This window comes from Archaeoglobus sp. (assembly GCF_017656475.1).
GTDB lineage: Archaea > Halobacteriota > Archaeoglobi > Archaeoglobales > Archaeoglobaceae > Archaeoglobus.
The window spans coordinates 1-52985 of record NZ_JACDNT010000013.1; the positions used below are offsets into that span (position 1 = coordinate 1).

General features: G+C 45.5%; 65 protein-coding genes. 25 read left to right on the forward strand and 40 right to left on the reverse strand.

The features are described from left to right. The first annotated feature begins 1129 nt into the window (after positions 1 to 1129). Both H0Z19_RS05355 and H0Z19_RS05360 read left to right on the forward strand, forming a co-directional pair. Positions 1130 to 1513: a hypothetical protein gene (locus H0Z19_RS05355; RefSeq protein WP_290724550.1), complete on the forward strand. Its 384-nt coding sequence runs from the start codon at positions 1130 to 1132 to the stop codon at positions 1511 to 1513. Positions 1514 to 1603: 90 nt separating this feature from the next. After that, entirely contained in the window at positions 1604 to 3199 is a 1596-nt protein-coding gene (locus tag H0Z19_RS05360) for an amino acid permease (protein ID WP_290724552.1), read from the forward strand. Between the two features lie 109 nt (positions 3200 to 3308). Here the strand turns inward: H0Z19_RS05360 and H0Z19_RS05365 are convergent, their stop codons facing one another. The 13 genes from H0Z19_RS05365 to H0Z19_RS05425 all read right to left on the reverse strand — a co-directional run bounded on the left by H0Z19_RS05365 (position 3309) and on the right by H0Z19_RS05425 (position 10723). Next, positions 3309 to 4025: an ABC transporter permease gene (locus H0Z19_RS05365; protein WP_290724554.1), complete on the reverse strand. Its 717-nt coding sequence runs from the start codon at positions 4023 to 4025 to the stop codon at positions 3309 to 3311. Continuing rightward, positions 4022 to 4924 (reverse strand): ATP-binding cassette domain-containing protein, encoded by a 903-nt coding sequence (locus tag H0Z19_RS05370; protein ID WP_290724556.1) that lies wholly within the window; start codon positions 4922 to 4924, stop codon positions 4022 to 4024. The genes H0Z19_RS05365 and H0Z19_RS05370 overlap by 4 nt, the downstream gene beginning before the upstream one ends. 163 nt (positions 4925 to 5087) lie before the next feature. After that, on the reverse strand, positions 5088 to 5840 hold the full coding sequence (locus H0Z19_RS05375; protein WP_290724558.1) for a 4Fe-4S binding protein: 753 nt from the start codon (positions 5838 to 5840) through the stop codon (positions 5088 to 5090). Continuing rightward, on the reverse strand, positions 5830 to 6387 hold the full coding sequence (locus H0Z19_RS05380; protein WP_290724560.1) for a permease: 558 nt from the start codon (positions 6385 to 6387) through the stop codon (positions 5830 to 5832). Before H0Z19_RS05380 ends, H0Z19_RS05375 begins: the two co-directional genes overlap by 11 nt. After that, complete coding sequence (locus tag H0Z19_RS05385; RefSeq protein WP_290724561.1) at positions 6384 to 6866, reverse strand: permease; 483 nt, start codon at positions 6864 to 6866, stop codon at positions 6384 to 6386. Before H0Z19_RS05385 ends, H0Z19_RS05380 begins: the two co-directional genes overlap by 4 nt. Continuing rightward, positions 6867 to 7229 carry a winged helix-turn-helix domain-containing protein gene (locus tag H0Z19_RS05390; RefSeq protein ID WP_290724563.1) on the reverse strand — a complete coding sequence of 121 codons (363 nt, stop codon included), beginning with the start codon at positions 7227 to 7229 and terminating at the stop codon, positions 6867 to 6869. A 140-nt stretch (positions 7230 to 7369) separates the two neighbouring features. Then, entirely contained in the window at positions 7370 to 8017 is a 648-nt protein-coding gene (locus H0Z19_RS05395; protein WP_290724564.1) for an SdpI family protein, read from the reverse strand. Positions 8018 to 8173: 156 nt separating this feature from the next. Next, positions 8174 to 8488 (reverse strand): flavodoxin family protein, encoded by a 315-nt coding sequence (locus H0Z19_RS05400; RefSeq protein WP_290724566.1) that lies wholly within the window; start codon positions 8486 to 8488, stop codon positions 8174 to 8176. 126 nt (positions 8489 to 8614) lie between these two features. Continuing rightward, a complete protein-coding gene (locus H0Z19_RS05405; protein ID WP_290724567.1) occupies positions 8615 to 8800 on the reverse strand; it encodes a hypothetical protein in 186 nt (61 codons plus the stop codon). 15 nt (positions 8801 to 8815) lie between these two features. Next, positions 8816 to 9130, reverse strand: a complete 315-nt coding sequence (locus H0Z19_RS05410; RefSeq protein WP_290724569.1) for a hypothetical protein — start codon at positions 9128 to 9130, stop codon at positions 8816 to 8818. Between the two features lie 20 nt (positions 9131 to 9150). Next, complete coding sequence (locus H0Z19_RS05415; RefSeq protein WP_290724570.1) at positions 9151 to 9933, reverse strand: sulfite exporter TauE/SafE family protein; 783 nt, start codon at positions 9931 to 9933, stop codon at positions 9151 to 9153. Between the two features lie 5 nt (positions 9934 to 9938). Then, positions 9939 to 10346, reverse strand: coding sequence for a universal stress protein (locus tag H0Z19_RS05420; protein ID WP_290724572.1), 408 nt, complete (start codon positions 10344 to 10346; stop codon positions 9939 to 9941). Further along, a complete protein-coding gene (locus tag H0Z19_RS05425) occupies positions 10343 to 10723 on the reverse strand; it encodes a carboxymuconolactone decarboxylase family protein (protein ID WP_290724574.1) in 381 nt (126 codons plus the stop codon). The genes H0Z19_RS05420 and H0Z19_RS05425 overlap by 4 nt, the downstream gene beginning before the upstream one ends. Positions 10724 to 11051: 328 nt before the next feature. Between H0Z19_RS05425 and H0Z19_RS05430 the strand changes: the two genes are divergently transcribed. Together H0Z19_RS05430 and H0Z19_RS05435 are read left to right on the forward strand one after the other, a co-directional pair. Beyond that, a complete protein-coding gene (locus tag H0Z19_RS05430) occupies positions 11052 to 11396 on the forward strand; it encodes a hypothetical protein (protein ID WP_290724576.1) in 345 nt (114 codons plus the stop codon). Continuing rightward, a complete protein-coding gene (locus tag H0Z19_RS05435; RefSeq protein WP_290724578.1) occupies positions 11365 to 12330 on the forward strand; it encodes a radical SAM protein in 966 nt (321 codons plus the stop codon). Before H0Z19_RS05430 ends, H0Z19_RS05435 begins: the two co-directional genes overlap by 32 nt. Here H0Z19_RS05435 and H0Z19_RS05440 read toward each other — a convergent pair. Genes H0Z19_RS05440 through H0Z19_RS05450 form a run of 3 tightly spaced genes read right to left on the reverse strand, consistent with a single transcriptional unit; the run spans position 12310 to position 14016 of the window. Beyond that, the gene (locus H0Z19_RS05440) at positions 12310 to 12990 is read right to left on the reverse strand and encodes a uroporphyrinogen-III synthase (RefSeq protein ID WP_290724580.1); all 681 of its coding nucleotides are present in this window, start codon (positions 12988 to 12990) and stop codon (positions 12310 to 12312) included. The genes H0Z19_RS05435 and H0Z19_RS05440 overlap by 21 nt on opposite strands. Further along, positions 12987 to 13760 (reverse strand): carbon-nitrogen family hydrolase, encoded by a 774-nt coding sequence (locus H0Z19_RS05445; RefSeq protein ID WP_290724582.1) that lies wholly within the window; start codon positions 13758 to 13760, stop codon positions 12987 to 12989. Before H0Z19_RS05445 ends, H0Z19_RS05440 begins: the two co-directional genes overlap by 4 nt. Continuing rightward, complete coding sequence (locus tag H0Z19_RS05450; RefSeq protein WP_290724584.1) at positions 13747 to 14016, reverse strand: winged helix-turn-helix domain-containing protein; 270 nt, start codon at positions 14014 to 14016, stop codon at positions 13747 to 13749. Before H0Z19_RS05450 ends, H0Z19_RS05445 begins: the two co-directional genes overlap by 14 nt. Positions 14017 to 14088: 72 nt before the next feature. Between H0Z19_RS05450 and H0Z19_RS05455 the strand changes: the two genes are divergently transcribed. From H0Z19_RS05455 to H0Z19_RS05465, 3 genes are all read left to right on the forward strand, one after another. Continuing rightward, on the forward strand, positions 14089 to 15159 hold the full coding sequence (locus H0Z19_RS05455; RefSeq protein ID WP_290724586.1) for a formate--phosphoribosylaminoimidazolecarboxamide ligase: 1071 nt from the start codon (positions 14089 to 14091) through the stop codon (positions 15157 to 15159). A gap of 44 nt (positions 15160 to 15203) precedes the next feature. Then, on the forward strand, positions 15204 to 15959 hold the full coding sequence (cobB2, locus tag H0Z19_RS05460) for an NAD-dependent protein deacylase Cob2 (RefSeq protein WP_290724587.1): 756 nt from the start codon (positions 15204 to 15206) through the stop codon (positions 15957 to 15959). 122 nt (positions 15960 to 16081) lie between these two features. After that, on the forward strand, positions 16082 to 16981 hold the full coding sequence (locus H0Z19_RS05465; protein WP_290724588.1) for a CBS domain-containing protein: 900 nt from the start codon (positions 16082 to 16084) through the stop codon (positions 16979 to 16981). Between the two features lie 62 nt (positions 16982 to 17043). On the opposite strand, the gene H0Z19_RS05470 is transcribed toward H0Z19_RS05465, so the two are convergent. Together H0Z19_RS05470 and sepS are read right to left on the reverse strand one after the other, a co-directional pair. Then, positions 17044 to 18195, reverse strand: coding sequence for a hypothetical protein (locus H0Z19_RS05470; RefSeq protein ID WP_290724591.1), 1152 nt, complete (start codon positions 18193 to 18195; stop codon positions 17044 to 17046). A 156-nt stretch (positions 18196 to 18351) separates the two neighbouring features. Further along, entirely contained in the window at positions 18352 to 19956 is a 1605-nt protein-coding gene (gene sepS / locus H0Z19_RS05475; RefSeq protein WP_290724593.1) for an O-phosphoserine--tRNA ligase, read from the reverse strand. A gap of 47 nt (positions 19957 to 20003) precedes the next feature. Here sepS and H0Z19_RS05480 point away from each other — a divergent pair, with 47 nt between their 5' ends. Next, complete coding sequence (locus H0Z19_RS05480) at positions 20004 to 20333, forward strand: ribonuclease P protein component 4 (protein ID WP_290724595.1); 330 nt, start codon at positions 20004 to 20006, stop codon at positions 20331 to 20333. Positions 20334 to 20364: 31 nt separating this feature from the next. Beyond that, positions 20365 to 21162 carry a 2-amino-3,7-dideoxy-D-threo-hept-6-ulosonate synthase gene (locus tag H0Z19_RS05485; protein WP_290724597.1) on the forward strand — a complete coding sequence of 266 codons (798 nt, stop codon included), beginning with the start codon at positions 20365 to 20367 and terminating at the stop codon, positions 21160 to 21162. Here H0Z19_RS05485 and pyrI read toward each other — a convergent pair. Continuing rightward, positions 21159 to 21620 carry an aspartate carbamoyltransferase regulatory subunit gene (gene pyrI / locus H0Z19_RS05490; RefSeq protein WP_290724600.1) on the reverse strand — a complete coding sequence of 154 codons (462 nt, stop codon included), beginning with the start codon at positions 21618 to 21620 and terminating at the stop codon, positions 21159 to 21161. The genes H0Z19_RS05485 and pyrI overlap by 4 nt on opposite strands. Then, positions 21617 to 22513, reverse strand: a complete 897-nt coding sequence (gene pyrB, locus H0Z19_RS05495; RefSeq protein WP_290724602.1) for an aspartate carbamoyltransferase — start codon at positions 22511 to 22513, stop codon at positions 21617 to 21619. The genes pyrI and pyrB overlap by 4 nt, the downstream gene beginning before the upstream one ends. 89 nt (positions 22514 to 22602) lie before the next feature. Here pyrB and H0Z19_RS05500 point away from each other — a divergent pair, with 89 nt between their 5' ends. Next, positions 22603 to 22932, forward strand: coding sequence for a DUF4870 domain-containing protein (locus H0Z19_RS05500; protein ID WP_290724604.1), 330 nt, complete (start codon positions 22603 to 22605; stop codon positions 22930 to 22932). Next, positions 22929 to 23345, forward strand: a complete 417-nt coding sequence (locus tag H0Z19_RS05505; RefSeq protein WP_290724606.1) for a PPC domain-containing DNA-binding protein — start codon at positions 22929 to 22931, stop codon at positions 23343 to 23345. Before H0Z19_RS05500 ends, H0Z19_RS05505 begins: the two co-directional genes overlap by 4 nt. On the opposite strand, the gene H0Z19_RS05510 is transcribed toward H0Z19_RS05505, so the two are convergent. Both H0Z19_RS05510 and mobB read right to left on the reverse strand, forming a co-directional pair. Beyond that, positions 23346 to 23915 carry a pyruvate kinase alpha/beta domain-containing protein gene (locus H0Z19_RS05510; RefSeq protein WP_290724608.1) on the reverse strand — a complete coding sequence of 190 codons (570 nt, stop codon included), beginning with the start codon at positions 23913 to 23915 and terminating at the stop codon, positions 23346 to 23348. Between the two features lie 46 nt (positions 23916 to 23961). Then, complete coding sequence (mobB, locus tag H0Z19_RS05515) at positions 23962 to 24450, reverse strand: molybdopterin-guanine dinucleotide biosynthesis protein B (RefSeq protein ID WP_290724610.1); 489 nt, start codon at positions 24448 to 24450, stop codon at positions 23962 to 23964. 77 nt (positions 24451 to 24527) lie between these two features. On the opposite strand from mobB, the gene H0Z19_RS05520 reads away from it, so the two are divergent. From H0Z19_RS05520 to H0Z19_RS05560, 9 genes are all read left to right on the forward strand, one after another. Continuing rightward, a complete protein-coding gene (locus H0Z19_RS05520) occupies positions 24528 to 25700 on the forward strand; it encodes an argininosuccinate synthase (RefSeq protein WP_290724612.1) in 1173 nt (390 codons plus the stop codon). A 30-nt stretch (positions 25701 to 25730) separates the two neighbouring features. After that, complete coding sequence (locus H0Z19_RS05525; protein ID WP_290724614.1) at positions 25731 to 26420, forward strand: competence/damage-inducible protein A; 690 nt, start codon at positions 25731 to 25733, stop codon at positions 26418 to 26420. Continuing rightward, on the forward strand, positions 26407 to 27618 hold the full coding sequence (locus tag H0Z19_RS05530) for a dihydroorotase (protein ID WP_290724616.1): 1212 nt from the start codon (positions 26407 to 26409) through the stop codon (positions 27616 to 27618). Before H0Z19_RS05525 ends, H0Z19_RS05530 begins: the two co-directional genes overlap by 14 nt. 65 nt (positions 27619 to 27683) lie before the next feature. Beyond that, positions 27684 to 28049 carry a response regulator gene (locus H0Z19_RS05535; RefSeq protein WP_290724618.1) on the forward strand — a complete coding sequence of 122 codons (366 nt, stop codon included), beginning with the start codon at positions 27684 to 27686 and terminating at the stop codon, positions 28047 to 28049. Between the two features lie 64 nt (positions 28050 to 28113). After that, a complete protein-coding gene (locus tag H0Z19_RS05540; RefSeq protein ID WP_290724620.1) occupies positions 28114 to 28647 on the forward strand; it encodes a (Fe-S)-binding protein in 534 nt (177 codons plus the stop codon). An 806-nt stretch (positions 28648 to 29453) separates the two neighbouring features. Then, positions 29454 to 30587 carry a zinc-dependent metalloprotease family protein gene (locus H0Z19_RS05545; protein WP_290724622.1) on the forward strand — a complete coding sequence of 378 codons (1134 nt, stop codon included), beginning with the start codon at positions 29454 to 29456 and terminating at the stop codon, positions 30585 to 30587. Beyond that, on the forward strand, positions 30580 to 30963 hold the full coding sequence (locus H0Z19_RS05550; protein WP_290724623.1) for a hypothetical protein: 384 nt from the start codon (positions 30580 to 30582) through the stop codon (positions 30961 to 30963). Before H0Z19_RS05545 ends, H0Z19_RS05550 begins: the two co-directional genes overlap by 8 nt. 75 nt (positions 30964 to 31038) lie before the next feature. Beyond that, positions 31039 to 32682: a phenylalanine--tRNA ligase subunit beta gene (gene pheT / locus H0Z19_RS05555; protein WP_290724624.1), complete on the forward strand. Its 1644-nt coding sequence runs from the start codon at positions 31039 to 31041 to the stop codon at positions 32680 to 32682. Further along, complete coding sequence (locus H0Z19_RS05560; protein ID WP_290724625.1) at positions 32679 to 33821, forward strand: cofactor-independent phosphoglycerate mutase; 1143 nt, start codon at positions 32679 to 32681, stop codon at positions 33819 to 33821. Before pheT ends, H0Z19_RS05560 begins: the two co-directional genes overlap by 4 nt. 3 nt (positions 33822 to 33824) lie before the next feature. Here the strand turns inward: H0Z19_RS05560 and H0Z19_RS05565 are convergent, their stop codons facing one another. The 4 genes from H0Z19_RS05565 to H0Z19_RS05580 form a co-directional block, all read right to left on the reverse strand. Next, positions 33825 to 34559, reverse strand: coding sequence for an MIP/aquaporin family protein (locus H0Z19_RS05565; RefSeq protein ID WP_290724626.1), 735 nt, complete (start codon positions 34557 to 34559; stop codon positions 33825 to 33827). Positions 34560 to 34561: 2 nt separating this feature from the next. Next, positions 34562 to 34771 carry a DUF2180 family protein gene (locus tag H0Z19_RS05570; RefSeq protein WP_048064700.1) on the reverse strand — a complete coding sequence of 70 codons (210 nt, stop codon included), beginning with the start codon at positions 34769 to 34771 and terminating at the stop codon, positions 34562 to 34564. 30 nt (positions 34772 to 34801) lie between these two features. Beyond that, positions 34802 to 36304, reverse strand: coding sequence for a DUF2193 domain-containing protein (locus H0Z19_RS05575; RefSeq protein ID WP_290724631.1), 1503 nt, complete (start codon positions 36302 to 36304; stop codon positions 34802 to 34804). A 146-nt stretch (positions 36305 to 36450) separates the two neighbouring features. Further along, positions 36451 to 37104, reverse strand: coding sequence for a helix-turn-helix domain-containing protein (locus tag H0Z19_RS05580; RefSeq protein ID WP_290724633.1), 654 nt, complete (start codon positions 37102 to 37104; stop codon positions 36451 to 36453). A 73-nt stretch (positions 37105 to 37177) separates the two neighbouring features. Between H0Z19_RS05580 and H0Z19_RS05585 the strand changes: the two genes are divergently transcribed. Then, positions 37178 to 37327: a 50S ribosomal protein L40e gene (locus H0Z19_RS05585; RefSeq protein ID WP_290597967.1), complete on the forward strand. Its 150-nt coding sequence runs from the start codon at positions 37178 to 37180 to the stop codon at positions 37325 to 37327. A gap of 1 nt (position 37328) precedes the next feature. Here the strand turns inward: H0Z19_RS05585 and H0Z19_RS05590 are convergent, their stop codons facing one another. Further along, positions 37329 to 37808 carry a Mut7-C RNAse domain-containing protein gene (locus tag H0Z19_RS05590; protein WP_290724635.1) on the reverse strand — a complete coding sequence of 160 codons (480 nt, stop codon included), beginning with the start codon at positions 37806 to 37808 and terminating at the stop codon, positions 37329 to 37331. Further along, positions 37796 to 38299 (reverse strand): HD family hydrolase, encoded by a 504-nt coding sequence (locus H0Z19_RS05595; protein WP_290724637.1) that lies wholly within the window; start codon positions 38297 to 38299, stop codon positions 37796 to 37798. Before H0Z19_RS05595 ends, H0Z19_RS05590 begins: the two co-directional genes overlap by 13 nt. A gap of 32 nt (positions 38300 to 38331) precedes the next feature. Between H0Z19_RS05595 and H0Z19_RS05600 the strand changes: the two genes are divergently transcribed. The 3 genes from H0Z19_RS05600 to rtcA are packed head-to-tail and all read left to right on the forward strand — an operon-like array spanning position 38332 to position 40539. Next, positions 38332 to 38877: a DUF99 family protein gene (locus H0Z19_RS05600; RefSeq protein ID WP_290724639.1), complete on the forward strand. Its 546-nt coding sequence runs from the start codon at positions 38332 to 38334 to the stop codon at positions 38875 to 38877. A 44-nt stretch (positions 38878 to 38921) separates the two neighbouring features. Further along, positions 38922 to 39521 carry a DUF4203 domain-containing protein gene (locus H0Z19_RS05605; RefSeq protein ID WP_290724641.1) on the forward strand — a complete coding sequence of 200 codons (600 nt, stop codon included), beginning with the start codon at positions 38922 to 38924 and terminating at the stop codon, positions 39519 to 39521. A 31-nt stretch (positions 39522 to 39552) separates the two neighbouring features. Next, positions 39553 to 40539, forward strand: coding sequence for an RNA 3'-terminal phosphate cyclase (gene rtcA / locus H0Z19_RS05610; RefSeq protein WP_290724642.1), 987 nt, complete (start codon positions 39553 to 39555; stop codon positions 40537 to 40539). On the opposite strand, the gene H0Z19_RS05615 is transcribed toward rtcA, so the two are convergent. From H0Z19_RS05615 to fbp, 10 genes are all read right to left on the reverse strand, one after another. Then, positions 40532 to 41194 carry a flavodoxin family protein gene (locus tag H0Z19_RS05615; RefSeq protein WP_290724644.1) on the reverse strand — a complete coding sequence of 221 codons (663 nt, stop codon included), beginning with the start codon at positions 41192 to 41194 and terminating at the stop codon, positions 40532 to 40534. The genes rtcA and H0Z19_RS05615 overlap by 8 nt on opposite strands. A gap of 9 nt (positions 41195 to 41203) precedes the next feature. Further along, positions 41204 to 42130, reverse strand: a complete 927-nt coding sequence (locus tag H0Z19_RS05620; protein WP_290724646.1) for a hypothetical protein — start codon at positions 42128 to 42130, stop codon at positions 41204 to 41206. 153 nt (positions 42131 to 42283) lie between these two features. Next, positions 42284 to 42751: a MarR family transcriptional regulator gene (locus tag H0Z19_RS05625; protein ID WP_290724648.1), complete on the reverse strand. Its 468-nt coding sequence runs from the start codon at positions 42749 to 42751 to the stop codon at positions 42284 to 42286. Next, positions 42742 to 43776, reverse strand: coding sequence for a hypothetical protein (locus H0Z19_RS05630; RefSeq protein WP_290724651.1), 1035 nt, complete (start codon positions 43774 to 43776; stop codon positions 42742 to 42744). The genes H0Z19_RS05625 and H0Z19_RS05630 overlap by 10 nt, the downstream gene beginning before the upstream one ends. Before the next feature lie 15 nt (positions 43777 to 43791). Then, a complete protein-coding gene (locus H0Z19_RS05635) occupies positions 43792 to 44037 on the reverse strand; it encodes a hypothetical protein (protein ID WP_290724652.1) in 246 nt (81 codons plus the stop codon). 308 nt (positions 44038 to 44345) lie between these two features. Further along, complete coding sequence (locus H0Z19_RS05640) at positions 44346 to 44774, reverse strand: YkgJ family cysteine cluster protein (RefSeq protein WP_290724654.1); 429 nt, start codon at positions 44772 to 44774, stop codon at positions 44346 to 44348. Further along, on the reverse strand, positions 44708 to 45823 hold the full coding sequence (locus tag H0Z19_RS05645; protein ID WP_290724656.1) for an asparagine synthetase B: 1116 nt from the start codon (positions 45821 to 45823) through the stop codon (positions 44708 to 44710). The genes H0Z19_RS05640 and H0Z19_RS05645 overlap by 67 nt, the downstream gene beginning before the upstream one ends. A gap of 35 nt (positions 45824 to 45858) precedes the next feature. Further along, positions 45859 to 47697: a Glu-tRNA(Gln) amidotransferase subunit GatE gene (gene gatE / locus H0Z19_RS05650; RefSeq protein WP_290724658.1), complete on the reverse strand. Its 1839-nt coding sequence runs from the start codon at positions 47695 to 47697 to the stop codon at positions 45859 to 45861. After that, on the reverse strand, positions 47694 to 48293 hold the full coding sequence (locus H0Z19_RS05655; RefSeq protein WP_290724659.1) for a hypothetical protein: 600 nt from the start codon (positions 48291 to 48293) through the stop codon (positions 47694 to 47696). Before H0Z19_RS05655 ends, gatE begins: the two co-directional genes overlap by 4 nt. Next, the gene (gene fbp / locus H0Z19_RS05660) at positions 48293 to 49405 is read right to left on the reverse strand and encodes a fructose-1,6-bisphosphate aldolase/phosphatase (RefSeq protein WP_290724660.1); all 1113 of its coding nucleotides are present in this window, start codon (positions 49403 to 49405) and stop codon (positions 48293 to 48295) included. The genes H0Z19_RS05655 and fbp overlap by 1 nt, the downstream gene beginning before the upstream one ends. Positions 49406 to 49468: 63 nt before the next feature. Between fbp and H0Z19_RS05665 the strand changes: the two genes are divergently transcribed. Then, positions 49469 to 50206: an ATPase domain-containing protein gene (locus tag H0Z19_RS05665; protein WP_048064392.1), complete on the forward strand. Its 738-nt coding sequence runs from the start codon at positions 49469 to 49471 to the stop codon at positions 50204 to 50206. Here H0Z19_RS05665 and H0Z19_RS05670 read toward each other — a convergent pair. Continuing rightward, entirely contained in the window at positions 50203 to 51435 is a 1233-nt protein-coding gene (locus tag H0Z19_RS05670) for a VWA domain-containing protein (RefSeq protein ID WP_290724663.1), read from the reverse strand. The genes H0Z19_RS05665 and H0Z19_RS05670 overlap by 4 nt on opposite strands. Continuing rightward, a complete protein-coding gene (locus tag H0Z19_RS05675; RefSeq protein ID WP_290724665.1) occupies positions 51410 to 52831 on the reverse strand; it encodes an ATP-binding protein in 1422 nt (473 codons plus the stop codon). The genes H0Z19_RS05670 and H0Z19_RS05675 overlap by 26 nt, the downstream gene beginning before the upstream one ends. Positions 52832 to 52985 lie beyond the last annotated feature (154 nt).

A 52985-nucleotide genomic window follows, 5' to 3' on the forward strand; every position in this document is an offset into this window, starting at 1 on the left:
TCGTTTACTGGTACAACAACGTCAGATTCCACGAAAGCCTTGACACCAAACACTATCTCCAAACACCAGAAGATGCCTTCTGGAGCAGGTTGCCGGTAGAGGCAAGGTTAGGTGTTGCATTCAAGCTTTTTGATGAGGTGTTGGGGGATGAGAGGTAGGGTTTATAAGGTCAAAAATTTCGGGACTATACACCTCAAGTTTAGTTCCTAAATCTTCTTTATTTAAAATTTTCGAACTCAAAGGTTCTGAGACAGAACTCCCCTAATCTCTGACAACGATTACATTAGCCCTCCACCAAATATACCTCTTCGGAACCTTAATTTTGGCTCCGAACTTCCCGGGAAGAATTGCAAATACTTTACCTTGCCGAAACAAAGGTAGGCTAATGCCAGAATGTTCGTCGCTGGAGCCACTCAGAGTACCATCATAAGAACTGTGCTTGTTCTTTTGAAAATGCCGAAAGCTATGGGAATAACTGTATGAACATCCGCAAGGAAATGAAATTAACGCCAAGGGAAACGATTTCACCTTGGATGTTGCCGCTCCGAGGTAGTTTATTAAAAACAGCTTTGTTTATCATCGACATCAGTGCTCCCGCAATGAGTAAAGCCGGAACCAGACAGGTCAGCACGTGCAGAACTATGTATTCTTTTAAGGCATTGATTCCCGCTAGTATTAGTGTGTAAGCATCCATATCTGGGTTAAACCTTATTACATTAAGACTTTGGTTTAAATATGATTTAAAAATTAAACAACAAAAGTTTAAAAATTCAGATTTGTGCTGAGCAGTGTAATGTTTACTCTAACCCAATAAGTGGTGATAAGCATGGAACTCGATATTGAGAATTTTAAAAAAAATACATCCTGGCGAGGCAGAACGAAGATGGGGGTTTTGCAATCTGCAATCCTTTGCCTTCATCCCTTGCAGAGACCTTTTATGCTGTCCAGATTCTTAAAGCTCTGGAAATAGAAATCCTCAGGAAGGAGAGGCTAATAGAATGCTGACAGCACACTAAGCGGGGAGAGGGGGGTTACTGCAACATACTCATTCGAATCGCCCAACATTCTAAGAGAAATCTACTGCATAGCAACATCTCTGAAAATCGGTGGAGTTAGGATTCCTGAGAAAGTGAGAGGTTTTGTTGAGAACTTCAGGAAAGATGGTGAGTATGGCACAAAAGATGCAACTTTGAAGGAGACTTTCTACTGCGTTTCAGTTTTGGGAGTGAAAGACAGGAGACTCATCAGATTTGTTAAAAGATTTCGGTATCGTGAAGGCGGTTATGTTAAAAGTCCTAGCAGCTATCCGCCTTACCTTGAGGAAACGTACTACACACTCTCGATTCTGGACATTGCGGGACAGATCGAACCAGATCAGGAAACGAGAAGATACTTGCTACCACTCCAGAACTCTGATGGCGGATTCAGAAGGAGCCCTTATCTCGGAATTTCAAGCCTTGAAAATACTTTTTATGCTGTTATGAGCCTAAAATTGCTGGATAAGTCCATATGATAACATGTTCTGACTTCAAATGGTGAGGATGTTATTGGGATACCGCTAAATACTGTAACTTTTTTATTTTGTTTTTTCAAGCTTATCTCGGTGCGAGAGAAAATCGGTTTCTGGGAAGCTGTTAGTATCGGCATAGGAGGAATGATTGGTGGTGGTATATTTGCCGTTCTCGGCTTGAGCGTGCAGATTGCGAAGGGTTCAGCTCCAATTGCGTTTCTCATTGCTGGGTTGGTAGCGTTAATTACAGCATACTCCTATGCAAAGCTGAGTCTCAGGTTTCCAAGCGAGGGTGGGACTATAGAGTTCATAGTTAAGGCTTATGGAACAGGTTTGTTTTCTGGAGGTCTGAACGTCCTCCTTCTGGTTAGCTATGTTGTCATGATTGCTCTCTACGCCTACGCCTTCGGAAGCTACGCTGCAAACAGCATTGGAGCCCCATTTTTGAAGGACTTCTTTATCGCTTTCGTTATCATCCTCTTTACAGTTTTAAACGCCCTCGGAGCTGTTGTAAGCGGGAGAACTGAAGATTTGCTTGTTGCATTCAAGCTTGCAGTCTTGATCATCGTTGCGGCAGCGGGAATCGTCTTTGTAAACTCAGAGAAGCTCATGCCCTCGAACTGGGCAGATGCTGCAAGCATCATTGCTGGAGGGATGGTTATATTTCTTGCGTATGAGGGATTTGAGCTGATTGCCAACGCTGGTGGCGACGTTGAGCATCCGAAGGTTCTTGAGAAGGCTTTCTACACATCAGTGGCTGTTGTCATCACCGTTTATGTTTTAATAGCCGTAATAACTGTCGGAACATTGCCCTATGAGAAGGTCGTGGAGGCTAGAGACTATGCTTTGGCCATCGCAGCAGAACCATCCCTCGGCCAACTCGGTTTCTGGTTCGTCACCTTTGCCGCGCTCGCCTCAACAAGCTCAGCAATCAATGCAACTCTTTACGGCACTGCAAGGGCAAGCTACATGGTTGCAAAATTTGGAGAGCTTCCTGAGTTTGTGGGGAAAAGACTGTGGAAGCAGGCTTACGAAGGATTAATAGTAATCTCAGTTCTTTCCATGATTGTATCTTCCACAGCGAACCTCGAAACAATAGCCACTGCTGGAAGCGGCGGATTCCTGCTTATATTTGCTGCTGTGAACCTTGCTGCAGTCAAACTCAGGGATAAAGTTAAGGCCAATCCTTTCGTGTGCTTCGTTGGGGCAGTGATGGCATTTGCAGCCTTCATAATCCTTGCACTTAAAATGGCAGAGGAGAATTCCTTCTCCTTGCTGGTTATGCTCTCCCTCATACTGGCCTCATTCCTCTTCGAGTTTACCTACAGGTGGTTTACAGGAAGAGAAATCGGCAGATACGTTGACAGAAGACTGGTAGAAAGAGAGAAGAATCTTAGGGAATGGGAAAAGTGGATTCCGAAGGTGTTGAGTGAGATTGGAAGAAGATACGACGACAGTGAAGTTTACCTCGTTGGAAGCTTAGCGAGAGGAGAGGCTGAGAGAGCTAACGATGTTGATCTGCTGGTACTGACAGATGCTGTAGAGAAGGAGGAAAAGAAGAGAATCGTGAGAGACGTCAGGGAAAAGTTGGAATTAACTCCCCAGCACTGCCTCGACCTCCATTTCGAAAAGAAAAAGTTCAAGGAAGAGGCTTTGAGAAAAGCTAAGCATTACAAACGTTTGAGATGAGTGGATAGGAGAAGTAAAAACTTCTAATATCTCTGAGACTTCTCGAATTAAAAAATCGGCAAAGGATGCAGCGTACTCCTTTAATGGCAAAGATAATTCCAACCAAACATCACAATCTTCTCAACAAAGCGTGCTCATGAAGCTTAATTGCTAATACTAAAAACCCAATCGAGAACCCAGCTAAAATGATGAAATCGAGGTAAATCGGTAGAAAAGGGCTCATTCCGAACGAATCCCTTGCTATATCCGTGAAATACGTGAGAGGAGAGATCATTGAAACAACCTTTCCCCAGGCTGGAAGCTCCTGAACAGGGATGAAAATCCCGCTTACGAATATCAGCGGAAAGCGAACAAGCGATGAGATCATCATGACCGTCGAGGGCAGGTTTGTCGGATAGGCTGAAAACAGCAATCCCAGGCAGGAGAAGCAAAAGGTAGCCAGAAGTATTGCAGGAATTATGACAGGATTTGGAGTAAATCCGAGGCAAAATGCCAAGAGCAATGGGATGAAGGACATGCAAATTCCAAAGGACAACGAGGCGATAATGTCTCCAAAAATGATTGTTGATGTTGAGACGGGGCATGCGAGCAGCCTTTCAAGCGTTCTCATCTGTCCTTCCCACGGAGCTATAACCGGTGAGACGGAAGTTGAGGCGAAGAAGACGGTCATTGAAATCAACCCTGCCATCAAAAAATTCAAGGGAAGATCTCTGCCAATCCAGAAGGCTAAAAATAGGAATAAAGGTAGCAGAATGCCAAAAATTACAACTGGCCCTTTCAAATAATACATCATTATATCCTTCTTCGCAATTGCCAGGCATTTCATCCTTCTGCCTCCAAGAGCTTTAAAAAGGCATCCTCAAGCGTTGGGGTTCGAGTGTTGATTGAGACTATCTCTGCACTGCTCTTTCTCGCAAAGTCAACTACCTCGCAGATCGTTTTGTATGGGTCGGTTGTGTATATCACGTATTTGTCTCCTACTTTCTCCGCATTCTCTATGTTCAGCTCCACCTTACCTCCAAAACTCACTTCAATCGCAACACTTCCGCCAACTCTGCTCTTCAGTCTCTCAGGAGTGTCTATCGTAACGATTTTGCCCCTGTTTATTATCGCAATCCTGTCGCACATCATATTTACCTCATCCATGTTGTGAGAAGTAAGAAAGACCGTTTTTCTTTCATTTGCTATCTCCAAAATCTTTTCTCTTATCATCCTCGCACTCTGGACATCTAAGCCGCTTGTAGGCTCATCCAAGAACAAAATTTCCGGATCACTTATCAGAGCCATGCAGAGCATCAGTCTCTGTTTCATGCCTTTAGAGAATCCTCTAACCTTTGCATCTTTCCGCTCATAAATTCCAAACTCTTTGAGCAATTCGTTAGCTCTCGCCTCTGCATCTCTTTTACGCATCCCGTAAAGGCTTGCGATGAGCATTATGTTCTGCCAGGCTGTTAAATCAGGATATGCGTTTGACACTTCTGGCAGAACTCCGATTGACTCCTTGGCCTTCAGAGTCTCCTCAACAACATCGTAGCCGTTCACTCTCGCTTTTCCAAAGTCTGGCTTTATTATGCCTGTCAGAATCCTAACAGTAGTGGTTTTACCGGCTCCGTTTGGACCGAGAAAACCGAAAATCTCCCCTCTTTTCACCTTAAACGATACACCTTTCAGAGCTTCAACATCGCCAAACCTCTTCTTTAGATCTTCAGCCTCTATTGCCATCATTCTCCCACCAGAGGAAAAGATAATTTTGGTATAGCTTCAATAACCATTTTATTCACTTCCTTCCATCCAATTAAGCAATGAATAGAAGTGATGCTTGTGATGGCAAATGTTAAGCGCAACAATAGACGCTTAAATCGCATTCTTCACACCTCCACTTCTTTGCTTAAAAATTATTCCTACTGTATTCAATCGCATTAACAGGGCAAGCATCTACACACCTATTGCACAGATAACATTCAAGTTTCGCATCGCCGTCTGCCTCGTTTGTAGGACAGGCTCTCTCGCATTTTTTACAGTTTATGCAACTATCATTTCGCCGCAGTTTGAACAGACTTCTGGCGGAAGCCAGAGATAGCAGCACACCGTATGGACAGAAAAATCGACAAAATGGTCTATAAATGACAGCAGATATCACCAACAGCACCAAAAAGACGTAGAAAAAAGGTGACGTAATATTTAGGTAAAAGAAATCACGAAATCCGAGATATGTAAGAATTCCCACTGAAAAAACAAGACCAAAAAAGAGGAACACGATAAAAAAGAGTAAATGAACCGGTAGAGTTTTGCTTGTAATTCTCAGCTTCTTTACAGGTGCACTGTAAACTAATTCCTGTATCGCTCCGATGGGGCAAAGATAACCGCAAAAAATCCTGCCGAACACAAATGTCAGAACGATAAACAGCAAAAAACCCACGATTGCAACCTGATTCTCCCACGCCTTACCGAGAATGAGCAGTTGGAACTGGTTTGGGAACATAGGTGCAAAAACGAGGAATCCGACGATGGTTGAGGTAACAACAAAAAGATATCCAATTTTCCTGGTGAACCTATTTTTATAGAACAGGACGACTAAAATGAAAAATCCGATTATCGCATAGATCATCCCAGTCATTTTTGGTATAGCTTCAACAACCATTTTCAGTCACCTCCTTCCATCCAAGTACTTTTTCAATAAATATACCCATAATTACAACGAAAATTATGGTCAAGGACAGTCGTGACAGCATGAACCGCACTCCAAGAAACTGAAGCTCCACCATTTCCTGCGGAACCTTTATGCATGCCCAAGCAGATAAGAAGACGACGATGTTGGATATTTTAGCGCCTTTTTTGAGTAACGCAGAAGCAATTGGAAAGGCAATATATAGTGGGCCGGTAGGTAATGTGCCAAGGATTATGGCAAGGAAAATACCCTTTACACCGGATGTTTTTCCAAGATACCTCACAACAATATCTTTTGGCACCCATACTGCAAAAAGACCTAACATCACCATCACTGCAGGAAGTATCAACATCATCTCAATGAAAAAATTCCATGATGTACTGAGTACTGGCTCTTTTTTATCTGGAAAGATGTAAAGAAGAGTTAACGTAACAATTGAAATTACCCCTAATATAATCAAATCTCGTATTATCCCTTGTTTTTCTTTCATGTTTTTGTTTATCTTTTCTTGCTCACTCATAGAATCGCCCCCATAATGAGCGCAATTATAATTGCGATAACGAAGCTAATACTATTTCGTAGAAGTGCTATACTCTTCCCGAGTTCTCTTATCTCCAGAGGTAACGTGGCTATTCCAACCATAGTCAATGTGGTGATAAAAGCAGCAACCACACCCACTCCTGCCCCATTCTCTAGGAGGGATGCAGCTAAAGGGAATGCCAATAGGGAAGGGATGTGCATTAGCGCACCAACTGCACCCACAAGCAACACACCCCATAATCCAGACTGCTCGCCCGCAAATCTTGATATTTGATCAGGTGGTGTAAATCCAAGCAGTAAACCGATGACAAGTATGATTACTAAGACCAGTGGAAGTATTCTGATGAAAGATTTCCCAGCTATTTTGAGAGATTGTATTGTCTTTTCCTTATCTTTGATAAACGCTATCGAAAGAGCAACGATGGCTATACCATTGATGAGAATTGCAGTAACGGACATTTAATCACCTTTCACCAAATCAATTACAATTTTTCTCGTTTTGAGTTTCCACACTTTTTGCGGTGCGCCTTTCTGCTCGATATAGCCAGCAACCTCCACTATTCCGGCATTTTTGAGTTCAGACAGGTGGTAGTATAATCCCGAAGACGTTATGGCTTCGTCTTTCTCAAGCAGGCACTCTAAAATCTCTTTCGTGCTTTTTTCTCCGTCCTTCAGGCAATCTATAATTAGCCATCTCGTCGGGCAGTGTAAAGCCCTGACCATCCGCCTGAAATCCTCGAAGTTTTTACTCTGCACCCAGTGCTCACCGCAGTCCATGCACATATTACCACAATATTCGAGTTTCTGGCTTGAATATTGCATGAAAACTTTATAAATTTTGTGGCGCTACTTACCACATCCGCCTAATAATTCCGGCTATCAGATTTATTCTTGGAACTCTCTATATAGTTCCTATATGCGTTAATGCGACATCCTTATGCATGTTTTAAGGTAATGCTTTTTTAATTACTGCGAGTTCTGGGCTCCTTTCGGTACTCAGCGTAAGAGTAAACGATCGTATAGATCGCAACCAAAATTATGGGGGCGAGAATGAAAAATAACGCATAATTCTGGAAGAATGTGCCAATAAAAGCAATAAATCCGGCAGCTTTAAACAACTTCCCCCCAATCTTATGTGTTTTCTCCCAAACTCTCTCACTGCTCAGTGTCCAAGGAGTTCTTATTCCAATAAACCAATTCCTCTTTGCGTTCTCTATTAAAATTCCGCAGTAGTAATACAGGAAACCAAAAGCTGGCGCCAACATCTGAACAATGCTGAATCTGGCGCCAATGTTCCACAAGATGGTCAGAACATGAACGTAAAACAGAAACAGGATTATCAGGACAACAAACCCGTCGTAGTATTTCCTGAACTCTTCAATGTTGTGCTTCAAAGGGTCTATTTTTGGAATTGACATAAAAAGCAAAAACAACCCTACGGAGATCAGCGGGACTAAGAACAGACCCCAGAACTTGGGAAGGTATCCGTTCACTTGCCCCTGAGCATTCCAGTGTGACGCCATTTCCTCCGGCATTCGAGGATAGAGACAAACGCCAAGAATAAAGGACAGCAGGATTATCCCCAAGGCGATTGCATTACTTTTTCTCATATTTCTGGTTTAAGTTTCCCAATTTAACAACATTTCGTTCTGTTTTACGGATATTTACAAAGAGCTTTTAATTTAAGATTCTCAAGCTCCTTTATCCTGTATCCCAGCTCCTTCGCAGCGTTAATAGCTTCCTGATCGTTTTGAATCTCCCCCTCTTCAAAAGCGATCCCACAAACTCCTCTGTTCGCTGGGATCATCTCGTGCTTTAAGAAGTGCGTTAATGGCTGTTATTGCGCTCTCGATTCCGTATCTCCTCCCTACAGCTATCGCACCACCAATTTTGTTCCTCAGCCTACCCCTTATACACCAAGTCCTGTCCATAAAAGCTTTCATTTGAGCTGAAACGTTGTTAAAATAGACCGGAGATCCAAGAACTATAACATCGCTCTCGAATAGCATTGGAGATATCAATTCCATGCCATCCTTAACGACACATTTTTGAGTTTCAGGCAACTTCTGCACGAGTTGCATGGATTTATTTCGTAATCGGACAGCTTTATAAGGTCTCCTCCCGTTACGGATCTCGTTATCTCAAGCAAGTAATCTGTATTGCTCCTTTTTCTCGGACTTCCAGATATGAATAATACTTTCATGGTATCAATTAACATTTCCCTTTTTAAGAATCCTTGGCACAATTCTGAAGAACACGCTCGCCATCGGCATCTGAACCATGAAGCAGGCTATAACGGCCAAAACGACGCTTGAATGCGGGAAGGCAGCTATTGCGAGGGCTATAGCGATCTCCCTTCTTGGCACTCCAAACCAGTGATCGTAGTCCTTCACGCTACCACCTCAAAATCACCAGAACTCGAAGAGGCAGCGATCGCTTTCGGGCTGTCTTTCAACTCTTTTCACGTTCTCCACACCGTAAACTCTCGCAAAACCCTTTGCAAAGGGCAAGCAGTACTTTTCACACCATATCGGCATGTAGCGGTGGATAGGACATCTGCTTGCGGTAACGAGCTTATCTCCCAGTTCCGAAGAGAATTTGAAGTCCACGTAGTCTTTCGCCTCTCCAAAAAACTTTTGGAATCCGTATTGTAATCCTTCCAAGCCGTCCTTCATTTTTACGAGCCTTCCGAGAAACTCTCCAGCCTTCTCGACAACTACCATACTCCCACCTATGACAAAAATTAAAGAGTTAGATATCCCTGCCAGATGAACTTCAGCGATACGTAGAGGAAGACGAAGCCGAATATTGCCTTTATCGCCCATGGCGGAACGACTTTTGTCAGCCTCGCTCCTATCTGCGCTCCGATGATCGTTCCAATGCCCAAAGCAATCGCTGCAACAACATCAACGACACCCTGATAGAGCTTGAACGCTCCGCTGACCACCGCCATGCTTATGAATGATGCCAGAGATGTGCCGACAGCAATCTTCACTGGAGAGCCCAGCAGGTATATGAACGAGGGGACTAGGGCGTATCCTCCACCAAGACCGACTATTCCGGTGATAATTCCGATGAAAAAGCCTATCGTAGCTTTCGCAGCCCCAGAACCGGGCACCTCATTTCCGGGTTTTTCCGGCATTGCCCTCTTAATCGTTCCTTCGTAGATCATTCTTATGCTGACGTAGAGGAAGGCAAAGCCGAGGATGAAGTTCAGGAGCCAGAGCTGGTCTGCGATGTAGAAGAAGATTACGCTTCCAACCGCTGCTCCAACTGCACCGCTTACGGCAACAACCTTAGTTGTTGAGTAGTCTACGTTTTTCAGCCTTATGTGTCCTATGGCTCCAGAAGAGGCAGTCAGGATTACCGCTGTAATAGTTGTTCCTATAGCCACCGGAAGCGGATAATTGAAGACGAACGCAAGGGATGGCAGCATTATGACACAACCACCTATGCCAAGCAACCCTCCAAGAGTTCCAGCAATAAGCCCCGTAATAAACAGTAGCGTTGCAGTTACCGGATCCATTTACATCACCTCACGATCAGGACAGGCTTTTTCGCATGTCTCGCCACCCTTTCAGCGCAGGAGCCAAGAGTTACATCTTCAATTTCTGCAACTGCGCCACTTCCTTTCTCAGTCATGACAATCATGTCCACTCCTTCCTCTTCCGCTGTTTCGATTATTGCCTTCCAGCATTTTCCAGTTTTCACAATCCTCTTCTCAGCATCGTACTTCTCAAGCTCTTTCTCAGCTTCCTTCAGCCTTTCTTCCACAAACTTTTTAAAATCCATTCCGGGCTTCGAGAACCACGGGTAGATTTTCTCCAGCAAGCTCTCTTCAAGAACATGCAGAACTATCACACTCCACCCGTGTTCCTTCGCAAACTCAAGAGCTTTTTCAGCTTCCTTTGAGAAATCAAGCGGGACAAGGACTTTCATTCCACATCACCCCCTACAAGCCATTCTAAAGCAGGAGTTGCGGTTGCAAAGATCGTTGAGGCTAGGGCAAACCTTGCAATCAAAATTGCCTCACCTATTTCTCTCTCCGTCACACCTCTCCTCTTCGCAATTTTCGTGAAAACCTCCGTGCACATCTTACTTCCAACAGCTGCAGCGACGGCAATCATTATGAGGTGCTTGTACTTCTCTGGGATGTTTGGCAGCTGCATCACGAACTGTCTCTCGTCCATCTGCCTCGGTATCCACTCTGGAACAACTTTCGACATTAAAAGCTGCGGAACCGGTTTTTCTCCGATCATTTCTTCCATTTTTCTCAGGGTCTCAGCAATGTCTGCTTCCTGATTACTTTCCGACATGTTTCTGTTTAGATAGTAATTGTATAAATCACTTTTTGTTTAAAATTTAAACAAAAGAAAAAGACTCTTTATCGAAGCAATCAAAAACCTTCAAAGATGTAACGTCGGCTACAAAAGAAAAAAGACATTAAAAATGACTTTCAAACTTTAACCACCATGACCACTGTTCGAACTTCGATGAAGGCGTAGAGAGACGTTGCAGTATAGCCGAACGCAGAGAGCACGAACCCGTTCTAAAAGATAATACTTAAGGAAAAATTTTGTTTCGAGTGTAATTATATAAAACTGCTCAAATACCTTTAAATAACCTAAGGACAAGCGAAAGAGAATGAAGAAAGTCGAACTTTACACCTACGACGATGCCGTTAAGGACCTGGAAGAAGGAGCTACGGAGATCGAGGTTACGGCGAAAAAGTGGGAGTCGATACTTTACGCTTTGAGAGAGATTGAAGACATTGCGATGCAGCTTACACCTCTCTGCGAAAAGTACATCGATTTCGACTGTGAAGGCTGTCCCTTAACCAACTTCGACCTCCCGTGTTCAGAGGCTATATCTACCTACAGCCTCTTCTGCGGCGACCTGAAAAAGCTGAGAATGGTTGCGGAGAACTTGCTCTCGATGATTATCGCCGCAGGAAGGTATGAGGAGAAGAGGAACAGCTTTTTCATCTAAGTGTAGAATCTGCGGCAAATCCATCCCTTTTTCACTTCCAGTTTGCCCTGATTGTTCAAAAAAGGATGAAGTTCTGGACATTGCCGTCTCACTCCACCCTCCTCTTTACAATAGGAAAATTAAAAAGTGCAAGCTGTGCAGCAACGAGTGTTCCGGCACAGCTCTTTGCGGTAAGCCTGAATACGGCAAGCTGACATACTACGAAGACCCTTTGCCAACAAACTGCTGCAACGCGTGGTTTTGCAGGGGGAGCGAACAAACAGGAACGAATCTCGCAGTCTTCTACTATGGATGTAACTTCGACTGCCTTTACTGCCAGAACTGGACACACAAGCACTTTGAAAACGTCAGAACGGTTAGCCTTGAAGAGCTTCTTCGTGCTGTGGAGAGTTCCAGAGTGAAATGCATCTGTCATTTTGGCGGTTCGCCTGAACCGCAGCTCCCCTTTGCCCTGAAATTCAGCAGAGAGGCTCTAAAGTTGAGGGAAAATCTGATGATTTGCTGGGAGTGGAACGGAGCAGGAAACACTTCTCTTGCTTTAAAAGCTGCCGAGCTAAGTTTAAAGTCTGGAGGAACAGTTAAGTTCGACCTCAAGGCATGGAATCGAAACCTACACATTCTGCTGACCGGAAGGGACAATGAGAGAGTAAAACACAACTTTGAGAGAATCTTTGATAAATGTGGAGCAGAAGTGCTCTCCACAACAACGCTGCTCGTGCCGTTTTACGTTGATGAGAAAGAAGTTGAGAGCATCGCCCGCTTCATATCTTCACTAAGCCCCGAAATCCCTTACAGCCTGCTTGTCTTTCATCCCGACTACAGAATGTCCGACTTCCCCGTTACTCCAGTGGAGCAGGTAAAGAGGTGCTACGAAGCTGCGAAAAGACACCTCAAAAAAGTGAATATTGGAAACCTACATCTTCTTGGACTTTAAAAGCCTTATAATGCCATCGAAGGTGTATTCTTCGGGAATCTCTGCCTTGATACCTTTTTCAGCAAGAACCTTCGCTGTGGGAGGGCCTATAGCCACGATTAAAATTTTCTCAAGTGCTTTGAGACACTCCTCGTCGCAGAGTTCAAGAAGGCCTCTAGCTATCATGCTGCTGGAGAAAACGATTGCATCGTAAAAACCTGCCTTCACTTTCTCAATCTCCCTTTTCTGCTCCTCTCCCTGCAATTTCTCGATTCTGTAAACCTCAATTTCCCTGAAGTCGGCAATTTCCGCCAGTCTCCTGATTACATCACTTCCAGCGTTGCTTCTGAAAGCAACAACTCTTTTCCCCCTCAGCATTTCAGCGAACTCTTTGTAAAGAGTCTCAGAGTCGAATTTTGAGGGTAAAAGCACCTCTTCTGCATCTATCAACTCTGCAGTTTTTTTGCCTATGGCAATAACCCTCCTCAGCTTTACTCCTCTCTCCTTCAAAGCTCTTGCCGCATTCTGGCTGGTGACTATCACAAAGTCATGTTCGGGAACTTCAAAATCAACGTATCTGAGCTTTATGAATGGGCAGCCGTATGCCTCAAATCCATGCTCTGAAAACTTTTTCAGAGTATCTTCGAGCAACTCTTCAGGCCGGAGAATCAGAACTTTCATAGAAGCTCTTCTCTCAAATCTTTAAGGAACGGGAACTTTTCCCTCACTTCATAAACCTCACTAAGCCTTATGTCGCTCATCATAACCTCCTGATACTCCGATGCTTCGATAAGAATGGAACCCATCGGATCGACGAGCATTGAGTGTCCTCCGTAGTCCAAATCGCCCTCAACGCAGTTCACACCGGCAACAAAAACCTGATTCTCGATTGCTCTCGCCTGAAGCAGAACTCTCCAGTGCTCAATTCTCTCCTTCGGGAACTCTGCCGGAATAGCGATAATTTCAGCACCCATCTTGACGAGCTTTCTTGACAACTCTGGAAACCTCACTTCGTAGCATATGAGCAACCCAATTTTGCCGAACGGTGTTTCAAAAACTTCAAGCTTGTCTCCCACCTTGAAGTGCTTTTTCTCATCCGTTAAGGGGAAAAGATGAGTTTTTCTGTATTTTCCAATTATCTTTCCTCTGTGGATTATAACCGCTGAATTGTATAAATCATCCCCCTCCCTCTCTGCAACGCCTGTTATTATCATGATATCCTTCTGTTGCGAAATCTTGAGCAGCAGGGAGAGCTCCTCCTCAAGAGGCTCCACAGACTCGTAGTTGTGCTTGTAAAAACCCGTGTTGAACACTTCCGGAAGTATGACAATGTTGGCTTTAACCTGAAGAGCCCTCTTAATGAGGCTCATCCCCTTCATTATGTTTACCTCTCTGTCAGGCAGAATTCTCTGCTGAGCTAAAGCCACACGAATCTTATTAGAGGTGCTCAATTACCTCACCCTCCTTTGTTATTCTCAACTTACCATCTTTTCTTTCAACGCAGAACCCCCACTCAAGTATTTTCAGGTGGTAATCAAGCTCTTTTTTACTTAAATTCAACTTCTCCATAATTTCCTCCTCACTCTTTCCTTCTGCTATCATCTTCAGGATTTCCTTCCTTACAGGATTTGCAACAGCCTTGTGATACCTCTCGTGGTATATCCTGCTTTTCTCGATGCTGTCGCTGTATTTTTCCCAGCTTGACATCTTCTTTAACTTGTTAATCTAAAATTTTAACTTTTCGAACGATTTATATAACCTTCACAAAAGGTCGGAGCGATGAGAGAAAAGATACTCTCAGTCCTTGAAGATTACGATAAAGATAACATCCACATAGGAACGATTGGAAGCCATTCAGCACTGAACATTTTTAAAGGAGCAAAGGAAGAGGGATTCAGCACGGTCTGCATTTGCAGGGAGAGGGAGAAGAAAGTTTACGAGAACTTTGGAGTTGTGGACAAGTTCGTAATCATTTCTGACTACGCGGAATTGCTGGAAGAAGAAATTCAGGATAATTTAAGGCAGTTAAACACAATTTTAATTCCTCACGGGTCATTCAACGCTTATATTGGTAAGTTCGACTCTCTGCTCCTCCCAATGTTCGGAAACAGAGAGCTGATGATCTGGGAGACGGATAGGGACAAGCAGAGAGAGTGGTTAGAGAGATCAGGAGTCAGGATGCCGAAGAAGTTTAGCAGTCCTGAGGAGATAAAAGGTCTGGCGATAGTGAAGTATCCGGGGGCAAAGGGGGGAAAAGGATACTTCATAGTCTCCTCTCCCGACGAATTTTACGAAATTTCGGAAGAAATGGTTAAGAAGGGTCTTATCAGGGAAAAGGATGTAAAAAACGCTGAAATACAGGAGTACATTCTGGGAGCGAACATCTACTTCTCATTCTTCTACTCCCCCGTTTACGGGCGGATAGAGCTTATAGCCGTTGATAGGCGGTATGAGTCAACAGCAGACGCCCTGGGGAAGGTTCCTGCAAAGGAGCAGATAAGGGTGAACATAAATCCAACATACACGGTGGTGGGAAACTTCCCTGTCGTTCTTAGGGAGTCTTTGCTCGTTCAGGCCTTTGAAGCTGCCGAAAGTATCGTTGAAGTTTCGAAGGAGATAGCCTATCCGGGAATGGTTGGAGCGTTCTGCATAGAGTCGATTTTTGACGAAAACGCAACGATGTATGTCTTCGAAATCTCCGCGAGAATAGTTGCAGGGACGAATGTTGGAATTCCTACCTCACCTTACTCCTACATCCTTTTCGGAGAGAACATGTATATGGGAAGAAGGATAGCAAGGGAGATAAGGCTTGCAATCGAAAAGGATATGCTCGCAGAACTGATATACTGAAGTGGCAAAAAATATTAAAAATTTAACGACTTATAAGGGAAAATATGGAGGATGAGATAAGAAAAGCAGCAAAAATTCTCGCCAAATCAAAGCACGCTGTGGTATTTACCGGTGCAGGAATTTCGGCAGAGAGCGGAATTCCGACCTTCAGAGGTGAAGATGGGTTATGGAGGAAGTACGATCCTGAAGAGGTGGCCTCTATTTCGGGATTCAAGAGAAACCCACGTGCTTTCTGGGAGTTTTCAATGGAGATGAAGGATAAGCTCTTTGCCGAGCCCAATCCTGCTCACTACGCCATTGCAGAACTGGAAAGAATGGGGATTGTAAAGGCCGTCATTACCCAAAACATCGACATGCTTCATCAGAAAGCAGGAAGCAGAAGAGTTTTAGAACTTCACGGCAGCATGGATAAGCTTGACTGCCTCGACTGCCACGAAACCTACGACTGGAGCGAGTTTGTTGAAGATTTCAACAAGGGAGAGGTACCGCGGTGCAGAAAATGTGGAAGCTATTACGTTAAGCCAAGAGTTGTGCTGTTTGGTGAACCTTTACCACAAAGAACGCTTTTTGAGGCCATTGAAGAGTCGAGGCACTGCGACACTTTCATGGTCGTAGGCTCAAGCCTCGTGGTTTATCCCGCTGCCGAAATGCCGTACATGGCCAAAAAATCAGGAGCAAAGATGATTATTGTAAATGCTGAGCCAACAATGGCCGATCCGATTTTCGACGTCAAAATTATAGGTAAGGCCGGAGAAATCCTCCCAAAAATAGTTGAAGAAGTTAAGAAGCTAAGACAGTAAAGAAATTTATCCTTTTTTTATTATTTTCAGAATCTTTTCCTTTACATTCAACCGTCAGAAAATTATAAATATACCTCACGACCATTAAAGAATATTAAAATTAAAGATTGGAGGTGGTGTGAATGGTCGAGTTGGACTTGACCCAGATACAGAAGGACATCCTGTATGCGTTGATAACGCTGTACAAGAAAAAGTCCGGTGGATCGGTTAAAGGAGAAGAGATTGCCGAGCTTATCAACAGGAATCCCGGGACTGTAAGGAACCAGATGCAGGCCTTGAGAGCCCTTGGTCTTGTAGAAGGTGTACCGGGACCGAAAGGCGGTTACAGGCCAACGTCAAAAGCCTACGAGCTACTATCAGTAACCAGGCCAGAAGAGTCTGTAGTTGTTCCTATCATCGTCAACGGAAACGTTATGGAAGAGCTCTCTGCTGAAGAGATTTCCATGCCTTCCATCTCGAATCCAAGCATCTGCCAGGCGAGAATTAGAATAATCGGGGACATCAAAAAGATCAGTCCCGGTGACAGCGTGATTGTTGGCCCAACACCTGTTAACGAGATGATGATTTACGGAAAGGTCGTCGGAAGAGATGATACGGAGAACACAATTGTGTTAGACATTGAAAAAATCGTGGCTCTGCCAAAAGACACGGTTGGAGAGCACATGTCCTCACCGATAATTTCGGTTGATGCGGAGGAGAAGGTTGCTGATGCCACGAAGGTGCTTGCAGAAAACGGAATTTACTGCACACCTGTTCAGAAGAACGGCAAGTTCGTGGGAATATTCACTCTCGACCACGTTGCAAAGGCTGTGTCAGAAGGGAAGCTTGACAGCAAAGTCGAAGAAGTGATGAGACCAAAGCTCGTAATGGTTGAAAAGGACACTAAGATCGGCGAGGCACTCAGACTCATGAGGGACGAAAAAGTGAGAATTCTCCTTGTCACAGACAAGGGAGAGCCTGTTGGAGTTATCACCGACCAGAAGATTTTGACAAAGCTTGCACCGGAGCAGGTTGAGTTCTAAAATTTTTATTTTTCACTTTTCTTTGATTTTGGATGTTAAAAATAAAAATTAATTAAAAAATTTTAATGCACTTCAAAATAAACTGCTGGAACGCTCTTTACAGCTTCACTTTCGGCCATGTAAACTGTGTGTGTTGTTCCCGGATAGGAATAGAGTGCCAAATCTATGTCGAACGCCACAACGTTGTCATACTCGAAGTCCACATCTACAAAGAGTCCGATGGCTCCTGCAGCAGTTGCAGCTCTGCCAGATATTTTGCCTGCAAGTACCAGAGCATCGATGAATTTAAGGCAGTCGATGGCGAGGTGGTCTGTGGTGAGGTCAAAGACGTTGAATAGGTAGTAAGGATACGTCGAACTCCTTGCAGTGTAGCTCCCTATATAGCTCCAGCTATCAACAGGCACTAATCTTGCGTTTGTTGGTTTCGAAGTTCCGGCTGTTATGGTTTCAGGATAGAAGTCCTTTACGTATACGTGCTCCATTGTTAGAATTGGGTCGTCATCGAGGTAGTAGACCCACTTCTCGTAGCGGTATCTGACATTCATCCAGATGTAGCAGTCATCACCGACATCAAATGGTCCTGTGACGCCTTTATCATTTCTTTTTTGGATTATATTGTACCCTGCAACGCTCCATGAATTGATGAAGGTGTTCACAGCGAAACCAACTTTCAGGTATCTGCCGTAGAAGAAGTCCATGACGCCCCACGTTGAGGAGTCAGGCTTCACGTAGCTCAAAACAACATGCAGAGTGTACTCGTAGTAATCCTCGATAGCCCAGTAGAGGTCACTGCTAAGGGGTTGAGGCTGTTCGAGCTTTGAAATGGCTTTCTTCACCTTCTCATCCTCCCTGAACTTTAACTTGACTTCTTCGCTCCTCAGATCATCCCAATCAAGATTTACGCCTTTAACATCCACGCCCTTCTCCGATACTGCAACAAGAAGAATCAAGGGCTGTGATAGTCTTCCATTTTTTCTGTATTCGTTCATCCAGGCTGATTTTGCGCTGCCTAAATACAACGCTAAACTCTTCTTTCCCGCAACCTCGTATTTACCCGCATGCCTGAATCCGTCAGGGAATAGAACGAAGGCATGAAACACTGCTTTTTCAGGACTTTCGACAGTTACAATCGCCGTGTTCTCCATCAGAACCTCCGCATAAACGGCGGTTCCAAGAAGTGTTAGTGCTATTAGTGCTGCTATTGCTCTGCTCAAAACTCCCACCTTCTTCGGAAGCCATATTGAATATTGACATTAAATGTTAATAAAGTTTATTGACTTGAAAAGTTAATTGTTAACATGATAAAGCAATTGTTAACAGGTTTGATTAGTATTTAGCTCATTTTTATCAAAATTTCTAAAAAACTAAAATCACTCGATCTCAGCCTTCACCGTAACAAACAGCGGCCCCCTCACGTCGATCTTCCCCTTCTTCCAGAGGATGTATCTCCTAACATTTTCATGAATCTGGAGGTTTATGTCTGAGAGATTCTCAACCACCCTCGCTTTTATCTTTAGCTCTTTCTCACCTTTCATTGCAGCATCCTCAATCCTCCTCGCGGCAAGATACGCAAAGCCATCGATATATCTGATTCCCGTCTGCACACCTTCCTCAAAGTAACTTCTCCACTTCTTTGTTCTCGGAATGCCGTAGATGTCGCCCTTGTAAACAACAACCTCATTTGCGTATGCTGGACCGCAAAGCTTTGTGTTCTCCTCCTCCTCCACCACATGCACCCTAACATTTCTGCCCATCAGTTCTCCCTCGAAGGCGAGGAAGCTGCATGGGCTTGGCTCTGAGGCATGCTTTTCCGCAGTCTCCACGATACTTTGCGCAATTCTCAACCCCACAGAGGTTTGAGGCACCTCCCTGACCTTTATCTCCCTCGCTATGTCGAGGTCGCTGAGCTTGATTTCTCCGTGGATCTGCGGGTAAACCATTTTTCTAACATCATCGTAACCGTGGAGGATCATGGCGAGCCTCTCAACTCCAAGACCGAGGTTCATGACCGGATATGAGATATCGTACTCCGCCAGCGCTGTTGGGGAGTAGATGCCGAAGGTTGCTATTTCAATCCATCCGTCGCTGTACTTTGTGTTCGACCCCACCAGCTTGGGATGGAAGGCGAAAACCTCTGTTTGAGTGTCGGGGATGTAGTACTTGCTCCTTTTCTCGTCCTTCTTGAATCTGAAGTTCTCGAAGCCGAACTGTCTGAGCAAAGCCTCAGCAACCGCCTTTCCGTCATCAACACTCAACTCCTCATCTACAAGAACACAGCTTGCTGAGAAGTACGTGTAGAGCCTCGTGGCATCTTCCCCCTGCTCCCTCCTGAAGCAGCGATCGATGCTGAAAAGCTTGATTGGAAGGGGGAACTTGTCGGCGATGTGGCTCAGGGTTATGAACCATCCTGTGGTCATGTGGCTTCTGAGTGTTAGCGAGCCAGCCTGAGGCTTCAACTCCTTGAACTCTGGAAACACCTCATCGAGAATTCTTACCGCTGTGATGTCGTCCACACCCAAAATATCGGCAATAAGGTAGCTCAAATCGTCTCCGTCAATTTCACCCTTCTTGTATCGATGAAAAATCTCCCTAAGTGGATCCGGATCAACCTTCTTCCCCATAATGTTCTCAATCTGCCTGACCTTCTCCGCTGACATCCCGACGTTGGGTTTGGGAAGTGTTGCGAGGTAAAAGCATCTATCGAGGACTGCCAAAGCCTCTCTTCCGAACTGCTTTCTTACGTGGACATCTTCAACGATAAGCGGATTTACAACCTCTGAAAAACCGATTGCGAGATAAGCTTCCCTTAACTTCTGGATTGTGGAGAAAAGCGGGTGTTCTCTGCCAAAACTGAATCCAACCCGTGGATAAAGCTCATTGGGACTTCTTTCGGCAAGAACTTCTTTCCCAGCCTTCCACGCAGCCTCGAAGTCTTTCTCTGCCAGCTCCCTGTACTTTTGTGGGTCAAATTTCATAACGGCTGAGATACAAAAGGCTATTTATCTTTTTGTTAACGGCCTTCGTGCTCAAAAGGGACAAAAAGAAGGAGTCGAGAATTGCCAAGGAGAGAGTTTCTTACCTCATAAAAAGGGCTGAAGAGTGGAAAAATGTTGACTATGAGCTTGCAAGGCGATATGTGGAGCTTGCAAAGAGAATTGCGATGAAATACAGGGTGAGAATACCAAAGGAGCTCAAAATAACCTACTGCAAGAAGTGTCTCTACCCCTACAAGGCTGGAAAATTCAGGGTTAGGGTTCGCAAGGGGCGTGTTATTATTAAGTGCCTCAACTGCGGTTTTGAGCGGAGAATTCCTATCCGACCCAGGAGGTCTTCTAAAAAACTTAAACCGTAAACTTTAAATTGCCACTTTGAAACTAAGTAGCATGACAAAGATTGGCAAAACGATAAGAATTGAGAGAATTATAAACAGGGAAAGTGGAAACACCGTAATTGTCCCCATGGACCACGGAGTTTCTATGGGGCCGATAGAGGGGCTGAAGAATCTTGCAGAAACTGTTAATGCAGTGGCTGAGGGTGGGGCTAATGCGGTGGTTTTGCATAAGGGAGTTGTCGGCTTCGGCCACAGGGGATATGGAAGGGATGTCGGTCTGATAATTCACCTCAGCGCCTCAACCTCCCTATCCCCCGATCCAAACGAGAAGGTTCTTGTATGCACGGTTGAGGAGGCCATAAAGCTTGGAGCCGATGCTGTAAGTGTGCACGTAAATGTTGGAAGCAAGACGGAGGCGGAGCAGTTAAGGAAGCTCGGAGAGATTTCCAAGATAGCTGCCGAATGGGGAATGCCCCTGCTCGCGATGATGTACCCCAGAGGAGAGGGAATCAATCAGTTCGATGAAAAGGCTGTGGCTCTTGCAGCCAGAGTAGGTGCAGAGCTTGGGGCTGATATCATTAAAACAAACTTTACCGGAGATGTGGAGAGCTTCAGAGGAGTTGTTGAGGGCTGCCCAGTTCCGGTCGTTGTCGCTGGAGGGCCAAGGATGAGCAGTGATGAGGACATTCTGAGAATGGTCAGAATGGCGATGGATGCGGGGGCGAGAGGGGTGGCTATAGGCAGAAACATATTCCAGGCTGAGAACCCAACGAAGATGACGAGAGCTATATCGATGATAGTGCACGATAATGCAGAGGTCAGCGAGGCCTTAGACTTCCTGAAATCTTAGCTTATGTAGTCGTCAAGATTTTCTATTTTCCTCCCACAATAGTGGCACCTTGCCGTTACCTTCATTTCTTCTGTCTTGATGTAAAATCTCGGTTTTATGGGCTCTCTCTCGGCGTTGGAAATGCATGCGTGGTTTGGACATTTCAGAACTTCCTCAACAACTTCTGGAGGCTGAACCTTGAACTTTCTTTCTATTTCGTAGTCTCTTATCAGGTTTATTGTCGCGTTTGGAGAGATCAGGGCAATTTTGTTGAGCTCCTCATCCTGGATAAACATCCCCTCCACCTTGACGATGTCCTTCTTGCCCATCTTCTTGCTCGGAACGTTCATAGCCATCGAGACTGTTAAATCCGTGCCCGGCTGGATCTTGAGTATCCTTAAAACTAGGAGAGCCTTTCCGGCATTTATATGGTCTATGACTGTCCCTTCTCTGATTTTGCTCACAACAAGCTCTTTCACAGCATCACCTCGCTCAGTATCGCCATTCTAACCGGCACTCCGTAAAATGACTGCTGGAAGTAACGAGCGTGCTTGGTTGCGTCAACGGATGGATGTATTTCATCAACTCTCGGCAGAGGGTGCATGACAATCATGCCGTCCTTTGCCTTCTTCAAAGTCTCCGCAGTAATGCGGTAGCTGCCCGATACTTTCCTGTACTCCTCCTCGTCCGGAAAACGTTCTTTCTGTATTCTTGTCACGTAAAGAACGTCTATCTCTGAGATAACGTCTTCAAGCCTTGCCTTCTTAATCTCTCCCCCTACGTCCTCTATGATGTCCTCTGGAAGGGCAAGAGCCTCGGGACTTATGAGGTATATTTTCATTTCAAACAGTGCTAAAGCCTTTATCAGTGAGTGTATAGTTCTCGAATACTTCAAATCACCCATGAGTGCTATTGTTATTCCATCAAGCCTTCCGCACTCCTTCTTTATCGTGTAGAGGTCAAGCAGTGTTTGTGTAGGATGCTGTCCCGCTCCATCTCCAGCATTTATGACGGGGACTGACGAGTTCTCGGCAGCAAACCTTGCCGCCCCCTCAAGCGGATGCCTTATCACGATTGCGTCACAGTAGCCGGAAACAACTCTAATCGTGTCTGCCAGAGTTTCCCCCTTGGCCACACTGCTTGCCTCCTGAGCAGTCATGTTGATCACATCCCCACCAAGCCTCTTCATCGCCACCTCGAAGCTCATTCTTGTTCTGGTTGAAGGTTCGAAGAACAGGTTTCCAAGTATTTTGCCCTCAAGAATTCTCAGCTTCCTCTTTCCCATCGCAACATCCTCGAACTCCTCGGCCTTTTTGAGAATGTAGGATATGTCCTCCCTATCGAGGTCGGTGATAGAAATGAGATGCTTCATCACATCTAATTGCCTTTTCGGGTATTATAATTTTCACCTTGTGACGAGTTTGGCAGTAACGTTTAAATATTATCAATTTAATATACATTATGCCAAGCTCAACTGGATTAAAGGAGAACGTTGCAGGAGCCCTTAGCTACCTGCTAGGTCCGATTACAGGGATTCTATTCCTCATAATGGAGAAAGAGAGCCAGTTCGTGAAGTTCCATGCGATGCAGTCAACGATAGTCTTTGGCGGGTTGTGGGTTTTAAGCATCATACTTTCCTTCATACCCTACATCGGCTGGATGCTCTTGCCACTAATCAACCTTATTGGGCTGATTCTCTGGATATTGCTAATTTACAAGGCATACAGCAACGAGTGGTTCAAACTCCCTGTTGTTGGAGATATTGCGGAGCAGCAATTAGGTAACGTATGAAGGAATTCGAGTTTGAGTTCGACAGGAGTTTCTTCCTAAGGCTGGACTATGGAAAGGATTTGGTGAGGCAGCTTGAGGAGTTTTTAACAGACAGGGAAATACACGCAGCAAAGGTTTCAGCAATAGGAGCGGTTAGGAACGCTGTCATCGGCTACTACGATCAAGAGAAGAGAGAGTACGTGAAAAGAGAGCTAAACGAGCCGATGGAAATTATTTCCCTTCTGGGAAACGTTTCTCTTAAAGACGGTAAGCCGTTCTGCCACATCCACGTTTTGCTGGGGAAAAATGGAGAAGTTTACGGTGGTCATTTATTCAGCGCTGAGGTTTTTGCCTGCGAGGTCTTCATTCAGTCACTGAAAGGAGAAGCTCCCGAAAGAACATTTGACGAGCAAACCGGGCTGATGCTCTGGTAGTCATCTCTTGTTCCTCGGCATGCAGATTATCTCCTTTATTTCAGCGTCAAAGAAGTTGTTCATGTGAGCCGGTCTGATCACAACTGCTGTATCACCCCCTCTGCTTCTTCCCCCGACAGCAACAACCTCCTCAATGGGTATTGCCCCACTATCTGCGGCCATTATCGTTATCTCCACACAGACTTTCAGTCCGTGACCGAACAGTGAGCGGAGGGCCTCTGCTATGGCTTCGGTTCTGCTCACCCCGCCAAGCTTCCTGCTGATGCTCCTCTCCAAGCCTGACAGGATGTGAGACTGTCTGACAACTTTTGCTCCCCTTCTTTTGAGTTCCTCTTCCACTTCAGGTGGCATCGTGTTCTCCCCTTCCTTGATAAATCCTGTGTGGTAGGTTACAACAACCACCTGCAAGTTCTGAGCCATTTCAAGAGCCTTTAATGCCGTATCCCCGTAGGATGACGCGACAACGAGGTGCTTTATGTTCAACTCCCTTGCTCTCTCCACAGCGAGCCTCAACGTTTCCTCGGTGTTCTCCCTCCCGGGCTTTTCGAAGTAAACTATCTTTTTCTCCATGTATGGACTTAGGAGAGTAAAATTTATAGGTTACCTGAGTTGATACCTATCTGCCTTGCTTTTGCAGGGAAAGAATGAAGTCTGCAATCCTCTCCACTTCATCTCTCCTGAACCACGTGTAACCCTCTATCTTCTCATCGCAAACAACTGCCAGAATTCTCCCCTGTTTGAAGAGTTCAACCTCTTCCGGTTTCTTCACAACAACAATCCTGTCCTTTCCAGCCTTGCTGAATCCCTCTGTTATTACAAGGTCGTAGTCGCTCAAGTACCTCTCGTAAATCCAGTCCAAGTTGTTTCCCTCTTCCTCGCTCACCCTCCTGATGAAAGCCAGCTTGACGGGAGAGGCGATAACCACATCCGCACCGCTGTTGTAAATCTTCCACGAGTCTTTCCCTTCCTTGTCGATTTCAAAATCACCGTGAGCGTGCCTTTTCACAACAGCAACCCTTAATCCCTTCTCTTTAAGAATAGGCATTATCCTCGTAATTAAAGTTGTCTTCCCGCTGTCTGAAGTGCCAACGATGCTAAGAAGCATAACTTTCTGAAATCTGCAAGAGCTTTTAACTTTTGTTTATCTCAAAAGATTTAAACCTCTCAGCACTACGGTGTGTTATGAAGGTCGTGCTATCATACTCTGGCGGGCTTGACACGACAGTTTGCATTCCTCTGCTAAGAGAGAAGTACGGATTTGATGAGGTAATCACGGTAACGGTTGATATCGGACAGCCCTATGAAGACATAAAGCAGGCAGAGGAGAGGGGAAAGAGGTACGCGGATAAACATTATACAATTGACGCCAAAAAGGAGTTTGTCGATTCCCTTTTCATACTAATCAAGGCAAACGGCAATTATGAGGGTTACGTCCTTGGAACGGCTTTGGCGAGGCCTTTAATAGCAGAGAAGGTCGTTGGGGTTGCGAAGAAAGAGGGTGCGGAAGCGATAGCTCACGGCTGTACAGGAAAAGGAAACGACCAGCTCAGGTTTGAGAATATATTCAGACAGTACGGATTCAGGGTTATAGCTCCCGTAAGGGAGCTCAACCTCACAAGAGAGTGGGAGATTGAATATGCCAGGCAGCACGGTATAGATGTACCTGCAACCAAGGAAAAACCATACAGCATCGACGAAAACCTCTGGAGCAGGAGCATTGAGGGGGGAAAGCTTGAAGATCCATCCTTCATCCCTCCAGAGGACATTTACGAGTGGACCACAAGCCCGGAAAAAGCTCCTGATGAGCCGGAAATCATAAAGATTGACTTCGAAAAAGGAGTGCCTGTTGCGATCAATGACGAAAGGATGGATGGTTTTGAGCTGATAAAGAAGCTAAACGAAATTGGCGGAAAGCATGGAGTTGGTAGAACGGACATGATAGAAGACAGAGTGCTCGGTCTGAAGGCGAGGGAGAACTACGAGCATCCTGCAGCCACAATCCTTTTAACAGCCCACAAAGACCTCGAAAACCTCGTGCTCAGCAGGAGGGAGCTCAAGTTCAAAAAATTAGTTGAAGAGGAGTGGGCAGAGCTTGTTTACTATGGCCTTGTTAACGACCCGCTCTATGATGCGTTAAACGCCTTCATAGACAGAACCCAGGAGAGAGTTACGGGTTGGGTTAAAGTCAAGCTTTACAAGGGCTCCGCAGTCGTTGCGGCGAGGCACTCACCGCATGCGCTCTACTCAGAAGAGCTTGTGTCCTTTGACACATCTTCCCTCGACCAGCGTCTTGCAGAGGGTTTCGCCGCCTTCCACGGGCTGCAGGGGAGGCTGTACAGGAGGCTATTTCAATAATATTTTTAAATTTTAAAATCAACTTGTGACATGGAATTCATCATAATCTCCGTTGGCAACGAGATTTTAAGCGGGGACATAACCAACACCAACGCTGCTTACATGGCCAAAAAGCTAACTCAAGCAGGACACAGGGTTAAAAAGATAGTAACCATTCCCGACGATGTTGATGTGATAGCCGAAGAGGTCAGGAAAGCTTCGAAGGAGGCTGACTTCGTTCTGGTTACCGGGGGGCTCGGAGCGACTCACGACGATGTTACGGCAGAGGGAATTGCGAAGGCATTCAGCAGAAAGCTTGTTGTGAACGAAGAAGTTTACGACTGGCTCAGCAAGCTCAGCTCAAATGAGGAGGCTGTCAGAAAGATTTCATCCGTCCCTGAAGGAAGTGAGATAGTCTGGAATGATGTTGGCGCTGCTCCGGCATTCATTGTTGAGAACGTTGCTGTTATGCCGGGAGTTCCGGCGGAGATGGAAAACACTTTCGAAAAAATCCTTAATAGGTTTGAGAAGGGCAAGTATCATGAGGAGGTTGTGAAGGTTAACGGTTTTGAGGTCAAAATCGTCGACAAGCTGAACAAGGTTGTGAGGGAAAACCCCGACGTTAATATTGGTTCCTACCCTAAATCGGGCTACGTTATGGTCAAGTTCTCAGGAAGGGATGTGGAGAAGGTGAAAAAAGCTGTTAAGCAGTTTGAGGAGCTGCTGAATGATAGTGGGTAAAATCTTCTATAAAGGAGAGTTCATAGAGGCTGGGATAGAGGTAGAAGATGGCAGAATAAAGAAAATCGGAAAGCTTGTTGAGGGCAAGAGGGTTAAAGGAGTTATACTTCCCGCAGGTATAGACGTTCACGTTCATCTAAGGGATTTCGCCGAGAAGAGAAAGGAAACGATTGAAACTGGCACTTTATCAGCCCTTCATGGTGGCGTCTGCTTGGTAGTTGACCAGCCCAACACCAAACCACCGGTGGATAACGTAAAAACCTACTTTCAGAGGATGGAAAAGGCAAAAAAATCTGCCTATGTGGATTACTCCCTGAATCTCGCCCTGACAAACTCCAACCACGAAAAGCTCGGAGACATAATCAGAAAAATTTCGGAGAAGTATTTTATCCCGGCTGTAGGGGAGATCTTTATCCAGCACGACAGCGAGGATTTGCAGATAGACTACGAAACACTTCGGAAGGTTTACGGAAGGTTTGAAGGTGTTGTCTTCACAGTGCATGCCGAAGACCCGGCATACGTTGCAAAGGGCACACCAAACTTCGTCTTCAGAAGGAGAGAGGCTGAAGTTCTGGCCGTTGAAAAGCTTGTTGAGATTGGTAACTTTCACTTTTGCCATATCTCTACCAGAGATTCCGCGAAGGAGATAATGAACAGCAATTCCACTTATGAAGTTACCCCGCATCACATGCTCCTCAGCGTTAACGACTACGGAAGGCTCGGAAAATTGGTAAACGTTAACCCACCTTTGAGGGAAAAAGAGGATGTGGATTGGCTACTCAGGAATTTTCACCGGGTTGACGTATTAGCCTCTGACCACGCCCCACATACACTAGAAGACAAGGAGTTGGGTGCCCCGGGATTTCCTGGAGTTGAGACGATGTATCCTCTTTTCGTAAACATGGCCTCGAAGGGCTACATATCCTTCAAATCTCTTGTCGAGAGAGTCGCATCAAACCCGGCAAGAATTTTCGGATTTAAGGGATACGGGGAAATTAAAACCGGTAACTTTGCAAATTTTGCGGTTTTTGACCTCAAAAATGTTAAAGAGGTTAAGGGTGAGGAGCTTCACTCAAAGTGTGGCTGGACTCCTTTTGAGGGGTTTGAAGCAATATTTCCTGAGAAAGTTTACCTGAGAGGTGAAGAAGTGCTTGAGAGTTGTTTGAAAGCAGGAAATATTCTGAAAAATAGGGCTTGAGAAAATTAGGCCCAATTTCAAAAGTGTAAGAAAGTTTTTTTAAGGTGTAAATTACAATTGTAATAATGGTAATACCAAGAGTTCTAATTGTCGATGATGATGACAGCATAAGGGAAATAGTGAAAATTATGCTTAAGGATTACGAGATCATTGAAGCGTCCAACGGTGAAGAGGCTGTCAAAGCATACAGGATTTTCAAACCAGATATTGTTTTAATGGACATCTCAATGCCCAGAATGGACGGTGTTGAAGCAACCAAAGAAATACTAAAAATAGACCCCAATGCCAAAATAGTAGGTTTGACAGCATTTGCGAGAAGCAGGGGTAAGGAAATGATTGAAAACGGTGCCTTAGAGGTTGTGGAGAAACCTTTTACGAGAAAAACGCTAATAGGTCTGATTGACAAGTATGTAGCAAAAGCGGTCGCATAAAAAATTTTTGACGTTTAAAATTTATACCAAAAGCTTATTACACGTTTAAGTTTACAACAAGTGTATGGAAATAAAGGAATTGTCGCCTTGCATAGCTGACCCAAAAAAGCTGAGAGTAATTGGAAGGGTGGATGGTAACTTTCCGGCAGTGATGCCATATCTCACAAGGTTGATTCCGAACGCGAGCTACAACGAGAAGAGGGGTTGGATATCATTCAAGAAGGGGCAAAGGATAATAACGATACATGAAGACGGTTTCGTGGCGATGACGCAGATAAAGGACGAGGACGAGGCAAAAAGAATTCTGAACGAAATTGAGCAAAAGGCTAAGGAGGCCTGGATGAGAAAGGCTGAGATAGACCTCTCAAAACCTCTTGAAAAAACGGTTGTGAGTCCCTTTGACGTTTACAACTACCTGCCAAAAACGAACTGCGGGATGTGTGGAGAGCAAACATGCATGGCTTTCGCCGTAAAGCTGCTCAATGGTGAAGTTGACATCAAAGCCTGCAAACCACTGTTTGAAAATGAAAAATATACTGGGCTGAGAGAGACGCTTATAGGTATGCTTGTTGCCGCTGGGTATGATTTAGAGCTTTAGTTCTCTTTGCGTAGTGATTTTTAAGCACCTCTACGAGCAAATCATAGAGTGCGGCCTTTCTAAAGAGTTTACCAAGTTTTCCCTCAGAGCAGAGAAAAAATTTGCAAAGCCATGTAGAGCAACCTCATGAAGTACGTTTTCTCATAGCTTCCAGGGTCTTCAACGCATAAAGAAAGAATTCTGGCCGAGATTATCGCCTTGGATATACCCTCTCCCCTGTCCGCAAGCCCGGCAGGCGTCTCAAATAAGCACTACCGAACTCTGTAAAGCCTTAAGAAGGCTCTGTTGAAGTAGCATCCCAGTGGTGCTGCTGTGAGACTTTTAGCCCTCAAATTCTGACTTTCAAGAAATTTGTCAGGAGAGCTTCTCAGTCTTTCTGCCCCCTATCCACTGCAATCGCAGCCATTTTCTGCTCCATCTCAGGTCTGCTTACTATCTGCAAAGCTTTGCCGTCAGCCTCGAACTCGTCTACAAAAGAAAAGTTTTCATCAAACAGTTTTACATAAACCTCCTTTACCGCTCTGCCTTTAACGTAGGGCTTAATTACCGTTAAGTTGATCAGCCCTCAGCACATTTCAAAGGCAATATCCAATTTCAGTATGCCCTTCATAAACCGTAACATTGTGATTTGTGGCCAAATTATGGCGCACTCCAGACCTGCAACACTTCCACCTATGATGCAGACCTTCACGGCATATTGTTGATTTTTTAACTTTTAATTCTAGTTGATTTAACGCTAAACAACAAATGTTAAGTTACACCAAAAAATTTATAAGATTTGATATGTCAGCTCAATGTGAGGTAGAATGCAGTATAGATGGATTTTGGGTCTGCTGTTGTGTATATTGTTGGCAGGTGTCGCTGTAGCCTTCAGTGTAGAATTAAAGACAGAAACAAATGGTGCAAATCTAAAAAAACCCAGCGAACTAACTGCAAGGGAATTGAAGGCCATATATAAGAAATACAATGTCTCCGAGAACGATATCAAATTTGCTACCGGAAAGTTGCCCCACTATCTTGAAAGCTACCTACCAGATTCTTACGTGGTAATGGGCAAATTAGGGCCGAACGGAACTGTTGAGGAATGGATTGATGTAAAAGCTGCTGATCACTTCCGAGAACTCGGTATTAGGGTGTTAAATGCTTCAGAATTCTTGGCTATAAGGGAAGAGGCAAGAAAAGCTTACATCGAAAAATACGGTGTTGACCCGCACAACCCAAAAGTCGTCTTAGTAGAGGGTGTTCCTATTCCGAAAGAATATGTCAGGAAATTGGCTGAGAAATATGCTGGAAGGTATTTAGATGGTGGACTTTCCCAAGACTTTGCAGATCAACAACTCAAAATAACAAGCTCCGAAGCAACAGCAACAGGCCCTCAGATTAAAAATGGAGCTTTGTATTTATGGATAGTTGAAGCCACTGGGAGCGAGCGGCCAACGAATGAAGATTACTTCGATGCTACTCTGGATGCATATGGTAGATTCCAAGTATTTAACAGTGGTGCGAGTCTAAACTGGTATTTCATAAATTACTGGGATGCAAGCGATGTGACTAGTGGAAAGCTTAAAGATTATCTTGAAGACTTAAAACAAGATATGGGGAGTTGGAGGAGCTGGTACAATGATGGTGACCCACAAAACGATATAATGATAGGATGGATAAAGTCTGCTGACGACAGGTATTGTGGTTATGCATATATAAACGGATATTACAGCGTGGGTGTAACAGAAAGCGGACACTATACATGCTGGCTCATTCCTCTGAATCTCGTGGCTCAACATGAGATCTCCCACAACTTCAATGCTAAGGACAGTACTTCCTGCTGGGAACATGATCGTTGTATCATGAACTACTGCTGGGTCACGTTGGGCGTAGACACATGGTGCGATTCCTGCTGGAACAGAATAAATGTTAACATTAACGGAATAAGCGATGAGTGAGAGCATGAAGAAAAAACACATAATCCTAATACTTTTAATTTTGATACTCGCACCAGTGGCTTTCTTACTGCTGTCTCTGGCAACTTGGGACTTGGCAATGACATTTCAGGTTACGAAGCTCACATCACCTCCAAAAAGCTACTTCGAAATTACCGAAGAGGATTTTCAAAAGTTTCCGGTTCTGAAGGACATAATGGAAGACCTTGAAAGCCTCTCTCCCGGAGAGGGGATGAGCTACGAGCTTGACCTTAAAACGGGGAATGAACTTCACAGTTACCTGACGAAGAAGCAGTCTGAAGTTGGAAGCTGCAGTAGCCACACTTATTGCTTCAAGTACGGTAATAGCTACTACGGTGCGAACATGGCTACTCCATAGATTGCGGATTAAAACTTCACACACTAGGCACTCCACAACCTAAAAAATTTTAACCTCAACTCCAAGCAAGAACCAATGCCAGTTGTCACGCTATACTGGGACGAACTTGAAAGGCTAACCGGGGCTGACAGAGAAACCATACTGAAACGCCTCCCGATGCTCGGATGCGACATTGAGAGAGTTGAAGATGATCACGTTGATGTAGAGTTCTTCCCCAATCGTCCCGATCTCTACAGTGTTGAGGGGGTTGCGAGAGCTTTAAGGGGCTTTCTGGGCATTGAGAAGGGGCTTAAAAGCTACTCCACGGTAAAAGGTGACTGGAAGATTACCGTTGAAGAGAGTGTGCTTTCCGTAAGGCCTAGAATAGTCGGATGCGTTGTTAAAGGCATTGAAATGACCGACGAAGTCATCAGAAGCCTAATGGAAGTTCAGGAAGACTTGCACTGGACCATAGGAAGGAACAGGAGGAAGATGGCCATCGGTGTTCATGATCTGAGCAAGGTTTACTTCCCACTCCGCTACACGGCCGTGGATGCCAGCTTCTCATTCATCCCTCTCGACTTTGACAGGAAGATGACGGTTGCAGAAATTCTGGAAAAGCATCCAAAGGGCAAAGCATACTCCTTCATTCTCGAGGGAAAGGACAGGTATCCGATGATTATTGACTCAAAGAATGAAGTCATCTCCTTCCCACCAATAATAAACGCCGAAAAAACGAGAGTGACTGAGAACACAAGAGACCTCTTTATTGACGTTACAGGTTTCGACGAGAACGTGGATAGAGCGATAGCGATTCTTGCCTGCATGCTTGCGGACAGAGGGGGGAGAATTGAGAGTGTTGAGGTTATTTACCCAGACAGGAGGGAGATTGCACCCAATCTGGACGTAAGATTTATGGAACTGGATATCGAAGAGGTCAACTCCCTGCTCGGTTTGAGTTTGTCTCCTGACGAGATTAAGGATGCCCTCGAAAAGATGAGATTTTCCTGCGAGGTTTTGGACGACAAGTTAAAGGTGGGGATACCGCCCTACAGGGCGGATATAATGCACGAGTGGGATGTGATAGAGGATGTGGCCATAGGTTACGGCTACGAGAACATAACTCCCGAAATTCCCCCAACGCTCACCTTCGGCAAAACCCATCCTTGGAACGATCTGAGGAGTCTGGCTAAGGAGATAATGATTGGTCTTGGATTTACGGAGGTCATAACGTTCACTCTGACGAACGAGGCTGTGATGTACGAAAAGATGAGGAGGAAGGGAGAACCATGGAAGGATTACGTGCCAGTGATGCACCCCCTCACAACCGAACACACAATTTTAAGAACCTCACTGCTTCCAAAGCTCCTCGAGCTTCTATCCTATAACAAGCACCACGAGATGCCACAGATGGTGTTTGAGGTTGGGGATGTGGTTGTAAATACCAAGAACAGGCTCCATCTTGCCGCCTGCATAACTCACTCAAGAGCAAACTTCTCCGAGATAAGGAGCTACGTTCAGGCGGTGATGAGAGAGTTTGATTTATCCTGGGAGGTCAGAGAGTCGGATGATGATGCCTTTATAGATGGCAGAAGGGGCGAGATAGTTGTGAATGACAAGAGCGTTGGTGTTTTCGGAGAAATTCACCCTGAAGTCCTTGAAGCATTTGAGCTGACCATGCCCGTCTCCGCTTTTGAGCTGGACCTCAGCAGCATATTTGACACGGGAGAGCTGCTATGAAGTACCTCCTGCTAATTCCGGACGGAATGGCTGACTGGGAAGTTGAAGAGCTTGACGGCAGAACACCGCTTGAAGTCGCAGACACCGAGAACATGGACTTCATTGCCAAAGAAGGGGCGTGCGGTATGGCAAAAACGGTTCCAGAGGGCTTTGAACCGGGGAGCGACGTTGCAAACCTCACCATTTTGGGAGTCGACGTGAGAAAATACTACACCGGCAGGGGCCCGATTGAGGCTTTAGCGAGGGGCGTGAGGGGAGAAATCGTATTTCGCTGCAACCTCGTTAGGGTGGAAAACGGAGTGATGGCCGATTACTCAGGCGGAAGGATTAGCAATGAGGAGGCAAAGAGGGTCATTGAGGAGCTCAACAGGAAAAAGCCCTACGACTTCGTGGAGTTCCACGCGGGCAAAAGCTACCGGAATCTGCTTGTTGTCAACAAAAATTTCAAAGACAGCATTAAAACTTTCCCGCCGCACGACATCACGGGAAAAGAGATAGACAGATACCTGCCCTCGGGAGGTGAGCTTGCAAGTTTGCTGAGGGAGCTTATGGAGTGGTCTGCAGAGATACTGCCCGAAATCACAGAGAAGGCGAACATGATATGGCCGTGGGGTGGAGGGATGATGCCATCCTTCCCGAACTTTGAGCAGAAATTCGGTGTCAGGGGAGCGATGATTACCGAGGTTGACCTGCTTGAAGGAATTGCGAGGGGCATGGGTATGGATGTTATTCAGGTTGAGGGCATTACCGGCTACATCGACACCAACTACAGGGGGCTGGTGAGGGAGACTGTGAGGGCGCTGGAGGACTACGACTTCGTTGTACTGCATACGGAGGGGATTGATGAGGTGAGCCACGAAGGAAATGCGGAACTAAAGGTTAAGGCGATCGAGCTTTACGACAGCAAAATTGTGGGGAAGCTGCTGAACAAAATCGACCTCGACGAGACAAGGATTTTGCTCCTCCCCGACCATCCAACTCCCGTGAAGGTTAAAACGCATGTTGCTGAACCCGTCCCCTTCGCTGTTTATGGCAGAGAAAGAGATGAGGTAAAGTATTACAACGAGAAAAGCTGCAGAAAAGGAAAGTACCGACTGCTGGATGGTCTCAGGCTTATGGATTTGCTGTTAAAAAAATAGGGGTTATTCTTTGGCTAGATAGTTGTACATCCATGCCGCAGCTACTGCTCCAACTATTGGCCCGATGACGTAAATCGGGAAGTACTGCCAGAGGTTTATTCCCACCAGCGAGTCGCCCAAATATGGGCCGAAAGTTCTTGCGGGGTTTAGCGATGAGCCCGTTATGTTACCGATGGTTATGATGATTCCTCCAACAGTAAGACCGATTACCAGACCAGCAAATCCCGGAGGTGCTCTTTCGTCAACCGCAACACCCATAATGACCAGCATCAGCAGAAATGTGCCGATCGCTTCTGCCAGTATGGCCTGCCCATAACTTATTCCCGGAAACGGTGCTGTAGCTCCCAGACCACCAATGGTCGCAGCAGCGGGACCAACACAGGCGAGGAAAAGCAAGCTACCGAGTGCAGCTCCAATTAACTGTGCGACAATGTAAGGAACAACCTCTCTCCCCGGAAACTTTCCAATGCTCCAGAGGGCGATTGTGACTGCGGGATTTATGTGAGCTCCGCTTATTCTGCCAAGAGAGTAAATCACGGCAGCAATTGCGAGTGCAAAGGCCATACCCACAGCCAACCAGTCTCCCAGCCCACCTAGAGCGCCAATGCCTATGTTAAACTCATTCGGCTTGTCAGCACCATTCGCTATCATCAGCGTTATAACAGCAGCACCAGGACCAAAGAAGACCAAGATGAAAGTTCCTAAAACCTCAGCCGTGAAGCGCTTTGCAAGAGTCATTTTCACTCCTCCTGATAAGCCTCATGACAGATAACACAGAGAATTCTCGGCACTGTCTTTTTCATCTTCCTTGCCGGGAATGGATAGTCTCCCTTCCAGAGCGGAACCTCTTCTCTGACAAGGTGCTCCATGCAAACTCCCATGCCACAAACGATGCAGATAGCAACAGCATCTGTGTCCTTACCCTGCTCCTTGCAGATGTAGCACTTCATACATATCACCTAAAAATAAAAAAGAGAAAATTAAACTGCCTCTTTCCACTGACAGTACGCATGCCTGAAGTCTACAAGTGCAGCAGTGGCGCAGTCCTTGCAGACTCTTGCTGGTGAGGCTGGAGTTTCCTTGTGCAATGCGATTATGTTCGTCATCATCGTTGCTGTTACCGGCTCACTTGTCAGCAGACACGGATAGTCCGCGAGCCTCATAAGGGCAGAGAATCTTACGCTGATGGCACATCCCGGATATGCGTAGCGCTGCGGGTTCATCAGAACCTCATTTTCATGTACCGGATCAAGATTAACCTCGAACCCAGCAACCCTTGGAACGAGTTTTGTGTCAACACCGTTTCTACTTCTCCTTGCATCGTCAATGTACTTCCACCCTCTGTAAATCATATCCATGAAGTCGTGGTTGTGCAGCTCCGCCGCTCCACCTCTCGTTGGATATAGCTGTACGTAGTTGTGGAACCTCTTGGTCAGCAGGTCAACAATCATGGGGGCGTTAAAGCCGTCAAGCTCGAGAATGTACTCAACTGCAACAGCTCCCGAGCCGGTTGCAACGCTGAGAGGTTGGTATTCGTTCTTGAACTTATCAAGATTTGCGTTCAATGTTGTGTCCATCACTGCACTCGTTGCCTCTATAACTGCCATCACAACGTCATCCTTGCACATGTTGAACGTTGACTGAGCTATGTGGTGAGCTGCATCTCCAACACAGTATGCCGGGACGGTCACAATGTTTCCGTAGTGCACACCATCATCCATAGCATCCTTCACGGCACCCTTCATGCGGTTCTTGTATTCCGACATGTATTTTCTCACGTCGAAGCTCTGGTGTCCATGCTCGTCCATCAGCTTGGCCTGAGCCTCCGTCGGCTGGTCGTAGACGAGCTTTATCATTTCGATTTCCTTCTTTATCGCATCGGTCAGCGTGGCTCCTTTTTCAATCTCATTGGCAAAAACCTCACCGAAGCCGTATGATGTGTTCATTCCCCAGGACTTTGACGCAAGAATTGCCTGAGCATGATCCTTGGGAATGTCAACCGTCTTGAGTATTCTGTTAACAATGTTGCTCGTGCTTCCCGGTATCAGTGCGAAATCAACAACACATGTTGGCCCGTAAAAGCCACCATATCTCCTTACAACCTCACGGCCAATAAGAGCCTCAGCCTTCTCAATGCCCTCAATGAACTTATCAACACTCTTTCTGAAGCTCTCATCCTCCTCATACAGAATCTCCAAAATTGCAGGAGTCTGATAGTGCTCCACAAACGGGTCGTCCTCAGGTCTTACCGTCTTGGTCAGACTTCTGAGGATCTCGTAGTGCGCATTGACTGAGTCAACGTGCAGCCTTATGACTGCCTTACTCTGGTTTCCAACGGCTTTCATCTGGTTTACCGCATCCACATAGGGCTTTACATCGTCAATGACGAATTCTTTTCCTCTCTTCTCCTTAATCACGTTCACATCCGCCCACTGGGCGGCCATGGCTTCCTTCACCATTTTCTCAACTACTTCATCTGCCATGTAGTATAATGGTCATAATCGACCATCACTTTTTTGGCATACATGTAAGCTGAGGAAAAGCAACATGTCCAAAAATTAAATGAAAAATATTACGGAAAATTTGCGGATATGTCTACCAGTTCATTACCAGATGATAATAATTCAATTCACAACAACTCAATCGACTTTTCGAGCTCCTTTTCCTGTATGTACCGCTCAACAAGCTTCGAAATCGCAATTTTCAGGTGCTTGTGAGCAGTGCTTTTTGCAACTCCCAGAGCCATGGCGATGTCGTTGATTGTTACCTCCCTCCTTTCGGAGAAGTATCCAAGGTCGTATGCAATTTTTAAAGCCCTTCTCTGCGCCTCGGTCAGCCCAGCCCTCCTCTCTCCAATACTCTTTATCTCTATTACCTTCCACTCACCAACATTGTTCAGGTTGGCATACGCCTTTGGAAGGTAGCTTGTGCTTGGAACAATAATTTCGTAAATCTTGCTTCCATCCTCAACAATTATAGGGGGTTTTATAAAACAGTAGGAGTTCTCAAAAGCCTTGATACCTGTAGTATCGCTAACAACAGCAATAAAGCTTGCCTCAATCGGCGTCTTCTCAAGAACCTGAATGAACTTGGTGTTGGGGTGTCTTTCAACCTCCCTTATATATTCTGTAACATTTTCAGCATCAGATGTTTTGACCAGAAATAAAGCATCTTCATCATTCAGAAGGATATACGAAATGATTTCCGCCCTTACTGGGCATTTTTTACTTGCAACTGCAAGGGAGCAGCGATGCTGATCCACCTTTACTTTAAGAAGATACATATATATCGTGATTTTTTCTGCTCATAAACCTTTCTCCAAAAAAGTTTAAATAACGCCAAATTCTGCTTGACTCATGGCAAGGTTCCCTGAAGCGGAGGCAAGGCTGTTCAACGTGAAAATCTGCATGAAATGCAACGCAAGAAACCCAATGAAGGCCAAGGTTTGCAGGAAGTGCGGATACAAGGGTCTGAGGCCTAAATCGAAGGAGAGGAAAGGTAGGTAATTTATTTTTCAACTTTTCTCAAAAACCTCGTCATGTTCTTCCAGTGTCCTCCCATCCAGTAGAGCTTTCTGCACTTCTCGCAGTACCACAGATCCATTTTTAGCATGTCTTCCGAAAGTTTTTCCCTCAAAATGACCTCAATCGCCTCATCTCTGCTCGGCTTTCTCAAAGGCGTGTTGCAGAGGCTGCACCTGTCCATTACTATCTGAAACTTCACACCTTTCTGCATCAACTCCTTCATCTGCCCCTCTACGGAGTCCGACTTTATCAGAATCACCTTTCTGCCATCCTTAATGCTTTTTCTGTAAAGCTCCTTGTCTTTGGTGAGCAGAACTCTGTCTCTGAAGTTTTTCAGCATAAAGTCGTCCTCTTCACCCTTAACTTCCAGATCAGCTATGCTTAAGGTGTCATAACCTGAGATTCTCAGCCATCTCGTCAACTTTCCGAGCATTCTGTCAGTCAGAAACTTCATCTCCACCATACAGGGTCTTTCCTCTCCATCAAAGCCTCATACATTTTTCTGGCTACTTCAGTTTTCAGCTCAACCTTTTCTGCAAACTTTATCGCATACTTTGATTGCTCCCCATACTCCACAGCCTGAAAGGCAAGCTCAAGCCTATCTGCATCGCTCACATATACCTCAACATCGGAGAAATCAGGCTGAAACTCCATCCAAGAAAGCTGATCCCTCTTTGCCCTCTCCTCATCGCAACTAACGTAGCGCTGAGCTATCTTGTGCAAGTCCATCGTCCTCGCCTCGTGTAAATCATGGAAAAGAGCAGCGGTTGCAGCCTTGCATGCCTTTTCAAAACTTTCACCGCTTTCAATTGCAAGGACAAACGCTATTATTGCCGTTCTGAAGCTGTGATCCGCCACGCTTTCTGGTAGCCTGATCCCCAACTTAAGCCATCCCGATCTAGGGGTTAACTTCAGCGATCCGACCTCGTGAATGAACTTCACAACGTCATCCATAGAGTTAATAATGCACGTTGTCAATAAGCTTTATGAAAAAGTGGAGGTTCCTCGGCATCGACGACAGCTTTGACGACAAAAAATGCTGCATCGTGGGGTGTGTGACCTGCGATGGTTACGTGGAGGGGTTCATGTACACTGAGATAGAGATAGACGGTCTTGATGCAACGGAGAAGCTCATTGCTATGGTGAAGAAGTCGAAATTCAGAAAGCAGATAAAGTGCATTTTTCTTCCTGGCATCACTTTTGGAGGGTTTAATCTGGTGGACATTCAGCAGGTTTATGGTGAAACGAAAATCCCTGTTGTTGTTGTAATGCGCAGAAAGCCGAACATTGAGGAATTTGATTCAGCGATGAGGAATGTCGAGAATTACGACACAAGAAAGAGAATCGTTGAGAAGGCAGGTGAAATTCACAAGGCTGGTAATCTCTACATCCAGACCGCTGGTCTGAGCTTTGACGAGGCTGAGGAGCTTGTTAAAGCGGCAACGGTTAAGGGAAACATGCCTGAACCCGTTCGAATAGCACACCTAGTAGCATCTGCAATCATACATGGAGAATCGCGAGGGAAAGCGTGAATATATTAGCCAAAGCTTATATACCAAAATAACCACTTGATGCCATGCAGCCAATTGAAATTGCGGAAATGCTTACAAGTCAGGCTGCCGTTCTGACTTCTTTAGTTATCATAGGCCTTATACTCTGCTTCATCGGCTACAGGATTTTCAGAGTTTATTCCGCGGTTATAGGATTCCTTATTGGCGAGCTTGTGGGCATCTATGTCACCATGAACTACTACGAGAATGCTCTTGTAGCAATCCTCGCATCTGCTGCTGTAGGTGCTGTTCTATTCGCCCTTATAGATGAGCTGGGGCTTATCGTTACGGGAGCTGCTTTTGGCTACTTTGTCGGCATTTACCTCCTTCCTGAGTACCAGATTTACGCATTCGTTCTTGCCGCACTCTTTGCATTGACAAACCTCTTTATCGAGAAGCCTTTAACAGTGCTCATAACATCTGTTATAGGAGCTTCATCAATTGTCCTTGCCGTGCACATGGGGATAACCGGGGCGCACATTTACGACGTACTCGCAGACCCGAAAGGCGCGTTTGACATTATGTTCTCAAACGCTTACTTCGACCTCCTGTGGTTCACTTTGATTCTTACGGGAATTATTACGCAGTACGTCGCCCACAAAGAAGAAGTAGAGGAGGAAGAGTAAGCTTTTTTGTCTTATTTTCTTAACTACTTCTGTGATCGAAATAGACGGTAGTTTCGGGGAAGGAGGAGGACAGATACTGAGAACAGCCGTTGCACTTTCCTGTGTAACTGGAAAGGCCGTGAGGATTAAAAATATCAGAGCCAACCGCCCGAAGCCAGGACTGGCGGCGCAGCATTTGAAGGGTATTGAGGCCGCCAAAATTATCAGCAATGCTGAGGTCGAAGGACTTCGACTCGGTTCCACTGAGGTGGTGTTCAGGCCAAGAAGTGTGAGGGGTGGGGAGTTCAGGATAGACATAGGAACCGCTGGTAGCGTCACGCTCATCTTTCAGACGGTTCTGCTTCCACTTCTCTTCGCAGACAGGGAAAGCAGGCTTACGGTTAGTGGCGGAACTGATGTAGCCTGGGCTCCGCCAGTGGACTACTTCAAAAACGTGACTTTGAGGGCCTTGAGGGAAATGAGCGTTGAATGTGAGCTTAAGGTTCTGAAGAGGGGCTACTATCCCAAGGGAGGTGGGGTTGTAAAGCTGGAGGCAAAGCCATCCGAGATGCGAGGTGTGATTTTTGAAAAGCTTGATGAGATGGTTAAAGGCATAAGCCACTGCCAGAACCTTCCGGAACATGTTGCAGTAAGGCAGGCAAATTCGGCCAGAGGGTTCTTGGAGGAGAGGGGGGTAAAGGCTAAGATAAAGACAGAAGTTCTGAAGGGTTTATCGACGGGGAGCGGGATAGTTCTTTGGAGCGGATACAAGGGAGGCAGTGCTCTTGGAGAGAGGGGTAAAAGGGCGGAGATTGTCGGTCTGGAGGCTGCGGAGAACCTTTACAGAGAGCTGAAGTCAGAGGCTGCCTTCGACGCACATCTCGCTGACCAAGTGATGCCGTTTGCAGCAATGGCCAAAGGTAGCACGGAGTACACCACCAGCGAGGTTACGATGCATCAAAAGAGCAACGCGTACGTGATAAACTCATTCCTTGGAGAGGTTGTGAAGTTTGAGGGGAATAAAATAAAAATTAAATGAGGCCTCTTTCCTTCCAGAAATCGTAATCGGCCTTCATGAGGTTTCCGTAGTTCTTTATAAGAGTTAGAAGCTGCTTTTGAAGCTCGAAATCCTCCTCAGTCGGCTCTGCTCTGTATTTTTTCTCGTACGCTTCAGCAATGTTCTTACCGAGCAAAGATGCCTTTTCCAGATCCTCCTGCCCCACTTCACCCGGAATCACACCGAAGCCCACTGCATAACCTACTGGCACTATTCCCCACGCCTTGAGCACTCTGTTCAGATATCCCGCAACTTCCTCCGGTTTGCCGACTCCTGCATAGACGACTATGCTTCCACCATACTTTCCCTGAAGCGTCGGTCTGTGGCCATATGCGAGCATTCTGTCAATGAAGGTCTTCATCTGTGCCGTTACGTTGAGATAGTAAACAGGAGACGCGAGGATTACAGCATCACTTTCCTCAACAAGCTTTTTCAGCTCAACCATGTCGTCTTTCTGCACGCAATCTTTTTTCGCGAGGCATGTGCCGCATCCAGTGCAGTAGTTAATCTTCTTCGAGGACAGATGCACTTTCTTCGTCTCAAATCCCCTTTCTTTGAGCTCCTCTAACGCAGCATCGAGCATCTTCGACGTGTTGCCATACTTTCTCGGTGAGCCGAGAATACCAACAGCTTTCATCACACCACCTTATCCGAGTTCTCCGGCCAAGCCTCTTAGCCTGACCCTCATCCTCTTCGACTTCTCAAGGACTTCGGCAAAATCTGAGTTTTCCATTATATATATTTCGGTTTCCGGAATGCTTATGTTCGAAAGCATCTCAAACGCCTTTTCCCTCTTCTCCATAAACAGCCCTATCACCTCCGCCTCGCTCATTGCAGTGGAGCTGATTATCGCGATATCAGCGTGTTTCAGAGCGTACTCATTTCCGTTGAAGGCTATCGCCACACCTCCCATACTCCTGGCAACCTCAAACATCTTGTAGTCGGATATGCTATCCCCCACAACAACGGGAAAGTCGATACCCATCGACTCACAGTAATTCCTCATAATCTCCGCTTTCTCTCCAGCTCCAATTGCCTTAACCGATTCAACGATTTCTTTAACATCTTGGCGGGAAAAAAGTCTGTCAAGCTCTCTGAAAAGCTCTTCCCCGTTCAGCGAGGCTATGACGTCAATCATATCCAGTAATTCCTTTTTCAGGTTTTCTGGGAGGCTTATGCTATCAAAGTCCACCTCAGTGCCGTGCAAATCACCCTTAACGCCAATCATTTCCGCGGTCTTTTTCAGATACTGCGTGTAGGAAGTGGATATCACCACAGGCTTCCACTTCTCCTGCAACCTTGCCATCGCCTTCTCCGCATCCGGAACAAACCTTGCCGAAAGCTCAGCGATTCTCTCAACATCTCTGTTTTTTATCTCTGCCGCAGCAAGAAACGGTGTGAGGAGCTTCAGAGTGTATCCCGCCTCATATCCCTCCTTTTTAACCTCATACGCCAGATAATCATCATACTCGCTGAGGTTACCGAAGAACCTCGCATTGTTGAAAACTGCCATGCAGAGTTCGAGGGCAAAGTCTGTGAGTATCCATGGCCCTTCCCAGTCTGTGAAGAACATGGTCTTTGTTCTTTCCCCAAAAGATAACTTTTGTGCTTGCTTTTTCAATTCACTTCCCCAAAAGTTTTCTACCCATGAACCGCCTTAAACATCCAAATATCCTCTATTTTGAGGTTTGAAGAATAATTGACGAATTCTCGCTGTTTGCAACGATCAACTAGACTTACGGCGGTCCGATCCAAAACACTTAATGTCATCACTCAGCCTAACGACTTTTTGCATCCCATTTCGATGCCTCACAACAATGTTCCGCGATTCAAGGTTTTTGAGTATTCTCGAAACAGTTGCGTGACTCAACTTGGTTCTTGCGACAATTTCGCTTTGATTCATCTCACCATGGTTCAGGAGACATTCAAGTACTTTTCTCTCATTTAGGTCGAATAGATTCAAAAATTCATCTTTGAGAGCGACTGCAGAGTTTGGATTGTTATCTCTGTGTATAAAATACACAGCAACTAACAAAAGTCCCACGAAATAGTTCAGCAGTAGCCCAATTAAAACTGCAAATGACCAGAAATAGGGATTCTTGCCTTTTCTTCTTGCATCATAGTAGATAACCGGCGGGATACTTAACACAGCAATCAGCACGATTAGTTCATACAAGCCTGGGATCACAAACATTCACCTCTCTTTGTCGTAAGATATACGGCGACATAGGAGGTAGCTAAGGCTAAAGATAAAATTGTGATCAGCATTAAAATTGATTCTAACGAGATGTGGCCAAAAATTAATTTTATGATGGCAAGGCTCATTATTGAAGACATGAAAAGTGCTGAGGAGATGTACAACATAAACTGTGCACCAAGATATTTTAAAGGTATATTGAATCTAAATTTTTTAATATTGAACATGAAGAAATTTAATTCCGTTAATCCCACAATTACTGCTGCAAAAATTCCTGAAAATTTAGAAAGTACGTAGAATGTGTTGTGTTTCATCTCATCAATCTTTGCCTGTAGCTCTTTTAACCTTTCACTTCTGTAATATATGTCTACTGCAGCGGAACTGATTGTCTTTATATATTCATCACTTTTGTTAAGAGGTGTTTTAAGTTTTACATACGCCTCTCCAAAAAGGGCGTGTGTGGGAAGTCTATTTGAGTAATACTCCTTGAACTCTTCAGGATACTTCAGGATTATGTCTGCATCTGTGGTAAATGGAAATTCTGCTATACCTGCAACAAGTAGTTCAACATTCTGGTTACCGTGCAATGGACGCAGTAATACAGTATCCCCTACTTTTAAATTGAGTTCTGTCGCCAAATTTTTAGAAATTATTACGCCAGCCCCATTCCCCCCTTCTATCAGCTTGGGGATATAGTTTGTCATATTCAGCTTATTGAGGTCGCTAATAAGGATTCCTGTAGCTCGATGATTATTAAGGTTTAAATCTGCAATCAACACAAAAACCACCTCATCAACAAAACTTTTATTTGAAATTTCATTGACAAGACTCTCGTTTATCAGAGCCGTTACTTTTAAATCATAGTCTGAGCTAACGAGTGGAGCAAGCTTCTCCTGACAATACGAGGAGCCTAATTCACTATAGTACAACGAAGATGAGACCATTAATGATAGCAACAGCATATTCAAAACAAATCTTTTTTTATTATTTCTTAGTTTAAAAATAAAAAATAATTTGTTCATGGTATCAACTCGACGTTACTCCACATACAAATAAGCTGTTGCAAAGTAGCCCCAAAGCGTTCCACCATGATCAGGATCTGCCCCGGCCTTCGCTACGTATGTGCCAGTGTCGGAGGCATAAGTCTCAACCTTTGCCCAGTATGTGTACGGCTCGAAGAAATTCCAGCCGCTCTGAACTATCTCCCATGCGCCACCAGGTATGACCTGACAATCTGCATGGTAGTGTATTTCTGGATTCCTTTTTGGCAAGTGTCGTGGCACTCGCGCACAGCACCAACCCTATTGCAACAATACACATAGCTAATTTTCTTATGGTCACTTAGCAACACCTCTTTTTACTTGCAATGTGTGATGAAAAAGCAAATAACTTTTTCTTGAAAAAGCTGAAAAAACCGGAAACATAGTTTTTTGTGCTATCTTACAAACATAATTGATGTATAACTTCTACCAGCTCCAAGAATCATCGATATGAAGCTTTTAAGGCCAAAATGCATTCCTTAGGGATAGTCATTATTCATGTTGAGATGAATATTGTGTAAATGCTCTATACTTTTTTAAATAAAAAACTTTCAAAACTCTAATCCGTAAATTTCCTCAATCAGTTCAAGAAGCCTCCTTATTGCCCTCTCGCTTATTCTGACCTCATTCCGTCTGGGGCATACCGAATCTGCGATAACATCTTCACCATCAAAAACAGCGGGATAAAGTCTGCATCCCTCCGGGCGATGTTCGTAGATTCTGCATCTGTTGTGGGAGTCGAGGAAGAAGCATTTTCCGTTTACATTTCTCAGCCTTATGATTTTGCCATCCCTTACCGCGAAATCCCTTTTTGAATACCCCAAAGCCTCTATTCTGGCGATGTCTTCTTTAGTGAGGGGCATTTCTGTCTCAATGCAGCACTTCCCGCAAAAGGTGTTCCCATCAAAGCAATTCACAGATACTTCTTCAAAATCTTCGCCATTCCGGTTGAGTACTGAATTGCCTTCTTTTCCTTCCATGCTATCTCCCCTGGCAGGTAATTCTCGGCTATTTTTCTCAGAATGTACTTCCTTATAACCCTTCCATCTACTCTTCTCACTTTGTACTCCGGAGGTATTTTTATGGCCGCATCAATAACATCCCATCTCAGATATGGCGTCACCAGCCTTATCTCACTCCTGTAAGCCAGTTTGTTGTCCCTGACGAGGTTTGAATCCCCTATGGACTTCAGGTCTCTTACGATAGCGTCTTCAAGCTCGTATTTGTCCATGCTCTCGTACCTCTTGTACCCGCCAAAAAGCTCGTCAGCACCCTGCCCGAAAACTATCTCCGTAAAACCGAGCGTTTTAGCAAACTGCATTGTAAGGTAAACGGGAACTGCAATTGAAAGCTGAAGGAAGTCGTCGGTTTCAACTGTTTTTATGACGGTCTGAACTGCGTCCCTTATCTCATCCTCTCCAACCTTCAGTATCTCAATCTCCTTCCCGAGCATCTTTGCAGCTTCCCTGAGCCATTCCTCCTCAGCTTTGCTTGCAGTCACAGATACAAGAGGGAGGTCGTAGAGGGCTGCGAGCAGCGACGAGTCAACCCCTCCAGAGAAGGCTATGCACCCAACTCCCGGTTTGTAGCTGCTCAGGGAGCTTATAATCCTCTCAACCATCTCGTCAACATCGGCCTGTCCAACTTTAAAAACGTCCTCGAAAGTAAATTTTTTTCTCTCCTGAATCTCCCCTGTGTAGTCTATCTTGAGCACCTCTCCCGGCATTACCTCGTAAACCTCTCCGTCGATGTAAGATTTGAAGGATGAAATGCTCATGTCGCTGCCGTAGTATAGCGGTTTTCCGCCAAGAACATCGCGGGAGAGAAATATGTGAGAAGGACGGAATGCAACGACTGAGTAAAAAGACCTCAGCCTCAAAGGCATCTCGTCAGCATATTTCAAGTTTGGAACTTCCTCCGAGTCGAAGAAGATGTTTCCTTCCTGCCTTGAGGGATACCTTGCACTCGCGTAGATCCTGCTTGCCCTTCTGCTCTCGCCATCAAACTCTGGAAATGCATATATTGCCACAGCTACACTTCACCATTCAGTTATTTAAAATCCCCTCAGGAAAGGAAGTTCTTGATAGCCTTTTTCAGCTTCTCCGCAACAACTTTACCATCAACCTTTCCCCTGAACTCCTTCATCACAAGACCCATCAGCGGCTTGAAGGCAGCTTCTCCCCTTTCAGTAATCAAATCAGCCTTCTCTTCAACCAGCTTAGCGATGAAGCTGTCTATGTCCTCAGCCGCACCGATTGTCTCCTTCAGCTCCTCTGCTGAGTAGTTGGGATTCTCAGACAGCAGCTTTAAAGCCTCCTCCGCCCCTTCCTTTGCAATGTCACCATTGAGAATCATGTCGAGCACAAGCCTGTAGTGCCTCTCCTCAAGCTTTTCGATATCAATACCTTCCTTTCTGAGCATTGCCGGGACGAGATGCAGCACTCTCGCAACAACAGTTGGCTGCAGCTTTTCCGAATACTCCTCGAAAATCTGATAGTAGAGGGAGTCCGCAATTTCCCAAGCGAGGTCTTTCGGTAACAGCTTTTCGTACCTCTTCGCCCTGTCCTCTATCAGCTCGGGAATTTCAACATTCAGCATTTCTTCCGTTATAACAACCGGAGGAACGTCTGTTTCCGGATACATTCTCGCAGCTCCGGGTAACGGACGGAGATACGATGTTGTGCCGTCCTCATTGGCCTTTCTCGTCTCCTCTGGAACTCCAATCAGACAGTACTTCGCCCTCTCGATTATCCTTCTCAACGCTCTTTCGACCCTCACAGCATCTCCCGCAGCCATCACGACCGCATCGTTGCTTCCTACACCAACGAAATCCTTAAGCCTGCTAACTTCCTCCTCGCTAATGCCGTAAGCGGGAAGCTCGTCCGTGTGGAAAATACCCCCAAGACCGTACGTTTTTGCGATGTCCGCAAACTCTGTTCCAATCCTTCTGCCCGGCTGTATTTCCCTGCCAACGATGCCTGCAAAGCCCTTCAGAAGTATGGCCTTCACTGTCTTGTTCTTTATTATCTTCGACTTCGTATTTTCGAATATTTTTGTAACGTCAAAAATTTTCTCTACAACCTCTGCTCCTCTTTCTATAAGCTCTTCCCTTATTTTGAGAAGGTTAACCTGCCTCAGCACCTCATACTCAACAATCTTGTCCAGAATATCTAACTCTTGGACACCCTTAATTTCAACTCTTGCCCCATCCCTTATGCTGATGTTTACATCCTGCCTTATGGTTCCCAAACCCCTCTTAACTTTTCCAGTTGATCTGAGAATCATTCCAAGCCTTGCCGCCACCTTTTTGGCCATCTCAGGGGAGTCAATGTCAGGATCGGTGCCTATTTCAACGAGGGGTATTCCGAGCCTGTCGAGGGAGTAGACAGCATACCCCTCTCCTTCCTCAACCTTTCTGCATGCCTCCTCTTCCAAACAGAGTGTGGAAACACCCACCCTTCTCCCGTCAACCTCCAGAAAGCCGCCAAATGCCACCAAGGCAGTCCTCTGAAAACCAGTCGTGTTGCTTCCATCGATGACTATTTTTCTCATTACATGCACTTCATCCACAACCTCCATGTTCAGCATCTTTGCCACTTGAATTGCTATCAGCAAAGCTTCCCTGTTGAGCTCCCTTGGCGGTTCTTCATCAGCTTCAACAAGACATGTAGTGTCGTAGTACTTGTATGTGAACCTTCTACTTCTCTCAACCTCCTCCTTTGCCGCTCTATCTTCTTCCCCAATTTCACTTCTCTTCAGTCTAAGATACCTGAAAAATTCGAAATTCGACTCCTCAACTTCTCTCGTTACAGTCGGGCAGAGGCAGAAAAGCTTGTGCTTGGTGTCGAGCTGCTGGTGGATTTCTATCCCGACCTTAAGCCCCAGGTCTTTGTAATCCATCATCTCACCTTAAGCGATATCTTCCGCAGATAGTTCTCACTTCTAACATCAACCACGTAAGCTTCGGGAGCGATTGTGGGGAGATGGTAGCCGGTAAACACTCTCAAAACCTCCCCGGCCTGAATGCTGCAGGTCAAAGCGTATGAAATGGGATCCCTTTTTATCTCCGGATACTCTATCTCCCAGAATTTCACTCCGTCGGGCAAAAAAGTGGTAATGATGTCTGGGATGAACGGTGCACCTATCTTTTCCGCAATTTCCGCCATAATCTCGATGTTCTTGTGCGCGACAACCACATCAATACCTCTTAGAAGCTTTCTAAGCTCCGACTCGCTTTCAGGATATAAATAAGAAATAACGCACGAATCTGACGACATCGGATGAACCACATCGTAGTTGTTCGCTTCCAAGGGGTCGATTGTGCAGTCAAGTCTTGAATCTACTGGAGAAACGTAGTCTGAAATGTATCTTATGCAGCCCACACCGCTCCTCCAGAGTATTTCCATGAGCATTCTGCTTCCTACAACTGCCACGCTGAACTTTCGCAGGTACTCTATTTTTTCCTCCTCTGCCATTCCGTGCCAGAAGATGTGCTTCATCAGACTTCTTCGAACCTTTCCTTCAGTTTTTCGAGCACTTTCGGCAACGTTGTATACTCCATATCCTCACTCGGCAATCTGTGCGGCTCAAATGGCCCGTGACGGCGCATGTATTCGGCAATCTCCATTGCCTTCTGCCTCGTGTAGTCGAAGGCGGGGTCATCAAACATGTCAACCGGCCCTACAATCTTTCCATTGGCAAGCTGGAATCCAGCAGCTATACACCGTGGTGGGCCGTCAAATCTTGTGCATTTTGAATATTTGAAGGGAACCGGCATGATAGGTCCGTTATGGCTGCCCCTCATCCACCCGCTTACGAGGTGGGGGAAAGCGAAGGCTTCAAGAACCTCTCCCACTGCCGGCAATCCGCTCTGAGCCCTAACCAGGGCAACAGGATCATCCTTGCCCACGTACTCTCCAGCAATCTCGTAGAGCTTTTCTGTGCTGATTACCGCAACAGGCTCATCAGCCGGAAGTTTTCCACCTTCCTTCGGGAACACCCTCTTAATCACAAACCTGCTCTTTCCTCCAATTAGAGCAAGGATGTCGTACATTTCCTCCGGAGTTCTCATCAAAACTCTCTTGCTCTCCTTAATATCCCATATTTCAAAAACGAAGCCCTGATGCATTGATGGGTCGATAACAAGCCCAGCAGTGTTGAATGGATCAGCAAACATTCTAAATATGGGCATGTTGAAGGCTCCGGGTTCGGTTTTATCCATCATGAATGCTATTACCGGCTCAGCCTCTCTCTCGGTAAACTCCATTTCAGCCACACCCGGCCCCAGGCCCCTAACATTTCCTGAAAAGGCATCTTTCAGCAAATCCTGCCCTGCACCGTAAAGCTTCAACTGCTTGGCAACACCTGCAGCCTTTTCAAAGGTCTCCCAGGCGAGCCTGTGAATTTCCTCGTTATCAACACCTTTTTCGTGGGTCATTAGCAGTTCAAGGTCATCACCAGCATTGAATACTCTGAAATCAATAATTAAGTCGGAATCAACTGCGTTTTTCAAATTCTCCTCAGCCGCCTTTTTCAGCTCATCAGGGACTGTTGTGTGCCCCGCCACGCTACCAACATCCGCTTTTATCAGAGAAACGGTTACCTTTCTCATGATAGGATGATGATGCGTAAACAATTTAAACTTTAAGGTTTATGATAGAAGGACGTGATAACTATGCTGGAGCGTGTGCCCACTGGGATACCGGGATTTGATGAACTTTGCAGTGGTGGATTGTTGAGGGACAGAAGTTATCTTGTTTCCGGCCCATCCGGTTCCGGTAAGACCATTTTCGCCATGCAGTATCTAGTTAATGGTATTGAGAAGTACAACGAACCAGGAGTATTTGTTGCCACAGAAGAAAGGCCTCAGCACCTCAGAGAACACTTTTTGACGTTTGGCTGGGACCTTGAGAAGTATGAAGATGAAAACATGCTTGCTATCGTTGACGCAACCTCGACAAAGATAGGTTTGCCTTCAGATGAGAGATACATTGACGTCAGGCCTTTTGACACTCGCTCTCTGCTCGACCAGATCATCACAATTCAGGATGAGATTGGTGCGAGGAGAGCGGTTGTCGACTCAACAACATCAATCGGCTTTACGATATCCGATCCAGCCAAATTTAGAGTAGAACTCCTGAAAATCTCCACGACCATGGAGATTCTCGGCCTCACCTCAATACTGACCTGTGAGGTCGTTGAAGGTGGAGGAGACAAAATAAGCAGATTCGGTGTTGAAAACTTCGTCGTCGAGGGAACGATAGTTCTCTACTACACGAGAATAGAGAACACAAGAGTTAGGAGCATTGAAATCTTCAAGATGAGGGGAACGAACCACAGCAGCAAGATTCATCCCTTCGAAATTACGGAGAACGGAATTGTGGTATATTCAAAGGAAGAAGTGTTCGCTTAACGGAATCTTCTGACAACAAAATTTTTCAGGTTCAGCGGGTCGGAGAAGTGGAAAAGATTGGCATTTCCGCTTAGCTTGGCCATATTCTTACATAGCTCGAGGAATCTCCCCTCCTTACCGAACATTATTATCTGCAGCCTCGCTTCAACATTCCGCATCTTCTCAGCTTCTTTCAACGCACACCTCCATGGTGTTAAGTAGGGGTTGTAGCTTGAAGTTGGTTCTCCATCCGAAATAAGAAAAACCACGCCAGTACCTGAGCTTCCTTTCAGTATTTTTCTTGCTCTTTTCAAAGCGAGACCGATGTCAGTTCTCCCCCTCGCTTCCAGGTTCAGAATCTCTCCCTCCTTTATCTCATGAGCTCTGTGGTTGAAGGCTATCACTCTCAACTCGTCATTGCCCCCAGCTCTCCTTATCGCCTTTCTCAGGCAGAGGGCAGCTTCAATCGCCCCAATGATTTTTCTTCCCCTCATTGAGTCGCTCACGTCTATCAGCATTACATAAACGCACCTCTCAGTGTGCTTCGGCTGCCTTGCCACCATTTCGTTCTCGTTAAGCTCTATTTCACCTCTCATCGCGGACTTCAGCAAACTTTCAGCAAGGTCGATGTTGTCGTAGTGGTGAGTATAGGGGTCGTACTCAACCACTCTCTCACTTGAAAAGATTGACTGGCCAAGCTTCTCCGTTTCATGCTCCCCGTAGCTTCTTTTGTCGAGGTTTTGAAGACTGAGTGACAGGACTTTCTCAGCCAGAATGCTTTCAGCTTTGGCAGTGTAGTTAATCACCTTTCTGTGGAGTCTCGTTTCGACTTTCTCTATGTATCCTAATTCCTGCAGTTCATCAACAACTTCATCAAAGAAGTTGTCAACAATCTGGCTCATGCTGAGTTCTTCTTTGCCTACATCACCACTCTTAAGCATCTCCTTGAGCTCTTCCCACGCCTTCTGTTTTGCATCCTTGAGTTCCTTATTTTTCTCTGCCCAGTAGTTGCTCATGAACCCGAATGTTTTCATGAGGTCTTTGAAAAAGGATGAGTACATTTCGAAATCCTTTGCCATCTCTGGATTCAGGTGCTTTCTGATAAGTTCTGAAACGTCAAAATCTCCAGTGTCCCTGTGATAGGGGTTGAAGAGGGAGTAAAGCAGGTCTTCAGCTATTTTCTCCAAACCACTCTCGCTTTTCTGGCAGAGTGAGCATTCAGGCTTATCTGTCGTAGGCAAGGTAGGCATAAACCCCTTCCTCCTGCTTCTCCACCAAACCAGTGCACCTCGCAATCGCCTCCAGAGTGATTTCCAGTGCGGAGTTCATTTCCTCCTTTCTTCGGGAGATAGATGATACAAAGGCCCAGAGGTTTCTGTAGTCTTCCAAACCATTTGAAGAGTAAACGTCAATTTCTCCAATTTCAGACAGCTCCTCCATCATACCGCCGAATATGTTTCTCGGTATGGCTGCATAAACCTCTCCGCAAACCGTGTCGATGGCGTCATTAACAACACCCTTAACAACCTCATCCTTGCTTAGCTCATCTTCGTAATCCACCTCAAACCTGCTTTTCAGAGCCAGACTCAGATTTGCAAAGTCTTTACCGTAATCTGCAAACATTACAGCCTTTCTGCCGTTTCTCATCGCAGACGCTGCAACATGGTCAAAGGCCTTTATCGTCGCTCTGCAGCTTGGCTCAACTTCAATTCTTGCAGAATATCTGCAATTATTGCTCCTCATGCATCTCACTGCTGATGCAATAATTTTCAGGTGCCATTCGGGAATTAAAGAGCCGTCGAGTGTCATGTTCCTGAGACCGACCGCTATCTCCTCCTCTATTGTTTCAGGTGGCCCTATGTCTATCTGCTCCATCCTGTCGAGAAGGGGCTCCTTAATGTCTGAAACGCCCTTGTAGTTCGCGGGATTTGTTGACGCGATGACAAGAGTGTCTATTTTCATTGGAACTATGTCCCCTTCTGGAGTGGTAATCTGCCTCTCCTCAAGAAGCTCGTGGAGAAGAGTCTGGAGGGCTGAAGGGATGGAGCCAAGTTCGTCGAAGTACGCGATACCTCTGTGAGCTTTCAGCACCCTTCCCGGAGTGAACACTTCAGGGTGGTCGAGCTCATAACCTTCCTTTATTTTCTGAAGGCTGATACCACCAATAAGCTGTCTTGTCGTCATCATCGGATCTCCGGCAATCCTTATCCATTTCTTGGGGATAAAAACGAGTTCAACCTCATCCTCCTCAAACAGCTTCTTCTTGCATGAAAAGCAGGTGGGTTGTGTGGGGTCGTCGTGGATTCTACACCCCTTAATTGCAAGTATCTTGTCCGGCAAAAGCTTCGAAATGGCCTTTGAAAACGTCGTCTTTCCGTAGCCCTTCTTGCCCTTAAAAAGGATGTTTGATCCGCTCATTAAGGCTGTCTTGACCATCTCCTTCTCCTTCTCTTTCCCTATTATCTCTTCAAACGGGTCGATGCCTTTTTTCTCAAATTCGATGAGCTTTTCCCTGATATAATCCGAAACGCTCTTTGAGTGGTAGTTAACAAGCTCTTCATCCCAGATATCCACCTCTTCTCCGTTGAGAATGAACTTTGGAGCGCTTCCCCTTTTTATTTTCACATCTTCGAATATGTAGTCCATTGTTGAATATTTGGTCAGGGTTTATATTTCAGTTTTGGTCGCTTTTAGAGGGTATGTCCACATTACCAAAACCTATAAATCTGAAATATAACACCAAATTATGCAATCAGTAAAGGAAATTGTTAAGGAGCCTAAAGTATTCGAAAGGAACAAA

What these genes read in the sequence shown, in the direction of transcription:
- H0Z19_RS05540 (WP_290724620.1), top strand. Translation starts at nt 28,114, where the DNA reads ATGGAAATAAAGGAATTGTCGCCTTGCATAGCTGACCCAAAAAAGCTG.
- H0Z19_RS05590 (WP_290724635.1), bottom strand. Translation starts at nt 37,808, where the DNA reads ATGGTGGAGATGAAGTTTCTGACTGACAGAATGCTCGGAAAGTTGACG.
- H0Z19_RS05400 (WP_290724566.1), bottom strand. Translation starts at nt 8,488, where the DNA reads ATGCAACTCGTGCAGAAGTTGCCTGAAACTCAAAAATGTGTCGTTAAG.
- H0Z19_RS05485 (WP_290724597.1), top strand. Translation starts at nt 20,365, where the DNA reads ATGACAAAGATTGGCAAAACGATAAGAATTGAGAGAATTATAAACAGG.
- H0Z19_RS05595 (WP_290724637.1), bottom strand. Translation starts at nt 38,299, where the DNA reads ATGGATGACGTTGTGAAGTTCATTCACGAGGTCGGATCGCTGAAGTTA.
- H0Z19_RS05450 (WP_290724584.1), bottom strand. Translation starts at nt 14,016, where the DNA reads ATGTCAAGCTGGGAAAAATACAGCGACAGCATCGAGAAAAGCAGGATA.
- H0Z19_RS05395 (WP_290724564.1), bottom strand. Translation starts at nt 8,017, where the DNA reads ATGAGAAAAAGTAATGCAATCGCCTTGGGGATAATCCTGCTGTCCTTT.
- H0Z19_RS05525 (WP_290724614.1), top strand. Translation starts at nt 25,731, where the DNA reads ATGGAATTCATCATAATCTCCGTTGGCAACGAGATTTTAAGCGGGGAC.
- H0Z19_RS05430 (WP_290724576.1), top strand. Translation starts at nt 11,052, where the DNA reads ATGAAGAAAGTCGAACTTTACACCTACGACGATGCCGTTAAGGACCTG.
- H0Z19_RS05455 (WP_290724586.1), top strand. Translation starts at nt 14,089, where the DNA reads ATGAGAGAAAAGATACTCTCAGTCCTTGAAGATTACGATAAAGATAAC.
- H0Z19_RS05390 (WP_290724563.1), bottom strand. Translation starts at nt 7,229, where the DNA reads ATGCAATATTCAAGCCAGAAACTCGAATATTGTGGTAATATGTGCATG.
- H0Z19_RS05420 (WP_290724572.1), bottom strand. Translation starts at nt 10,346, where the DNA reads ATGAAAGTCCTTGTCCCGCTTGATTTCTCAAAGGAAGCTGAAAAAGCT.
- H0Z19_RS05520 (WP_290724612.1), top strand. Translation starts at nt 24,528, where the DNA reads ATGAAGGTCGTGCTATCATACTCTGGCGGGCTTGACACGACAGTTTGC.
- H0Z19_RS05625 (WP_290724648.1), bottom strand. Translation starts at nt 42,751, where the DNA reads ATGTTTGTGATCCCAGGCTTGTATGAACTAATCGTGCTGATTGCTGTG.
- H0Z19_RS05530 (WP_290724616.1), top strand. Translation starts at nt 26,407, where the DNA reads ATGATAGTGGGTAAAATCTTCTATAAAGGAGAGTTCATAGAGGCTGGG.
- gatE (WP_290724658.1), bottom strand. Translation starts at nt 47,697, where the DNA reads ATGATGGATTACAAAGACCTGGGGCTTAAGGTCGGGATAGAAATCCAC.
- H0Z19_RS05665 (WP_048064392.1), top strand. Translation starts at nt 49,469, where the DNA reads ATGCTGGAGCGTGTGCCCACTGGGATACCGGGATTTGATGAACTTTGC.
- H0Z19_RS05545 (WP_290724622.1), top strand. Translation starts at nt 29,454, where the DNA reads ATGCAGTATAGATGGATTTTGGGTCTGCTGTTGTGTATATTGTTGGCA.
- pheT (WP_290724624.1), top strand. Translation starts at nt 31,039, where the DNA reads ATGCCAGTTGTCACGCTATACTGGGACGAACTTGAAAGGCTAACCGGG.
- H0Z19_RS05505 (WP_290724606.1), top strand. Translation starts at nt 22,929, where the DNA reads ATGAAGGAATTCGAGTTTGAGTTCGACAGGAGTTTCTTCCTAAGGCTG.
- H0Z19_RS05410 (WP_290724569.1), bottom strand. Translation starts at nt 9,130, where the DNA reads ATGGTAGTTGTCGAGAAGGCTGGAGAGTTTCTCGGAAGGCTCGTAAAA.
- H0Z19_RS05510 (WP_290724608.1), bottom strand. Translation starts at nt 23,915, where the DNA reads ATGGAGAAAAAGATAGTTTACTTCGAAAAGCCCGGGAGGGAGAACACC.
- H0Z19_RS05365 (WP_290724554.1), bottom strand. Translation starts at nt 4,025, where the DNA reads ATGAAATGCCTGGCAATTGCGAAGAAGGATATAATGATGTATTATTTG.
- H0Z19_RS05655 (WP_290724659.1), bottom strand. Translation starts at nt 48,293, where the DNA reads ATGAAGCACATCTTCTGGCACGGAATGGCAGAGGAGGAAAAAATAGAG.
- sepS (WP_290724593.1), bottom strand. Translation starts at nt 19,956, where the DNA reads ATGAAATTTGACCCACAAAAGTACAGGGAGCTGGCAGAGAAAGACTTC.
- H0Z19_RS05465 (WP_290724588.1), top strand. Translation starts at nt 16,082, where the DNA reads ATGGTCGAGTTGGACTTGACCCAGATACAGAAGGACATCCTGTATGCG.
- H0Z19_RS05370 (WP_290724556.1), bottom strand. Translation starts at nt 4,924, where the DNA reads ATGATGGCAATAGAGGCTGAAGATCTAAAGAAGAGGTTTGGCGATGTT.
- mobB (WP_290724610.1), bottom strand. Translation starts at nt 24,450, where the DNA reads ATGCTTCTTAGCATCGTTGGCACTTCAGACAGCGGGAAGACAACTTTA.
- H0Z19_RS05560 (WP_290724625.1), top strand. Translation starts at nt 32,679, where the DNA reads ATGAAGTACCTCCTGCTAATTCCGGACGGAATGGCTGACTGGGAAGTT.
- H0Z19_RS05600 (WP_290724639.1), top strand. Translation starts at nt 38,332, where the DNA reads ATGAAAAAGTGGAGGTTCCTCGGCATCGACGACAGCTTTGACGACAAA.
- H0Z19_RS05380 (WP_290724560.1), bottom strand. Translation starts at nt 6,387, where the DNA reads ATGAGTGAGCAAGAAAAGATAAACAAAAACATGAAAGAAAAACAAGGG.
- H0Z19_RS05375 (WP_290724558.1), bottom strand. Translation starts at nt 5,840, where the DNA reads ATGGTTGTTGAAGCTATACCAAAAATGACTGGGATGATCTATGCGATA.
- H0Z19_RS05670 (WP_290724663.1), bottom strand. Translation starts at nt 51,435, where the DNA reads ATGCCTACCTTGCCTACGACAGATAAGCCTGAATGCTCACTCTGCCAG.
- H0Z19_RS05580 (WP_290724633.1), bottom strand. Translation starts at nt 37,104, where the DNA reads ATGTATCTTCTTAAAGTAAAGGTGGATCAGCATCGCTGCTCCCTTGCA.
- H0Z19_RS05435 (WP_290724578.1), top strand. Translation starts at nt 11,365, where the DNA reads ATGAGGAGAAGAGGAACAGCTTTTTCATCTAAGTGTAGAATCTGCGGC.
- H0Z19_RS05535 (WP_290724618.1), top strand. Translation starts at nt 27,684, where the DNA reads ATGGTAATACCAAGAGTTCTAATTGTCGATGATGATGACAGCATAAGG.
- H0Z19_RS05385 (WP_290724561.1), bottom strand. Translation starts at nt 6,866, where the DNA reads ATGTCCGTTACTGCAATTCTCATCAATGGTATAGCCATCGTTGCTCTT.
- H0Z19_RS05640 (WP_290724654.1), bottom strand. Translation starts at nt 44,774, where the DNA reads ATGGAAGGAAAAGAAGGCAATTCAGTACTCAACCGGAATGGCGAAGAT.
- H0Z19_RS05415 (WP_290724570.1), bottom strand. Translation starts at nt 9,933, where the DNA reads ATGGATCCGGTAACTGCAACGCTACTGTTTATTACGGGGCTTATTGCT.
- H0Z19_RS05500 (WP_290724604.1), top strand. Translation starts at nt 22,603, where the DNA reads ATGCCAAGCTCAACTGGATTAAAGGAGAACGTTGCAGGAGCCCTTAGC.
- H0Z19_RS05675 (WP_290724665.1), bottom strand. Translation starts at nt 52,831, where the DNA reads ATGGACTACATATTCGAAGATGTGAAAATAAAAAGGGGAAGCGCTCCA.
- H0Z19_RS05570 (WP_048064700.1), bottom strand. Translation starts at nt 34,771, where the DNA reads ATGAAGTGCTACATCTGCAAGGAGCAGGGTAAGGACACAGATGCTGTT.
- H0Z19_RS05425 (WP_290724574.1), bottom strand. Translation starts at nt 10,723, where the DNA reads ATGTCGGAAAGTAATCAGGAAGCAGACATTGCTGAGACCCTGAGAAAA.
- H0Z19_RS05605 (WP_290724641.1), top strand. Translation starts at nt 38,922, where the DNA reads ATGCAGCCAATTGAAATTGCGGAAATGCTTACAAGTCAGGCTGCCGTT.
- H0Z19_RS05630 (WP_290724651.1), bottom strand. Translation starts at nt 43,776, where the DNA reads ATGAACAAATTATTTTTTATTTTTAAACTAAGAAATAATAAAAAAAGA.
- H0Z19_RS05550 (WP_290724623.1), top strand. Translation starts at nt 30,580, where the DNA reads ATGAGTGAGAGCATGAAGAAAAAACACATAATCCTAATACTTTTAATT.
- H0Z19_RS05440 (WP_290724580.1), bottom strand. Translation starts at nt 12,990, where the DNA reads ATGAAAGTTCTGATTCTCCGGCCTGAAGAGTTGCTCGAAGATACTCTG.
- H0Z19_RS05620 (WP_290724646.1), bottom strand. Translation starts at nt 42,130, where the DNA reads ATGTTCTTCACAGACTGGGAAGGGCCATGGATACTCACAGACTTTGCC.
- H0Z19_RS05575 (WP_290724631.1), bottom strand. Translation starts at nt 36,304, where the DNA reads ATGGCAGATGAAGTAGTTGAGAAAATGGTGAAGGAAGCCATGGCCGCC.
- H0Z19_RS05565 (WP_290724626.1), bottom strand. Translation starts at nt 34,559, where the DNA reads ATGACTCTTGCAAAGCGCTTCACGGCTGAGGTTTTAGGAACTTTCATC.
- fbp (WP_290724660.1), bottom strand. Translation starts at nt 49,405, where the DNA reads ATGAGAAAGGTAACCGTTTCTCTGATAAAAGCGGATGTTGGTAGCGTG.
- cobB2 (WP_290724587.1), top strand. Translation starts at nt 15,204, where the DNA reads ATGGAGGATGAGATAAGAAAAGCAGCAAAAATTCTCGCCAAATCAAAG.
- H0Z19_RS05585 (WP_290597967.1), top strand. Translation starts at nt 37,178, where the DNA reads ATGGCAAGGTTCCCTGAAGCGGAGGCAAGGCTGTTCAACGTGAAAATC.
- H0Z19_RS05615 (WP_290724644.1), bottom strand. Translation starts at nt 41,194, where the DNA reads ATGAAAGCTGTTGGTATTCTCGGCTCACCGAGAAAGTATGGCAACACG.
- pyrB (WP_290724602.1), bottom strand. Translation starts at nt 22,513, where the DNA reads ATGAAGCATCTCATTTCTATCACCGACCTCGATAGGGAGGACATATCC.